This window comes from Tsukamurella spumae, from assembly GCF_012396015.1.
Classification (GTDB): Bacteria; Actinomycetota; Actinomycetes; order Mycobacteriales; family Mycobacteriaceae; genus Tsukamurella; species Tsukamurella spumae.
This window is the reverse complement of record NZ_JAAXOQ010000019.1, coordinates 1-55682: the sequence shown is the minus strand read 5'-3', so window position 1 is coordinate 55682 and position 55682 is coordinate 1. Positions and strand designations below refer to the sequence as shown.

The window sequence follows — 55682 nt, the reverse complement described above, 5'->3', positions numbered from 1 at the left end:
ACGTGATGGCTCTCGGCTACCTGCAGGCCCCCGTCGTCGTCGCCGGCGATGCGCATTGGTCGGGCTTCCGCCCGGACCGGGTGAAGGCGCTCGTGAGCGTCGCCGCCACGGCGTAGTCATGGCCTCGCCGCTCGTCGTCTACTTCTCGTCGGTGTCGGAGAACACGCACCGATTCGTGACGAAGCTGGGCCTGCGCGCCGTGCGCATCCCGGTGACGCGGGCGGAGGATCCGATCACCGTCGACGAGCCCTTCGTCTTGATCACTCCCACGTACGGCGGGGGTAAGCAGGCCACGGCGGTCTCCGGCGGAGGGTACGTCCCCAAGCAGGTGATCCGATTCCTCAACGACCGGCACAACCGCTCCCTCCTCCGCGCCGTGATCGCGGCCGGCAACACGAATTTCGGCGAAGAGTTCTGCTACGCGGGCGATGTGATCGCTCGTAAATGCCGGGTCCCGTACCTGTACCGCTTCGAACTGATGGGCACCGTGGACGACGTGCAGCGCGTCCGCGTCGGGCTCGTCGACTTCTTCTCCCGCACCAACAGCAAGGAAATCGCGTGACCGCAACTCAGGAAGACCTCGTACCGTCGGCGAGCCAGTCGGGTGTCCACACGGGCCCCGGCCACAGTGAGCTGGACTTCCACGCGCTCAATGCGATGCTCAACCTGTACGACAAGGACGGGCGCATCCAGTTCGAGAAGGACCGCGAGGCCGCGCGGCAGTACTTCCTGCAGCACGTGAACCAGAACACGGTCTTCTTCCACAATCTGGACGAGAAGCTCGACTACCTCGTCGAGGAGAACTACTACGAGCCCGAGGTGCTGGCGAAGTACAGCCGCGAGTTCGTCAAGGGCCTGTTCGACGCCGCGTACGCCAAGAAGTTCCGGTTCCCCACATTCCTCGGTGCGTTCAAGTACTACACGAGCTACACGCTCAAGACCTTCGACGGCAAGCGCTACCTCGAGCGCTTCGAGGACCGGGTCTGCATGGTCGCGCTGACGCTGGCCGACGGTGACGAGAAGCTCGCCGTCTCGCTCGTGGACGAGATCATCGCCGGCCGGTTCCAGCCCGCCACCCCCACCTTCCTCAACTCGGGCAAGAAGCAGCGCGGCGAGCCCGTGTCCTGCTTCCTGCTCCGCATCGAGGACAACATGGAGTCGATCGGCCGATCCATCAACTCGGCGCTGCAGCTGTCCAAGCGCGGCGGCGGAGTGGCCCTGCTGCTCAGCAACATCCGTGAACACGGCGCACCGATCAAGAAGATCGAGAACCAGAGCTCGGGCGTCATCCCGATCATGAAGCTGCTCGAGGACTCGTTCAGCTACGCGAACCAGCTGGGCGCGCGCCAGGGCGCCGGTGCGGTGTACCTGCACGCGCATCACCCGGACATCTACCGCTTCCTCGACACCAAGCGGGAGAACGCGGACGAGAAGATCCGCATCAAGACCCTCTCCCTGGGTGTGGTCATCCCGGACATCACCTTCGAGCTGGCCCGCAACAACGACGACATGTACCTGTTCTCGCCGTACGACGTGGAGCGCGTGTACGGCGTGCCGTTCGCGGACGTCAACGTCTCGGAGAAGTACCACGAGATGGTCGACGACTCGCGGATCCGCAAGACCAAGATCAACGCTCGGGAGTTCTTCCAGACCCTCGCCGAGCTGCAGTTCGAGTCGGGCTACCCGTACATCATGTACGAGGACACCGTGAACCGGGCGAACCCGATCGCGGGCAAGATCACGCACTCCAACCTGTGCAGCGAGATCCTGCAGGTCTCGACCCCGTCGACCTACAACGACGACCTGTCCTACGCCGAGGTGGGCAAGGACATCTCCTGCAACCTGGGCTCGCTGAACATCGCGAAGACTATGGACAGCCCCGATTTCGGCGCCACCATCGAGACCTCGATCCGCGGCCTCACCGCGGTGTCGGATCAGACCGACATCAGCTCCGTGCCGTCGATCGAGAAGGGCAACAACCTCTCTCACGCCATCGGCCTCGGGCAGATGAACCTGCACGGCTACCTGGCGCGCGAGCGCGTCTTCTACGGTTCCGACGAGGGCGTCGACTTCACGAACATCTACTTCTACACGGTGCTCTACCACGCGATCCGCGCGTCGAACCTGATCGCCCGCGAGCGTGGCCAGTCCTTCGGTGGGTTCGAGAACAGCAAGTACGCGTCGGGCGAGTTCTTCGACAAGTACACCGACCAGGAGTGGACGCCGGCCACCGAGAAGGTGGCACAGCTGTTCGCCGACTCGTCGATCCACATTCCGACGCAGGACGATTGGCGCGCACTGAAGGCCGACGTGCAGCAGTACGGTCTGTACAACCAGAACCTGCAGGCGGTGCCGCCCACGGGCTCGATCAGCTACATCAACCACTCCACGAGCTCGATCCACCCCGTCGCGGCCAAGGTCGAGATCCGCAAGGAGGGCAAGATCGGCCGCGTGTACTACCCGGCGCCGTACATGGACAACGACAACCTGGAGTACTACCAGGACGCGTACGAGATCGGCTACGAGAAGATCATCGACACCTACGCGGCCGCCACGCAGCACGTGGATCAGGGCCTGTCGCTGACGCTGTTCTTCAAGGACACCGCCACCACCCGCGACGTGAACCGCGCGCAGATCTACGCCTGGCGCAAGGGCATCAAGACGCTCTACTACATCCGACTGCGGCAGATGGCCCTCGAGGGCACCGAGGTCGAGGGCTGCGTCAGCTGCATGCTCTAGGGGCCTGATAGGCGAAGCGCTGGCCAGGGGTACATCTCCTGGCCGGCGTTTTCGTTCCAGTGGTCGAACGCCGGACCACGCTCCCGATCGTCGCGCCGCGTGGGTTTTCTGCGGTTTGCATCCCGAATCGGCTTTCCACGCAGCACGTTAGTTGTAGCATGCATGAAAATCAGACGATTCTTCAAGGAGCTTTCATGCGTCGAATCACGTCCCGGATCGCCGCTGCGGCGCTCGCCGTCGCGGCAGCGGTCGCCGTGACCCCCGCGGTGGCGGGCGCCGCAAACTTCGGGCCACGGGGTGCGCAGTACGTCTCGCTCGGGGATTCCTACATCGCTGCGGGGTCGATCCCGACATCGCTCGAGTGCAATGCGCCGGACAACGTGGGCCACATGGTCGCCGCGCAGATGCCGTCGGTGAGCTTCGCGGACTGGTCGTGCAGCGGGTCGACGAGCACGGAGATCTACACCGCTCAGGCCAATCCCGCACAGATCGGCGGACTGTCGGCGAACACCAAGTACGTCTCGGTCTCGACCGGCGGCAACGATGAGCAGCTCTTCGCCGATCTGGCCACCAACTGCATCCTCGGTGGGGCAGTCAAGTGCACGCCGCAGGTCAAGCGGGAGGCCTCCGCGAAGCTGGACCGCCTACCGGCGCGCCTGGACACCGCGTACAACGCGATCCGCAAGAACGCCCCCAACGCGAAGGTCGTAGTGCTCGGATCCCTGCGAGTCCTGCCCGACAGCGTTGCCGGGTGCTTCCTCGATCCGATCGCCGGCCAGCAGAGCGTCACCTTCGCCAACGGCATCCAGCGTCGCCTCAACGCGATCACGGCAGATGCCGCGGCTCGGCACGGCTTCACCATGGTGAACCAGTGGAGTCCCGCCAACCGCTCCGTCTGCGCGCCCGACGGCCAGCGGTACGTCTCGCTCACCGGCTTCGGCCCCGGAGACTTCGGAACGCCGCTGCACCCCACCGTCGAGGGCCGCAAGTACACCGCGGGATTGATCGCCAACGCCTTCCGGTAGCCCGGCATGGCACAGCCCATCGGTTCGCCTGAACCCCCGGCGCAGGCGCCCGCGGAGTCGGTGCACGAGTCGGCGCAGTCCGACCTCGAACTGAAGTTCCGGCGGCGGGACCTCCTGTTCCTGCTGCCCGCGATGCTCGCGATGTACGGGCTCTACCAGGGCATTCAGCAGGTCCTGCTGCCGGGGCACGTCGAGTCGATCGACTCCGCGGCGAAGGTGGACAACCTCGCCATCCTTTCGGTGGTCTCATCGGTTGCGGCCACGATCGCCCTGCCACTCGGCGGGGCGCTCTCGGACCGCACCCGTAGCCGGTTCGGCAGGCGCGCGCCGTGGCTCGCCGTGACAGCGGTGATGTGTGCGGGCCTCGCGGTGGCGATGGGCCTGATGACCACGCTGCTCGGGCTCGCGATCGTCTACGGCGCACTCTGGTTCGCCATGAACTGGTACCAGGGCGTCGTGTACGCGGTGATCCCGGACCGGATACCCGAGCGATTGCGCGGGACCGCATCGTCGTTGGTCGGACTGGCGCTTCCGCTCGGCACCCTCGTGTTCGTCAACGTGGTGTCGCGGACGACGCGCGAGCTTGGCTACGCGATCCTGGGGATCGCCGTGGTGGTGGGCACGGTGCTGCTGCTGGTCGGCGCGCCCGACCGAGCGGTCACCGGCACAGGCACCGCCGCCGCGCCGAAAGCGGAACGCCGAGCCTGGTCCGCGCGGCTCGTGGCGCCCTTCGCGAGCTTCCGGAACCGCGACTTCACCCTGGTGTTCCTGAGCCGAATCATGTTCTTCTTCGGGCTGTTCGCGGTCTCGACGTACCTGTACTACATCTTCACCGACTACATCGGCATGGAGAACGTGCCGATGGACACGCCCGAGAAGGCCGTGGGACTGGCGGCGAGCGTGATCACCGTCTCCCAGGTGATCACGGTGGCCGTGGTCGGGTGGGTGGTCGACAGGTACGACCGGCGCAAGCTCGCCGTCGGGCTCAGCTCGCTCGGCCTGGCCGTCGGCTTCGCGATTCCGCTGATCTGGCCCACGTGGGGCGGGATGTTGGCGTATGCGGCGGTCTACGGCGCCGCGTCCGGGGTGTACTTCGCGGTGGACCTCGCGCTGATGTCTCTCGTGCTGCCCAGCACGGGCGACGAGGGCCGCGATCTCGGTCTTCTGGCGATCGCCACCTCGGTGCCGTCGGCGTTCGCCCCGGTGGTCTCCGCCCAGTTGCTGCGACTGTTCCACAGCTACGCGTCGCTGTTCGTCTTCGGCATCGTCGCGGCGGTGGCGGGGGCGGCCCTGGTTCTCGCCGTGCGAAAAGTACGGTAACGCTTGTAGATTCGCCTTCACCATCCACGCGACGAGGAGGACATATGCCCCACGCCGACAGCAATGGCATCGCCATCTGTTATCAGGTCTACGGTGAGGATTCCGCCCCGCCGGTTCTGCTCGTCGAGGGTTTCGGCACTCAGCTCATCGGGTGGCGGCCCCAGCTGATCGCGCGGTTCGTCTCCGCTGGGCTGCGCATCGTGGCGCTCGACAACCGCGACACCGGGCTCTCGGACCGGTTGGGGCCATCGGACTCCGCCGACCCCGGCTACACCATCGCCGACATGGCCGGCGATATCCTGGCGGTGGCGGATGCCTTGCGGCTCGAGCACTTCCACATCGCGGGGCAATCCATGGGTGGGTTGATCGCACAGAGCGTCCTCGCCCAGGCGCCGGAGCGCGTTCGTTCGGCCACGTTCTTCTACACGAGCCCCGCCATCACGCCCGAGTACATCCACGAGTCCAGCCAGGAGGCGCTCACCGTGCAGGACGTGTCCGATCGGGATGCGGCGATCGAGGCGGCCGTGGCCCGGGAGCGGTTCTCGGCGTCGCCCGGTTACCCCTTCGACGCGGTGTGGGCCCGCGAACTCGCGGGCAAGGCCTTCGATCGTGCTCCGGAGCCCGCCGGCGGTGCGCGCCAGGTCGGCGCGATGCTGGGATTCGGTGAGGGCGTGCAGGAGCAGCTGCGATCGCTGCACACGCCGGCGTCGATCTTCCACGGCACCGACGACTTCTACATCCGGCCCGGCGCCGCGATCGCCCTGCACGGGCTGCTGCGGAACTCCGAGCTGCACGTCTTCCCCGGCATGGGGCACGAATTACCCGAACCGCTCTGGGACGACTTCGCCGCGGGCCTGCGCCGAGCCGTGCGCCGCGGTGAGGAGGCGTCAACGGCCCGGTAGCAGGGGTGTGACTTTGGTCACGGAATGATCGACACTGGTCACTGAGGCTGCTGTGAGGTCGACGTAACGTACCTCACATCGCTTCTCTCGATCCGCAGGGCGGCACATCCGGTGCCGTTCTGCCGAGGATGATCAGGAGGGTCCGCCATGGCTCGACTTCTGCACGTCAACGCCTCACCGCTCGCCGAGCACAGCAAGTCGCTCTCGGTAGCGACCGAGTACCTCGACGAGTATCGCAGGCACCACCCGGACGTGGAGATCGACAGGTGGGACCTGTTCGACGCCGATCTGCCCGATTTCGGTGTGCACGCCGCCGGCGCTAAGATGGCGACCTTCTTCGGCCAGGAGCAGACCCCGGAGCAGCGGCAGGCGTGGGCCGCGGCGCGGGAGGTCTTCGACCGGGTCGCCGCCGCGGACGCCTACCTGTTCAACATCCCGATGTGGAACCACGGCCTGCCCTACGTGCTCAAGCACTGGATCGACCTGATCACGCAGCCCGGTTGGTCGTTCGGGTTCGATCCCGCCACCGGGTACAGCGGCCTGCTGCAGGGCCGCAGCGCCGTGGTGGTCTACACCTGCGGCGTGTACGGCGACGGCCTGCCGCCCGCGTTCGGCACCGACTTCCTGACCCCGTACTTCGACGACTGGCTCCGATTCGTCGGGATCGAGGAGCGTGAGTCGGTCAAGGTCTTCGGGCAGGTCATCGATCCGGAGGCCGCGGCGACAGTCGAGCGGTCCCTGGAGCGGGTGCGCGCCCTGGCCGCGAGGGTGTGATCGGCCGTGACGGAGCAGCAGCCGATCGCCGTGGCGCGCGCCGGAGTCCGCGCCGAGCGAGCCGAGTTCTACAGCGGCGGAATCAAGATCGCGGCCGTGGTCTACACGCCGCAGGACGCGCCCGCTGACGAGCGTCGCCCCGGCGTGGTCGTGTGTAACGGCATGCGAGGCATCAAGGAGTGGATCGTCCCGCGGTTCGGCGAGTTCTTCGCCGCGGCCGGGTACACCGCCGTCGTCTTCGATCACCGCGGACTGGGCGAGTCCGGCGGGGAACGCGGAAGCGTGCTGCCCCAGGGGCAGGTGGAGGACGTGCGCAACGCCATCACCTTCCTGGAGAGCCGGTCCGACGTGGATCCGGATCGGATCGTACTGTGGGGCACCAGCTTCGGTGGCGCCAATGTGATCTGTGCTGCTGCCGTGGACCAGCGGGTCAAGGCCGTGGCCACCCAGGTGGCGTTCGGCGACTGGGGTCGGGTGCTGCGCTCGACGCTCTCGCCGGAGGCATTGGCGCGCCTGACCGACGAGGTGGAGCGCGACCGCGCGGAGCGGGTGCGCACAGGACGTTCGGCGCAGATCTCCCCGGACCTGATGCTCGACAACGACGAGTCCCGCGCTGCGAAGGCCCGGTCCGCGTCCGACGTGGGGGAACGCCCCGAGCTGACCTTCTCCGTGGAGTCCGTGGAACGGATCATGGAGTACCGGCCCGAGCTGGTGGCCGGCGCGATCGCGCCGCGGCCGCTGCTGATCATCGGCTCCGCCGTCGACGGCGTCATCCCGTTCAGCGAGAGCGAATCGTTGTACGCCCATGCGGGAGAACCGAAGCGACTGCTGAGCCTGCAGATCGGCCACTACGACATCTGCGAGCCGCCCGGCTCCGATTCCGCCGCACAGATGGCGGTCGACTTCCTGGCCCCCGTGGCCTTCCCTGACATCGCAACCCGATAAGACGCCGCCGAAAAAGGAGTGCATCATGGCCGATCCGAGCACCGCCCCGAGCGCCGGAGGGCCGCCGCCCTTCACCCCGCACCTGTGGAGCCGTGACGGTTTCAACGGCGATATCTGCGTCACCGGCAGGCCGTACCCGATCGTGGAGTACACCGCGGTCACCGGCCCCCACGTCCCGCAGCGCCTGGACCTCCCCGCCGTCACAGCGGCCGACGCCACCGACCCCGCCGCGCCGCCGACCGTGATCGGCCGCAGCGTGAACGGCGCGGAGCTCGCGATCTCGCGACTCGGCGCCCCGATGCCGCACCTGTTCCGCAACGCCGAACAGGACGAGATGCATTTCGTGCAGGAGGGCGAGTTCGACTACGTCACGGACTTCGGCACCCTGACCGCCGGGCCCGGGGACTTCGTGGCGCTCCCGCGAGCGGTGACCTATCGGGTGGTACCCGCGGCCCCGGGCGGGCTCCGGATCATCGTCTCGACCCCGGCGCAGGTCCTGCTCAAGCCGCCCGCCCCGTTCGGGATGATCAACCTCGCGCGGGACGTCTCCCGTCCGGACACCACGAAGGTCTCCGACCTGGAGGGCCCGGTGACCCTGCGGGTCAAGGCGTTCGACGGGGTGACCACGTTCACCCTGCCGCGCGACCCGATGCCGCTCGTGGCCGTGCTCGGCGGCGTGCCCCCGGTGTGGAAGCTGAATCTGGCGTCGATCCAGCCGCTCACCTATGAGCCGCACGGCGGCCCGCCCGACTCCTTCGCGGAGACCACCGACCGCGACCTGCTGTTCTACACCCTCAGCTCCCGCACCGGTGCACGCCCGCCGATGCACTACAACGCCGACTTCGACGAGCTGATCTTCTACTTCCGCGGGCCGGGCGCCTACGGCGAGCTCGACTCGCCGGCGCAGCTGGCCTGGGTGCCGAAGTCGGTGGGGCACTGGGGTCCGCCGGAGGAGGTGCCCGAGGGCTACCTCGCCTGGCTGCTCGAGAGCGTGGGCACTTTCCGGCTCACCGAGGCGGGCGGGGCCGTCGCCCAGCTGATGGAGACCGGCGAGTTCGGCGTCAGTACCGCGACCCGGGGCGGCGCCTGATGAGCGCCGCGGCCGGCGCGGACTCGGTGACCAGTCTGTCGGACACCCTCGGCGGTCCCGACCTCGACGCCGCGTGGCACTTCCTCGAGTACCCGATGGGTGAGGGGGCTCCGCCGTGGGTGTGCCGGGAGCCCGACGCACGCGTCGAGGTGGGCGGCGGCGCGTGCCGCGTCTCCGTGGACAGGTTCGCGCTGACCCACCCGGTGCAGCCCATCGACAACTGCAAGTTCGTCGCGCTCACCCAGCAGCGGTTCGAGGTCCCGGAGACGGGCACGATCACCGTCTCGGCGGGCCTGAGCGCAGCCGGAATCGGCGCGTCCGGCGACTACCGCGATGGCTTCGCCGCGCTGGTGGTCCTGGACCTCGCGACGGGACTGGTCTTCGACATCGGCGCGACGGGGGATCAGGTGTTGGCGATCCACGAGAAGCTGCCGATGGGCGAGGGCCCGTTCACGCGGGTGGTGGATGCCCCGCTGGCGGGGATCGAGACCGGATCCGATGTGGTGCACCGCTGCGCGATCACCCTGGACCGGTCCGCCGGATCGGCCACCTGGGAGGTCGACGGGGTGCGACTCTTCGACGCCCACGCGATCGCGATCCCCGAGGGATTCGTGGTCGGAATGGGGATCTTCACTCTTCGCCCCACCCACGACGCCCCCGGCGCCTCGATCCGAGGACAGGGCATGCGGGCCGCCTGGTCCGACATCGCCGTCACCGCCCACAGCTAGCCGTACCAGAACAGGGAGAGCGCACATGAGCACGACTGACAAGCCCGTATTGATCGTGGGCGGCGGCATCGGTGGGATGGCCACGGCGCTGGCGCTGGCCAACACCGGCAGGGCATCGCACCTGATGGACAAGGTGGCCGAGTTCGGCGAGGTCGGGGCGGGACTCCAGGTGGGGCCCAACGTGATGCGCATGTTCGACCGGCTCGGGGTGCTGGACCGGATCGACGAGATCGCCTACTACCCGGAGAACCTCATCCTGCGGGACGCCCTGGACTCGTCCGAGGTGACCCGGATGCCCCTGGACAAGGCGTTCCGCGACCAGTTCGGATACCCCTACGCCACGATCCACCGTGCGGACATGCACAAGGTGCTCACCGACGCCTGCCGCGACAGCGATCTGGTCCAGCTCGAGAACAACTGCAAGATCGTTGATTTCGAGCAGGACCCCGGCGGCGTTCGGGTGCACACCGAGGACGGCAGGGTGATCGAGGGCAGCGCCCTGGTGGGCGCCGACGGTGTCTGGTCGACGGTGCGCACGCAGCTGCTCGACGACGGAGAGCCCCGGATCACCGGCCACGTCGCCTATCGGGCGGTGTTGCCGATGGACGAGGTGCCCGAGCACCTGCGGTCGAACTCCGTGGTGCTCTACGGCGGACCCGACCTGCACCTCGCGCACTACCCGATGCGTAAGAACGGCGAGCTGTTCAACATGGGCGCGATCTTCCACAGCCAGAAGTTCACTGCGGGCGCCGATGTCTTCGGCGACACCGAGGAGATGCACAAGCACTTCGAGGGCGTCAGCCCGGAGGTCGAGCAGCTGCTGGGCAAGATCGAGGAATGGCGGATGTGGGTGCAGCGCGACCGCGAGCCCGTCGAGCGCTGGACCGAAGGCCGGGTGACCCTGCTCGGCGACTCCGCGCACGCGACTCTGCAGTACCTCGCGCAGGGAGCCGGCATGGCCATCGAGGACGCGTGGACGCTCGCCGACCGGCTGCAGGAGACCGCGGACGTGCCCACCGCACTGCGGGAGTACGAGGACCGCCGGATCGTGCGTACCGCGCGAGTGACCCTGTTCTCCCGGCTGTACGGCGAGATCTACCACGCCAAGGGCGTCGCGCGGGCGGTGCGCGCGCAGATGCTGCAGGGGTGGCCGCCGGAAGCCGCCCGCCAGAGCTTCGCCTGGATCTACAACGGAATCTGACCGGAGGACCACATCATGAGCGCTGCTGGACACGAGGATTACGACGAGATCACCGGCATCAACGAGAACATCGGGCCGGCGGTGCGCGGACTGGGGCTGCTGCCGCCGTATCCGCCGTTCAAGGTTCCGCGGGGCGCTCGGCCGCACCGGGTACCCGAGGATCACTACCCGAGACTCTCGCTCGCCGAACGGGACCGACGCTGGGACGAGCTGCGCAAGCGGATGCTGATGCGCGGCGTCGACGCCCTGGTCATGCTCGGCAACGATGTCTACTGGGACATGGGTAACGCGAACATCCGCTACGTCACCGGCACGGCGGCGAAGATGGGGACCCACGCCCTGTTCTTCCTGGACCAGGACCCGGTGCTCTACAACGCGGTGCCGCACATGAGCCGGCCGTTCCACATGCAGGAGGCCCTGCAGGACTGGGTGAGCGACATCCGGATCTCGCACGGCGTACCGGAACTGGCTGCGGAGCTGCGGGACCGCGGGCTCGAGCGCAGCCGCATCGGCGTCGTGGCGTTCAGCTCCACCATCCAGACCACGCCCACTCTGTTCGAGGGGGAGATCACCGGCCTCCGGTCCGCCCTGCCGACCGCCGACCTCGTCGACTTCAGCGACGTCCTCCAGCACATGCGGATGGTCAAGAGCGAGGAGGAGATCGGCATGATGCGCCGCGGTGCGCAGATCAGCCGCAAGGTGCTGGACGTGATGGTGGCGAACGCCCGCCCGGGTGTCACCGAGGCGCAGGTGTACGCCGACATGGTGCACACGCAGATCTCCAACGGTGCCGAACCGAACATCTTCAACCTCTTCGCCTCCGGTCCGTTGGAGCACCCGCGAGACGAGCTCTGGCACCTGCTGCACGGCAGCGATCAGCCGATGATCCCCACCATGAGGCCGCTCGCCGAAGGCGATCTGATCGTGACCGAGTGGCACACCAAGTACGGCGGCTACCTGGTGCACACCGAGTACACCGTCTACCTCGGCGATAAGGTGCCGCAGCGGCTGCAGGACATCTGGGAGGTCTCGCTCGAGTGCCTCGACGCGACGCGCGAGTCGTTCCGCCCCGGCGTCACGATTCGCGAGGCGTGGGAGGCGACGAGACGCCCCGCGGAACGTGCCGGCATGGACTTCGTGGAGCTCGGCTTCCACGCGATGGGCCTGGCCTCGCCCGAGTTCCCGTCGGTGATCTACCGGCCCGGGTTCGGCGGGAACGCGCTCAACGGACATGGCATCGGCGACCTGGTGCTGGAGGAGGGCATGACCTTCGGCAACAACGTGGACCTGCACGATCCGTCGTGGAAGCCCGACATCGGCTGCATGCTCTCCGACTTCATGGTCGTGCGCGACGGCGGGGCGGAGCTGCTCGTCGGCACCCCGCGGGAGATCGGTCTCGGCGGTCGGTGAACAGGGAGCCGGTGAGCGGCTAGCGTGGGGTTCGGAGCACCTGACCGCGGAGCACTGAACGGAAGGGGTGGCCATGCCGCAGGAGCCGCCACGCGCGCAGCGACGGATCGCGGAGATGGACGCCCGCAACACCGCGTGGGCGGAGAGCTTCCTCGGGGCCCTGCCCGCACACGCTCAGGACGAGCTGCTGGAGACCGCGCTGCCGATGACGGTACCCACCGGGCACACCATCTACCGGCACGACGATCATCCGCGGTTGGTGCTGATCGTCTCGGGCCTGGTGCGGGTGGTGACCACGTCGCCGGAGGGCCGCCGGGCGACCATCCGGTACGCGCGCACGGCGGACTGCGTCGGCGCGGTCTCCGTCGTCACCGCATCGCAGCGGGTCACCGTGGAGGCGGTGACGGAGGCCGAGGTCCTGTTCGTCAATGTCGACAGGCTGCGGCGGCTGGCCCGCACGGAGGCCGAGATCGGTTGGCAGCTGGCGATGTTCGTCGGTGCCGTCACGACCGACGTGATCGACATGATGTCGGCCACCGTGTTCGGCACGGTCCGTCAGCGGGTGGCCGGCCATCTCCTGGATCTGGCGGTCCGGCGGGCGGGGGAGCTCGTGGTGGTGCAGGAGCAGCAGGAGATCGCGGACTCGATCGGCTCGGTCCGCGAGGTGGTCGCCCGGACGCTGCGGGACCTGCGCGAGCGCGGTGTGATCGCCCGCTCCCCGGAAGGGCTGTTGCTCACTGATCCCGCGGCGCTGCACCGGATCTCGATCAACAGCGAAGACGCCGTCAGGTAGCGTTCAGAGCCAGCGCGGCGGGGCGGTGTCGCCGCCCGCTCGCAGCCCGTCGGCGCCGCGTCCTGCGGCCCACCGCACGATCGCGTGCAGCGGCCCGGCGACCGTGACCGGCGCACCCTCCGTGCCGCTCTCGACGGTCACGGGGGTCGCACCGTCGACCTCGAGGACGAGATCGACGGGCGTGCCCGTCGTGCGCCACTTACCGGTGATATCGGCCAGCAGACCCGTGAGCACCGGCTCCGGGATGTCGGAGAAGCCCGAGCCGGAGCCGAGGTCCACGGCGTGCACCCACACCTCGCGGGCGCGCATCCACAGCGTCTCCTCAGCGGGAACGGTGCGCCCCTGCGCCGTGGTCACCTCCGCGGCCCACGCGCGTGGTTCCAACCCGCGCCACCGCCGATCGAGTCGATCGGCGGTATCGGTGACGAGAGAGCGGAGCCGGTGCGGCTCCCAGTCGGCGCTCTCCTCGATCTCGGCGTTTCGCTGCTCCGGAGAGGCGTACATCGGTGTGGGGATGCCGGTTTCGGCCCAATCCAGAAGGCGCAACAGGGCTGCGCCGTTGTGGCCGACGTGCCCGACGAGATGGCGGCGGCTCCAGCCGGGTAGCAGCGACGGGGCACGGAGCTCGTCGTCGGTCAGCTCGGCCAGGGCGTCCTCGAAGTGCGTCGTGCCCTGCGCCGTGAGACGCAGCCGTTCCGTGCGGGGAAGGTCGCGGAAGGTGGTGACGTGCGGACCGCTCATCGGACGTGCGTGGTGTTGCGGACCGTGCCGAGACCGCCGATGGTGACCTCGACGGTCTCGCCGTCCTGGATGTAGCGGGCGGGCTTGCGGGCATGGCCGACACCGCCGGTGGTGCCGGTGATGATCACGTCGCCGGCGCGCAGTGTCACGATGTGGGAGATGTACTCCACCAGGTGATCCGGGGTGAACACCAGATCGGCGGTGTTCGACGACTGCATGACCTCGCCGCTCAGGCGGGTCTCGATGGGGGTTCCCAGTGCGTACTCGGTGTCGAGCACCGGACCGAAGCCGCTGGTCGCCTGGAAGGTCTTGCCCTGATCCCACTGCGGGGTGCGGTACTGGTAGTCCCGCATGGTGTAGTCGTTGATCACGGAGTATCCGGCGATGTAGTCGTCCGCGTCCGCCCGCGACACCTGGTAGGCGTCGCGGCCCATGATCACCGCCAGCTCCGCCTCCCAATCCAGTTGCGCCGCTGCGTAGGAGGGCACCACGACATCGTCGTAGGGCCCGGTGAGGGCATCGGCGAACTTCGCGAACAGGGTCGGGTACTCCGGCAGCTCGCGGCCCATCTCCTGGATGTGCGTGGCGTAGTTGAGACCCACGCACACGATCTTCCCGGGGCGGGGGACCACCGGCGCGTAGTCCGCGCCGTCGAGCGGGATCCGCTCCCCGTCGGCGCCGGCCGCGACCGTCCGCCATTCCGGTTCGGCCAGGAGCGCGGAGAGGTCGCGGAAGCCGTCGATCACGACGGCGTGATCGTCGTCCACGCGGACGGCGACGGTCGATCCGGGGCGGCGGAGGGTTGCGAGGCGCATCGGTCAGGCTCCTTGAGTGGTGGGCACGCCCAGGTGCAGGCGTTCGATGATGGGGGCGTCGGAGTAGGAGAACAGGTCCATGCCGTCGTCGGTACGGAAGGACCACGGTACCCACGAGGGGATCGCGACGAGATCACCGATCGCCAGGGGATGCGCGACGCCGTCGAGGACGACCTCGCCCGCACCGTCGAAGACCTGGTACACCGAGGATCCCGCGTCGCGGCGCGGTGCCGTGGCGGCGCCGCGGCGCAACCGGTGGAACTCCGCACGGATGGTGGGCATCACGTCGCCGCCGTTCGTGGGGTTCACGTAGCGCACCGCGGCGTGACCGGGTTCGACGGTGGCGGTGCGCCCCTCGTCCTCGAGCGCGAGCTGCTCGCGTAGCGCGGCATCGGTGTGCTCGAAGCGGTAGGCCAGCAGCGGGGTCTTGGGGGTGGGGCCGATCTCGCGCAGGGGCGCGAGCCCGGGGTGCGCCCACAGCCGCTCGGACCGGGAGAGATCCGGCGTGTCGCTGACACCGGATGTCTCCGGGCCGAACTCGAAGAAGGTGGCGTCCACGGCGTACTGGTACGGGATGTCGAGCCCGTCGATCCAGGACATCGGCTGATCGCTGATGTTGATGTGTGAGTGCCAGTTCCATCCGGGCTGGGGCAGGAAGTCACCGCGGCGCATCGCGACCGGATCCTGGCCCACCACGGTCCATACGCCGCTGCCCTCGATGACGAACCGGAAGGCGTTCTGGGAGTGCCGATGCACCGGGGCGTTCTCGCGCCCGTTGAGGTATTGGATCGCCGCCCACAGCGTGGGGGTCGCGAACGGGCGACCGTTGAGCCCGGGATTGGCCAGGGCGATGGCGCGCCGCTCGCCGCCGCGGCCCACGGGAACCAGCTGTCCCGCCCGCTCGGCGAGCGGGTTGAGCGTGGACCACCGCCACACGTGCGGCAAGGCCTTCGACCGGGGCGTCTCGGGCATCAGGTCGCCGATCTCGAGCCAGAGCGGCCTGAGGTTCTCGGTGGCGAAGTCGGTGTACAACCGGTCCAGTTCTGGTTCTGCTGAGGTGGTCATCGGGTGCTCCTCCTGGTCGGTCGTCCTGTCTCCGAGCGTAGGGGCGCGCGGTCGGGTGCGGGCAGAAGATTCTGCTAGCCGGAATCCGGGAGTTCGAGCGGCGTCGTGCCGTGCGCCACCTGAGCCTCGATCGCCTGGACCGCCTCGCGGGCGCGGGCCAGTACGTCCGCTCGCATCCGCGCCCGGTACCGGACCGACGGCATGGCGACGGCGACCGAGGCGATGGCCGTCCCCGTGGCGTCACGGACGGCCATCGCGATCGCCGAGACGCCGCGCTCGGTGCGTTCGACGTTGAGAGCGAAGCCCACCCGCCGAGCCGCCGCGAGCTCCTTGCGCAGGCCCTCGAGGTCCACGTCGGAGGCCTCGTACCGGCGCGCGAGTTCGTCGTCGGGGAGGTCGGCGAGGAGGATCTGTCCGCCCGCGGTGATCTCCGCGGGCAGCACCTGCCCCTGCCTGTCGCCGATCCGCAGCAGCGCGCTCGCCTCCACGGTCCACAGGAACCGCGCCTCGTCGCCGACGAGCACGATCAGGTTCACCGTCTCGCCCACGGTCGCGCACAGGCGCTCGATGTGTGGTCGGCACAGTTCGACGAAGGCGCGGTAGCGGCCGTGCTCGGCGGGGCGCGCCCCGATCGCCGGGCCGGGCCGGTACAGATGGGCCTCGTCCTGCACGGCGAAACCCCGGTACACCAGGGCCGCCAGGAGCCGGTGCGCCGTCGACGGTGCCACGCCGATCTCCCTCGCGGCGTCGGTGATCCGCAGAGCGCCCGTATCCCGCAGGATCTGCAACAGGCGCAGGGCGTTGTCCACCGATCGCGGCGCGTATTCGGGGCGCCGGATCATCTCCGCAGGCCTTTTCTGCATGGCAGAAGCCTATTGCTGAGCGGGAGTGATGGCAATCACAGTCGAGGACCGATCGAGAACCAGCAGCGGTGGACCAGCAGCTCGCGGCGGACCTCAGCTCCGCGTGGTCGCCGCGGCGGCGCGGCGCCTGTCGTCGACACCGTCGTCGGTGCAGAACCCGGTCCCGCTCGCCTTGAGGCAGAGGAGGCCGAGGAGGCGCAGGTCCTCGTCGACCACCGCGAGGCGGCGGATCCCCGTGGTGCGCATGTCCTGTCGCAACGGGTCCGCCGGCACGGCCGGGCCGACGGTGCGCCCCTCGAGCGAGGCGAGGGTGGTGGCGGGGGCGGCCTCGTCCGCGGGCGCGGCGAGATCCCCGGCGTCGAGCGTCCCGACCAGGACGCCGTCGCGGACGAGCAGCAGGAGGTGGAACTTCGGGCTCGCCGCCAGCGCGGCGCGGGCGGCACCCACTGTGATGTCGGAGGAGTGGAGTGTCGGCCGGCGCAGCATCACCTCGGCCACCATCCGCACCGGCGGCGCAGTCACGCCGCCGGCGGTGCGCGTCTCGCCGGTCATGGGCCGAGTATGGACGAGGGGGAAAACCATAGCAAGAGATCGGGAGCGCCTCAGGTGCCGAGCGGAGTACTCGCGGTGCGTGTTACTCGGTGCCGTTCGAGCTGTGGCGGGAGCGCGGGGGCCGGGTCGGGGCGATCGGCCCTACTGCAGGCGGAAGCGCAGGGACGCGATCACGTCGTCCAGCGCCTCGGTGAGCACGCGGACCCGGTCGGCGGGGCCGGGCGCGGCGAGCGCGCGGTGGCGGTCGGCGTCGGCGAGCGGCAGGGCGCGGGCCAGGTAGTAGCTCCGCTCAACGGGGTTCTCGGGCAGCTTCAGCTTCGGCCAGCGCCGGGGGCGCACCCCCTCCGCGCGGGCGAGTCCCGCTGCGAGCCGCTCGATCTCGTCGCGCTTGGCGAGGAGGGGGATCAGGTCGACGGCGGGCTGTACCTCGTCCGGCCACGGTTCCGCCTCGGCGCGCGGGTAGGGATCGTCGGGCAGCCACTGCGCGACCCGCACGCGGTCCGTACCGCGGCAGACCAGGGTGAACTCCCCGCCCATCTTCCGGACGTACCGGTCGATGACGGCGACGGTGCCCAGGTCCGTGCGGACATCGCCGCCGCCGACCTCGCTGCCGCGTTCGATGAGGACGACGCCGAACCGGCCGTCGGTGGCCAGGCAGTGTTCGATCATCCGGCGGTAGCGGGGCTCGAAGACGCGGAGCGGCAGCTCCTCACCGGGCAGCAGCACGGCGCCGAGCGGGAACATCGGCAGTTCGGTCACCGCTACAGCATGCACGGTGCGCGGTATCGTCGCGGCCATGACGGGCCCGAACGACTGGTTGTCGGCATTGCGGCGTGACGGTGATGCCATCGCCGCAACGCCACCGGAGAGTCTCGATCTGGCCGTTCCGAGCTGTCCCGGGTGGACCGTGCGCGACCTCATCGTGCATCTCGGCGGAGTCCACCGCTGGGCCGCGACCTTCCTCGCCGAGGGCCCGGATTCGACAAACCGGTTCGCCCCGATCGAGGACGACGCGCCCGCGGGGGCGGCCGTGATCGTCTGGTACCGCGACCGCCTCGACGGCCTAGTGGCAGAGCTGGGCCGGCACGATGCGGATGCGCCGGCTCGTGCGTTCACCGGCCGCGCCACCGTCGGTTTCTGGATGCGCCGTCAGGCGCACGAGACCGCCGTGCACCGCTGGGACGCGGAGAACGCCTGGAACGCAGCGCTGCCCGTCGAATCCCTCCTCGCCGGAGACGGGATCGAGGAATGGGCCGAGGTCTTCGCCGGACGGTTCCTCTCCCGCGGGCCGGGCCTGCCCGACGAGCTCGTCGGGCGGACCGTCCACCTGCACGGCACCGACCGAGAGCGGGCGGAGTGGACGCTGAGTCTCGAACGGGAGTCGGTGGCGGTCGCGCGCGGCCACGCGAAGGGGGATGTCGCGCTGCGGGGCGCCACGTCGGATCTGTACCTCGCGCTGTGGCGGCGGGTACCGCTCGCCGACCTCGACGTTCTCGGCGACGACGGCGTCGCCACGGCATTGCTGGACGCGGTGCAGGTCACGTAGCCTGGGGCTATGACGAACCATGGAAGGGGCTCCGCGCCTCACACCGTCTGATGGCCGAGTTGCGGGTCAAGTCCCGCTCGGAACTGCGCCGTACTCGGCGGCGCCAGGGCCACTCCTGTTGGGATCACCTCATCGTCGCCCCGCTCTGGGCGCAGCACGGTGCCAATCTCGGGACGCTCCTGCGTACCTGCGACGCGGTCGGCGCGTGCATGGCGGTTCCGTCGCACGATTGGGTGAAGGGAGCTCTGCGCAAGGGCAACACTTTGCCGGGGCCGAGCTGCATCCACCGAGTGGGCAATCCGCAGAACTGGCTCGCCAAGCAGCGCGAGAGCGGCTCGCACATCATCGGGGTGGAGCTCGCCGAGGGTGCCACGCGACTGGGTGATCTCCCGCCGGCCAGGGGGCGCACGGTCATCGTGTTGGGCCACGAGTTCTCCGGCATTCCGAGCGATACCCTCCACCTCCTCGACGAGGCCGTCGAGATCCCGATGATCGGGCGGGGTGCGAGCCTCAACGTCGCGGTCGCGGGGTCACTCGTGCTGTATCGCCTCGCGGGTCTGTCTTGAATTCGTAATATCGGGGTATGACTGCTCAGCTCTGGCTCGACTCCATCGCGGCCGATGGTGCCCGCATCGCGGCGATCGATCCCGGCCACCTCGCGCGACCCGTCCCCAGCTGCCCCGGGTGGACGGTGCGCGACGGCATCGTCCACACCGGCGGCGCGCACCGGTGGGCCACGCAGTTCCTCCAGGCCGGCCCGGAATCGAAGGAGCGGTTCATCCCGGACGTCTCCGACGTGCCCGACGGCGACGCCGTCCTGCAGTGGTACACCGGCGTCAACGCCGCCCTGCTCGAGGAACTGCGCCGGCACGAGCCCGAAGCGCCGGCCCGCGCCTTCGTCGGCCGCACCACCGCGTCGTTCTGGATGCGCCGGATGGCGCAGGAGGTGTCCATTCATCGGTGGGACCTGCAGAACTCCCTGCCCCACGGTGCCGAGCCGCTCCCGGCGTGGACGGCCGCCGACGGCATCACGGAGCTCACGCAGATGCAGATCCCGCGCATCGTCGGGAGGACGGGCCTGCCCGAGGCGCTGGTCGGCAAGGTCGTCGCGATCGAGGCGACCGACACCCGCGACCGGTGGACGCTGCGCCTGCGCGGCGACGGGATCGACGTGATCGACGTGATCGACGGGCCCGTACGCGCCGACGTGACAGTGCGCGGCACCGCGTCCGATCTGGACCTCGTTCTGTGGCGGCGGACCGAGCCCGGCACCGTTGACCTCGAGGGCGACCCGGCCGTGCTCGACGGCCTGCTCGACGTCGTGATCATCTGACAGACGCAGCGCGGTGGATAGTGCCCGCTGAGCGGCCAAAATCCACCGCACGACGCGGCTGATCGTCGTAGTCGGCTCGCCGCCGAAGGTCATCGTGACGAGGGTGCCGGCGCCGTCGTCTGCGAAGCGGATCTCGGTGCGGTACCGGACCCCGGCGAGGCCGACACGCCGAACTGGTGCGATGGCACTAGGTCTTGCGTTGACCGGACTTGACGGCCCCAAGGGGTAGTGTCATGAAGGTCGAAATCCAGCTCCGATACATCCGAGGTGTCATGTCTGAAACCGCCGCTCACAGCCCCGCCGACGGAGCCCCGCTCAAGCTGGTCAGCCGGGTCTCGGCGATCAACTGGAACCGGGTGCAGGACGACAAGGACGCCGAGGTCTGGGACCGGCTGACCGGCAATTTCTGGCTGCCGGAGAAGGTGCCGGTCAGCAACGACATCCCGTCGTGGGGCACGCTCACCGAGCACGAGAAGCAGCTCACCATGCGGGTTTTCACCGGCCTCACGCTGCTGGACACGATCCAGGGCACCGTCGGCGCCGTGTCGCTGATCCCCGACGCGATCACCCCGCACGAGGAGGCGGTGTACACCAACATCGCGTTCATGGAGTCGGTGCACGCCAAGAGCTACAGCTCCATCTTCTCCACGCTGTGCAGCACGCGCGAGATCGACGACGCCTTCCGCTGGTCGGAGGAGAACGAGCACCTGCAGGCCAAGGCGCGGATCGTCATGGACTACTACCGCGGCGACGATCCGCTCAAGCGCAAGGTCGCCTCCACGCTGCTCGAGTCCTTCCTGTTCTACAGCGGCTTCTACCTGCCGATGTACTGGTCCTCGCGGGCCAAGCTCACCAACACGGCCGACATGATCCGCCTGATCATCCGCGACGAGGCCGTGCACGGGTACTACATCGGCTACAAGTACCAGCGCGGCCTGGAGACGCAGAGCCCCGCGCGTCGCGAGGAGCTCAAGGACTACACCTTCGACCTGCTCATGGAGCTGTACTCCAACGAGGAGGACTACACCGAGTCGCTGTACGACGAGGTCGGGCTCACGGAGGACGTCAAGAAGTTCTTGCGCTACAACGCCAACAAGGCCCTGATGAACCTGGGCTACGAGGCGCTGTTCCCCAAGGACGCCACCGACGTGAATCCGGCGATCCTGTCCGCCCTGTCACCCAACGCCGACGAGAACCACGACTTCTTCTCCGGTTCCGGCTCGTCCTACGTGATCGGCAAGGCCGTCAACACCGAGGACGAGGACTGGGACTTCTGACGGGCCACGTGGAACGGCGATGACGGTGTCGCGGCCTACGCGGGCGGACCTGTGGTGGCTGCTCGCGGTCGCTCTGCTGGCGTTCGCGTTCTTCGCGGTCCCACCGCTGTTCTTCGGGTCGGGCTTCGAATCCCGTGCGGCCATGGAGTTCTCGTCGTACCTGCTGGGCGATTCCGAGCGGCTCCCGGCCGGTCTGCAGGCGCTCGTCGACGACTGGTCGCGCTACCACGCCGTCAAGGCCGTGTTCGCCGGCCTGTTGGTGGCGGTGGCGGTGCATCGCGGACACCATGCGCTGGCGTTGATTCCGGCCGTCCTGCTCCTCGCGAACATTCAGGGTACGTTGGCGCCGCTGTCGTCGGCGTTGTCGCTGATCGACCCGGCGCGGGAGCGCGACGGCGAACTCGCCCGTGCGCTCGCGCGGATGCGGACGGAACTGGGCGGCGCACCGTCGGGCCCGGTCAGCGTGATCGTCCGTGACTTCGCGTGGTACCACGCGGTTCTCGCCGCGCTCGCCGGAACGGCGATCGTCGTCCTGCTCGCCTTCGCCGTGCGGGCGTGGCGGCACGGGCGTCGACGGTGGGCGGCGGCGACGGGAGCGGCGGCCGTCGCCACCGGGGTGGTCATCGCGGCGAACATCTCCACGGTGCTCGATCCGGTCCGCGGGCTCCTCGACTTCCTCGGCGGTTCCTAGCGGTTTCGGTGGCGACACGTCGGGATTCCGACGTCGAAACCGCAGGTAACCACGCCAGTGGCGGGAGGAGCGGGCGCGGCGCCGGCATCGCCGCGGCGGCTGAGTCAGTGCCCCTGGGCGTCGACGGCGATCGACGCGGACTCGGACGTGCGTGAGGTCCGCAACGTGGTGGTGTCGAGCCCAGTGCTGCCGGGCGGGTACTCGATGACGAGGGTGTTCGTAGGGCACGGCGCTGCTGATGGCACGCAGCCCGGCGGACTGGGGTCGATCATTCCCGGCGCCCGTGCGACGATCTGCCGGTAGTCATCGAAGCGGTCAGCCGGGGCGGAGAAGGTTCCGCGATAGGACGATCGACCGGCGAATACCGGGTAGACGGTCATCGAATCGAGGCGGAAGCTCGAGGGGATGTGGATCCTCCTGTACTCGAGTTCCTGCCGGGCCTGCAGCTCACTGATCGTGTGCGGCGGCCCGACATCGAACATGCCGCTCACGAACCACCGGATGCCGAGGTACAGCGCCGCCAGTATCACCGCCGGGATCAGCAGGACGACAGTCCAATACACGCGCGGCGTCCGCCGCATCCTGGTCACTGCCATCCCTCTACGCCGATGGCGACGGCGGCCTGGGATAGGAGCTGTCCGATCTCGAGCGCCGCCGCAACGACTTTGCCGGACGCTGTGCCGCGGGTCTCTGCGACCACTCGTAACACCTGGCTGAGCTAGGTGAGGGAGAAAGCTTCACGCGATGTACTTTAATGTATTTGTTCTGATCTATGTCGAATGATGGCCGGATGGTGGGCCAGGTTCAGATCGCTGACGAGGCACGCCGACCGATGCTCAGAATTCCACCTTCGACCATTCAAGGTGGCGGAGTGCTGAGGGACCGGACTGCGTCCACGCCCAGAGCAGGCCGGACACCTCGTCGGGCGGCGCGACGGCGGCGAAGTGCCGGTCCGCCGACCCGTCGCGGTACTCGATGGTGCAGTGTCCGTCCCGGATCAAAGTCTGCACGTACACATCGGTGTCGCGGGAAACGATCAGGAACGGGTCGGGCTCGGCCAGTCGCGTGACCAAGGCCGTGGACAGCGTCCTACTGAGCAGGGGGAACACCCCGAGGCTGCCGTGGGTGACCTCGACGCACTTCGCGTCGGCGGTGTGGATCAGGAGGTGCTCCTGCGGGTCGTACACATCGAAACCGAGCGTCGCCGCGGCAGGGATCAGCGCCGCACGGCTGGCCTCCACGTCGGACCACGACGCCGTGAAGTACGCACCGATGCCGTGCGGTTCGGGGGACTCGTGCACCACGCCGAGCCGCGAACGATTGCTGTCGACAAGATCGATCAGCGCAGTGACATTCCGGGCGGGAGCCGTCGCCGGTGCGGACGCGTCTGCTCGACGCATCTCGGTGAGCGCGGCGTCCGCGTCGGCGGCGCTGTGCTGCGGAAGAGCGAACAGGTCGTAGCTCATGATCCTCCTGTGGACGTGCCCCTCGGGCGTTCAGCGCTATTCGGGGAGGTCGTCGCGGTCGGCCCAGTCGACGAGCGTCTCGAGGGAGTGGGCGACGTCGTCGATCTCGGCATGCAGATCGCCGAGGTCGGCGAACCGGGTGGGGAGGGTCTTGATGGTGAAATCGTCGGGGTGCACGTCCGGGATCTCGTCCCAGGTGATCGGGGCGGAGGCGGTGGCGATCGGGGTGCCGCGCAACGAGTACGCGCACGCGATGGTGTGGTCGCGGGCGTTCTGGTTGTAGTCCAGGAACACCGCGGCCGGGTCGCGGTCCTTGCGCCACCACACCGTCGTGACGTCCGCCGGTGCGCGGCGCTCCACCTCCCGGGCGAAGGCGAGGGCGCACCGTCGGACCTCCGAGAAGCTCCAGCGGGGCTCGATCCGCACGTACACGTGCAGGCCGGACCCGCCGGAGGTCTTGGGGAAGCCGCGGATGCCCAACTCGTCCAGCACCTCGCGCACGACCCCCGCGACCCGCTGCACGCGGGACCAGGAGCAGTCGGGCATCGGGTCGAGGTCGATGCGCCATTCGTCGGGATGCTCGAGATCGCCTGCGCGGCAGTTCCAGGGGTGGAACTCGACCGTCGACATCTGCGCGGCCCAGATCACCGATCCCAGCTCGGTCACGACCACCTCGTCGGCGGTGCGGCCGAACCGGGGGAAGTAGATCTCCACGGTCTCGAGCCAGTCGGGAGCGCCGGCGGGGATCCGCTTCTGGTGGACCTTCGGCCCGTCGACGCCCTTGGGGTAGCGGTGCAGCATCGTCGGCCGACCCCGCAGCGCCCGGACGATGCCGGGCCCCACGGACTCGTAGTACCGGACGACGTCGAGCTTCGTCGCGCCGATCTCCGGGAAGTAGACGCGATCCGGGCTGGACACGCGCACCACCCGGTCGCCGACGGTCACTTCGATCGGCTCGCCGTTCCCCGAGGACGCCACGACCGCGAGGTTACGCGCCCAGGAACCGGCCCAGTGGGCGCTTGCGCTTCCCGGCCGGCCGGCCGGTCACGACGCCCGACACCACGTCCTCGGCGAACTTCTCCACCGTCTCCTGCGAGTCGGTCTTGTTGGTGCCGATGAAGCCGTTGGGGCCGCGCTTGATCCAGCCCGTGACGTACACGCCGGGGAGCGGCGCACCGTCGTCGCCCAGAACGCGACCGGCCTCGTTCGGCAGCACCGCGCGACGGTCGTCGAAGGGCAGGCCCGGCACGGGCACGCCCCGGTAGCCGACCGAGGTGAACACCATGCCGACGGGCAGGTCGATCGCCGCGCCGGTGACGGTGTGCTCGGCGTGCAGCACCAGCCCGTCGTCGGTCGCCTCGATGGACTCGGGTGTGGTGAGGAAGCGCAGGCGGATGCGGCGCGGGGCGTCGGACTGGGTCGGCAGCGACTCGAGCAGCTCCAGCTTGTGCGCCACGAGTTCCGAGTCGCTGCCCGCGACGAGGGTCTCGGCCACATCGGGGTCCGGGTGGACGATGACGGTCCGCTCGTCGGCGAGCCCCAGTGCCTCGGGCAGGGTGAAGGCGGCGTGCTCGGGCCCGCGGCGGGCGACGATCACGACCTCCTCGACCTTCGACGTGCGCAGCGCCGCAAGGGCGGCGGGGGAGATGGTGGTGCCCTCGAGCTCCTCGGGGTCGGCCGTGAGGATCCGGGCCGCGTCCAGCGCCACATTGCCGTTGCCGATGACGACGATCCGGTCGTGCGTCAGGTCGACCGGGTCGCCCTGGTGCTCGGGGTGGCCGTTGTACCAGGCCACGAAGTCGGTCGCGCTGCGCACGTTCGGCAGGTCCTCGCCCGCGATGCCCAGCTTCTTGTCGGTGCTGGCGCCCACGGCGACGACGATCGCGTCGTGCCGTCGCCGCAGCTCCTCGAGGGAGACATCGGTGCCGACCTCGGTATTGAGGTGGATCTGGAAGTTCGGGTCGGCCGCGACCTTGTCGAACAGGCCGGAGACCTTGCGGGTGCGGGTGTGGTCCGGCGCGACGCCGAACCGGGCCAGGCCGTAGGGCGTGGACAGCTTCTCGTAGACGTCGACGGTGACGCCCGGGTAGCGGAGCAGCTCGTCCGCGGCGTACATCGCCGCGGGGCCGCTCCCGATCACGCCCACGCTGATCACCGTGCCCGCCGGGATCGGCAGCACCTTCGGCGGCACGGTGTGCGCCATGGGCGGCCGGCTGCGGTCCTGCGGGTTCGGGCCGCCGAGGCGGGAGTTTGCCGGGTCGGCGGCCGCGAGCGACCGGTTCAGCTCGATGTAGACCTTGTGCTCCTCCGGCAGCCGGTGCGCCGGGCCGATGGCGTCGACGGGGCACGCCGTCACGCAGGCGCCGCAGTCGACGCAGGTCGTGGGGTCGACGTACAGCATCTCGGCGGTCGCGAAGCCCGGCTCGTCGGGAGTCGGGTGGATGCAGTTGACGGGGCATGCGAAGGTGCACGAGGCGTCGCTGCAGCAGGACTGGGTGATGACGTGAGGCACTGGGTATCTCCTCGGAGCGGGGGTCCCGCATCCGGGCCGGGATACGGGTCCGGCTCGGCGGGTGACCGCCGAGCCGGATATCGGGGTGGTGGGGAGACTACTGCGCGGTGTAGGACGGCTCGCTGCGGAACCGCGAGGTCCGGCCGTGGATGCCGAGCACGCGCCACAGGACGCGGGAGACCGGGTTCATCAGGTCGGTGCGCTCCGCCAGCAGCCGGACATCGCCGAAGATCTCCTGGCGCATGGCCTTGGATTCGGGCGACCGCCAGAAGATGTCCTTCTTCACCGACCGCGGGATGTCGAAGGTGTCCCAGAACTGCTTCGGCGGGACCATGATCGCGCCGAGGAGGATGCGCATGACGAGCGGCATGGCGAGCGAGAGCAGGAAGCGGGGGATCGGGCCACGGGTGGGGATCTTGTGCTCGAGCAGCTGGTGCGCGAAGGAGATGTGACGGGCCTCCTCGGCCACGTGGATCTGCATGACCGAGGTCATCGCGGGGTGCTGGGTGTCCGCGGAGCGCAGGAACTGCTTCTGCAGGTGGTCGATCGGCTCCTCGCCGGCGAGCACGCCCATGTAGAAGATGTTCGGGAAGGTGGTGGCCGCCAGCGGGATGATGGGCGAGAGCCGGCGGAACCACCAGGCACCGCCCGGAACGTCCATGCCCACGCGGTTGACGAACTCCTGGAACATCAGCGTGTGCTGGCACTCCTCCTTCGCCTCGTGCGTGGCGTAGCGGAACTCCGGGGAGTTGTTCGGCTGGACGGCCGTGTACTGCATGATGCCGCGGATCAGGATCGACTCGAACTGCAGGCCGACCTTGGCGACGTTGGCCTGCCGCCACATCCCGATCTCGATCTGCTTGGCCAGCGGCTGCGCCTGGTACCACGGGTGGCGGCCGATCGGATCGAACCGCGGGTTGCACACCCAGCGCGGATCGTCCGGGACGATCGCGAGCTCGGGGGAGTCCCAGTCGATGTCGATGTAGGGATCGAAGTTCCGATTCACCGAGGCGACCGACAGATCGTTGAGGGTCTGCTCGTACTCGGCCTGACCGGGGAACGAGCGACCGCGCATCCGCGCCATGTGCGTCACCCGGGGCATGTTCAGCAGGGCCATGATGGATCCTTTCCTGGCATCCTCGTTGCGACTCGTACCGTGGATCGTTCTCAGCATCCTGTGGGAAATCCCACAGGCATCTCTGCTGGTAGGGGCCGCGCATGAGATTGAATCGCCTTCAGGCTATCACTTCCGACAAGCATGAATGAAGGGTCTTCGGGCAGGAATCCGTGAACACTTGTACACCGAGCTTCGGGCCAGCGGTTTTACCCGGCGGATGTGAGGCGCGTCACGGGGAGAGGGGTGTGCTGAAGGGGGTGCGAGGAGCTAGGACGAGGCCTTGATCGTGTTGCTCACGTCGTGCAGCACGATCCCGGCGGCGACGGGGCCGCCCGCGGAGAACCACGAGGAGTCCTCGACCAGGAGCTGCCGCTTCGCGGTCACCACGCGCAGCTTCTTCCACGCGTCCGAGGTCATCACCGCCATGCCGTGATCGCGACCCTTGTCGCCCTCGTAGCCGACGTACACCAGGTCGCCCTCCGCTGCGGAGTAGTCGCCCGCGGACATCTCGACCGGCTCCGGTTTGCGCTGCGGCTCCGGGCGGACAACCTTCAGGTCGGCGAGGACCTGTGCGGCCAGCGGCGCGGTGCCCTCGGCCAGGGACCTGCCGTCCGCCGTGAAGCGCACCAGGGAGACCGTGTTGTGCACGGCGTCGATCTTCGTCGACGCGTCGGCCGCATCGCGCTGGTAACGGTCGATGATCGCCCGCGCCTCGGCCGGCATGCGCACGGCGTCGGCCAGGGCCAGGAAGCTGCGGCGCCAGTCCGCCGACGGTGCCGGCACGATCACCGTCCGGCCCGCACGCCGGTTCGCGTCCGCGGACCGGTCGGTGCCGACAGCCAGGTCGGCCCGGACACCGTCGGCCAGACGGGGCACCCGGCCGAGGACCGGCCCCAGGTACGACGGTGCCGCGCCCCCGACCGCCGTGACCCGGCCCTGGAGGCCGAGCGCGCACAGCCCGTCGAGGAGGTCGGGGTCGGCGACGGCGATGCTCGCGGGCGCCGCGGTGCCCGCGACGGGTGCCGCGCACGCCTGGTCGGGCTTGCGATCGAGGCCGATGATGTTGGCGGAGGCCAGGCGCGTCGTGGTGGTGGCGATCGAGGCGAAGGGCTGCTGGATCGGCTCCTGCCCGCCGCACGCGGACAGAACGGTGCCGGCGACGACGGCGAGCGCCATCGCGGCACCCGCTCTGGTTGTACCGACCCTGTTCACGGCAACCGTCCTCACTGTCGTTCCGGCCGAGCGCAACGGTAGCAGTCGCGGCTCCTGCGGCCGGTTCGGCGACGCGAGTACGACGCAGAGTAGGACCCCCAGGACACGGGTGGGGGAGAGGGGCTACTCTTACCTCACGAGGGAGGCGTCCGCCGTGAGCGAACACCGCCCGATAGACCTGAATGAAGAGGCCAGTGCCGGTTCCGACAGCCGCGGATCCGGTGGGCCACAGGGCAGGAGGATTTGTGACCGCGCAAGCGCATCGTCCGGTAGTCGAGGTGACCGCCGCGCGTCCGTACCCGCAGCGGACCGGGCCCAAGGGTTCGTTCATCTACAAGCTGGTGACGACGACCGATCACAAGACGCTGGGCATCATGTACATCGTCACGTGTTTCGCGTTCTTCCTCATCGGCGGCCTGATGGCGCTGCTGATGCGAGCCGAGCTCGCGAACCCGGGCCTGCAGTTCCTGTCCACCGAGCAGTTCAACCAGCTGTTCACCATGCACGGCACCGTGATGCTGCTGCTGTACGCGACCCCGATCGTCATCGGCTTCGCCAACTTCGTGCTGCCGCTGCAGATCGGCGCGCCCGATGTCGCGTTCCCGCGCCTCAACGCGTTCGGCTACTGGCTGTTCGTGTTCGGCGCGATGATGGTGATCGCCGGCTTCATCACCCCCGGCGGCGCCGCTGACTTCGGCTGGACCGCGTACACCCCGCTGACGGACGCGCTGCACTCGCCCGGCGCCGGCGCCGACCTGTGGATCATGGGCCTCGGCGTGGGTGGTCTCGGCACCATTCTCGGCGCCGTCAACATGGTCACCACGGTGATCTGCATGCGCGCCCCCGGCATGACGATGTTCCGCATGCCGATCTTCACCTGGAACATCCTGGTGACCTCGCTGCTGATCCTGCTGGTCTTCCCGCTGCTGACCGCAGCGCTCATGGGCCTCGAGGTCGACCGCCAGTTCGGTGCGCACATCTACGACCCGGCCAACGGTGGCGTCATCCTCTGGCAGCACCTGTTCTGGTTCTTCGGGCACCCCGAGGTGTACATCATCGCGCTGCCCTTCTTCGGCATCGTCTCGGAGATCTTCCCGGTGTTCAGCCGCAAGCCGATCTTCGGCTACAGCGGCCTCGTCCTGGCCACGCTGGCCATCGCGGCGCTGTCCGTCGCGGTGTGGGCGCACCACATGTACGCCACCGGCGCGGTGCTGCTGCCCTTCTTCAGCTTCATGACCTTCCTGATCGCGGTGCCCACGGGCGTGAAGTTCTTCAACTGGGTCCTCACCTTGTGGAGAGGTCACATAACCTTCGAGTCGCCGATGCTGTTCTCGATCGGCTTCATCGTGACCTTCCTGTTCGGTGGCCTCACCGGCGTTCTCCTCGCCTCGCCGCCGCTCGACTTCCACGTCTCCGACACCTACTTCGTGGTCGCGCACTTCCACTACACGCTGTTCGGCACCATCGTCTTCGCGGCGTTCGCGGGCATCTACTTCTGGTTCCCCAAGGCCACCGGGCGCCTACTGAACGAGCGCCTCGCCCGTTGGCACTTCTGGCTCACCTTCATCGGCTTCCACATGACCTTCCTGGTGCAGCACTGGCTGGGTGCCGAGGGCATGCCGCGTCGTTACGCGGACTACCTCGACACGGACGGTTTCACCACGCTGAACCAGATCTCGACGGTCGGCGCGTTCATCCTGGGCGCCTCGACGCTGCCCTTCGTGTGGAACGTCTTCACCAGCTACCGCTACGGCGAGGTCGTCACGGTCGACGATCCGTGGGGCTTCGGCAACAGCCTCGAGTGGGCCACCAGCTGCCCGCCGCCGCGGCACAACTTCACCGAGCTGCCCCGGATCCGTTCGGAGCGACCGGCGTTCGAGCTGCACTACCCGCACATGGTCGAGCGGATGCGCGCCGAGGCCCACTCGGGTCCCGGCAAGGGCCACTAGTCCTCTGCTCCTCCACGAACGGCGTCTCCCTCCGCGGGAGGCGCCGTTCGTCGTTGTACCTGGTGCCACTACGATTTCAGCGTGCACGATGCGATTTCGGACCCCACGATCCTCATCACCGTGACCGGCGGCGACAAGCCCGGCGTCAGCTCGGTCCTGTTCGGTGTCCTGGCGCGCGGCGAGGTCAGCGTCCTCGATGTCGAGCAGACCGTCATCCGGGGGCGGCTCACGCTCGGCGTGCTCGCCGCGGTCCACGGCGACCCCGAGCACGTGCAGGAGCTCGTCGAGCAGGCGATGGCCACCGTCGGGATGGACGTGGCCGTCGAGATCACCGGCGAGCAGCCGCCGCGTCCGCCCGTGCCGACGCACGCCGTCGTCCTGATGGGCGCGCCGGTCAGCGCGCGGGCGCTCTCCGCCGTGGCGACCGCGCTCGCCGCCGGCGAGGTCAACATCGAGTCGATCGCGGGCGTCGCCGACTACCCCGTCACCGCCCTCGAGCTACTGGTGACCGTTCCCGACGGTGCCGACGAGACCGCCTTCCGCGCGTCCCTGGCCGCCGTCGCGAGGGAGCAGGGCGTCGACATCGCCACCTCGCGCGCGGGCATCGCCCGCAGGTCCAAGCGGCTGATCTGCTTCGATGTCGACTCCACCCTGGTGCAGGGCGAGGTCATCGAGATGCTGGCCGCCCGCGCCGGCAAGGAGGCCGAGGTCGCGGCCGTCACCGAGGCCGCCATGCGCGGCGAGCTCGACTTCGAGCAGTCGCTGCACGCCCGGGTGCGCAACCTCGCGGGGCTGCCCGCGTCGGTCATCGACGAGGTCGCCGCGGGCCTGCAGCTCACGCCCGGCGCCCGCACCACGATCCGCACGCTCAAGCGCCTGGGGTACCGCTGCGGCGTGGTCTCCGGTGGCTTCACCGCCGTCATCGAGCCGCTGGCGCAGGACCTCGAGCTGGACTTCGTGCGCGCCAACACCCTTGAGGTGGTCGACGGTGTGCTGACCGGTCGCGTCGTCGGCGAGGTCGTCGACCGACCCGGCAAGGCCCGGGCGCTGCGCGAGTTCGCCGCCGCCTTCGGGGTGCCGGTGGAGGAGACGGTGGCGGTCGGCGACGGCGCCAATGACATCGACATGCTCTCCGCGGCCGGCCTGGGTGTCGCGTTCAACGCCAAGCCGGCCCTGCGCGAGGTCGCCGACGCGGCCCTCTCTCATCCCTACCTCGACGCGGTGCTGTTCGTGCTCGGTGTCACCCGGGACGAGATCGAGGCCGCCGACGCCGTCGACGGCGAGGTCCGCCGCGTGCCGATCGACGGCTGAGCCCGTCAGACCTGCTGGAAGGCCAGCACCGTCGGCCCCGAGACGGTGACCTCCGCGCGGGAGCCGAACACCGCCGGAGCCCCGTCCGGGCGGTCCGCGGGCTCGCCGCGCGGCCGTGAGGTGTCGACGATGAGCTCCCAGTCATGGGTGCACGACTCCGGCCCGCCGAGCACGATCACGGCGTCGCCGCCGGAGTGCCAGATGATGAGCGCGTCCTTCTCGGGGACGGCGCGGTCGTGGCCGGGGGCGCGCACGTCGGAGCCGTCCACCCAGGCCTGCAGCGTTCGCACCTCGGGCGACTGCCAGGCGTCGCCGGGCATCTCGGCACCGTCGGCGGCGAACCAGACGAGGTCGGACTCTCCGTCCTGCGTCGCGCGGCCGTCGAAGAACTCGTGCTGCCGCAGCACCGGGGCCGCCCGGCGCACCATCGCGACGCGCGCGACGAACGCGGTGAGGTCGGCGTCGGCCGCGTCCCAGTCCACGGCGAAGGCATCGGCCGCCGGGGTGTCGAGCGGCACGCAGTAGGCGTTGTTGTTGCCGTACTGCGTGTGCCCCAGCTCGTCGCCGCCGAGGAGCATCGGCGTGCCGGTCGACAGCAGCAGCGTGGCCAGCAGGGCCCGCACGTGGGCCGCGCGGGCGGCGAGGATCGCGGGATCGGTGGTGCCGCCCTCGAATCCGTGGTTGACGGAGTGGTTGTTGTCCGTGCCGTCGCGGTTCTTCTCGCCGTTGGCCTCGTTGTGCTTGCGCTCGTAGCTCACCAGGTCGCGGGCGGTGAAGCCGTCGTGGGCCGTGACGAAGTTGATCGACGAGAAGGGCGTGCGGCCCTGCGCCCCGAACAGGTCCTGGCTGCCGGACACGCGGGAGGCGAGGTCGCCCACCGTGCTGCCGCCCGCGAAGAAGGACCGCACGGTGTCGCGGTAGCGATCGTTCCACTCCGCCCACACCGGCGGGAACCCGCCGACCTGATACCCCTCGCCGGTGGCGTCCCAGGGCTCGGCGATGAGCTTGCGGGAGGCCAGCAGCGGGTCCGCGGCGATGGCCGACAGCAGGGGTGCGCGGCGGTCGAACGGGATCACGGGGCCCTGCGGTCCGGTGGCGGTGCGTCCGCGGCCGAGCACGCTCGCCAGGTCGAAGCGGAATCCGTCGACGCCGTACTCGCCCGCGAACAGGCGCAGACTGTCGAGCACCATCCGCAGCGCCGCGGGGGAGGCGCAGTCGACGGTGTTCCCGCACCCGGTGTAGTCCAGGTCGTCGCCGTTCTCCAGGAGGTAGTAACCCGGGGCGTCGAGGCCGCGCCAGGCCAGCGACGGTCCGGCGACGGACTCCTCCGCGGTGTGGTTGTAGACCACGTCCATGAGCACCTCGAGGCCGGCCGCGTGCAGCGCGGACACCATCGCAGTGAACTCCTCGACCTCCTGGCCCGGGCTCGCCGCGTACCGGGGATCCGGGGCGAAGTAGGCCCCCGTCGAGTAGCCCCAGTGGTTGCGCATGCCCCGCGAGCGCACGCCCGGCTCCGTGAGGCACGCCTGCACCGGCAGCAGCTCCACCGCCGTGACGCCGATCCGGCGCAGATGGTCGAGCACCGCGGGTTGGGCCAGGCCGAGGTACGTGCCGCGCAGTTCCTCGGGCACGCCGGGGTGCCGCGCGGTGTACGAGCCCACGTGCACCTCGCAGATCACGGTCCGGTCCCACGCCACGCCCGGGCCGGGTGCGGGCGCCGGGGGCGCCCCGGTGACGACGGAGAGCGGGATCTCGGCGAGCGAATCGATGTCCGACGGTCCGCCGTCCTCCCCGTAGGGCAGCAGGGCGGCTCCATCGCCGAGCGCCCCGTCGATCCTGCGGGCGTACGGGTCGAGGAGGGCCTTGTTCTCGTTGAACCGCAGTCCGCTCTCCGGCTCCCAGGGGCCCGCGGCGCGCAGGCAGTACCGCGTGCCCTCCTCGATCCCCGCGACGAAGCCGTGGTGCACGCCGGCGGTCTGGGCGGGCAGCCGTAGGCGTTGCTCGTGCCGGGTCCCCGTTTCGTCGACGTCGACGATGCACACCCACACGTCGGTGGCGCGGGGCGCGTGGACGGCGAAGTTCACGCCGCCGGGCAGCGGGAGGGCGCCGAGTGGGGTCGCGGCACCGGGGGACGGGGAGCGGTGGTCTGTGGACACGGGGACCATCCTGCCAACCGCGACCGACCCCGTGCGGCAGGATGGTGATGTGTCCGATCCCGCCGCTGTTCCCCCCGCCCCCGCCGTCACGCCCACCGAGGCCGACGAACCCGACCAGGACCTGCTCGTCGACTTCCGCGGCGTGAGCCTGCGGCGCGACGGGCGCACTCTCGTCGGCCCGATCGATTGGCGCGTGGAGCTCGACGAGCGCTGGGTCGTGATCGGCCCCAACGGCGCCGGCAAGACCTCTCTGATGCGCCTCGCGTCCGCTCAGGTCTTCCCGACCGAGGGCACGGCCCACATCCTCGGGGAGGTGCTGGGAAAGACCGTGGTGCAGGACCTCACGGCCCGGATCGGCGTCAGCACGGCGGCGCTCGCGGCACGCGTGCCCGACGACGAGCTGGTGACCGACGTGGTGGTCTCGGCCGGCTACGCGGTGCTCGGCCGGTGGCGCGAGCGGTACGACGCCGTGGACATCAGCCGCGCGGTCGACGTGCTCGAGTCGATGGGTGCCGAGCACCTCGCGAACCGCCGCTTCGGCACGCTCTCCGAGGGCGAGCGCAAGCGCGTGCTGATCTCCCGGGCCCTCATGACCGATCCGGAGCTCATGCTGCTCGACGAGCCGGCCGCCGGCCTGGACCTCGGTGGCCGCGAGGAACTGGTCGCCCGGCTCGACACGCTCGCACGGGATCCCGATGCGCCCGCCACGGTGCTCGTGACGCACCACGTCGAGGAGATCCCGCCGGGGTTCACGCACGCGCTGCTGCTCAAGGAGGGCGGCGTCGTCGCGCAGGGACTCATCGGCGACGTGCTCACGGCCGAGGTCCTGTCGGAGACCTTCAGCCAGCGGATCCTGCTCGACGAGGTGGACGGCCGCTACTTCGCGCGCCGAGCGTCGCGTCCCGGCCGGCGGAGGTTGCAGGCATGAGCGGGCAGGGCGCTCTGCCTCCGCAGGGACACCAGGGCGGCGCGGGACCGTCGGCGGGTAGCCGCGGTGAAGGTGCCCATCACCCCCGCTCTCTCGCGGACGTCCCGATCCGGCCCGCGGCAACGGTCCTGCTGCTGCGGACGGCACCGTCGGGCCTGGAGGTCTTCGTGCAGACCCGCGCGAGCGGGATGGAGTTCGCGCCCGACGTGACGGTGTTCCCGGGCGGCGGCATCGAGCCCTCGGACGACGGGGACCTGAGGGTGACCGCGGCGCGGGAGACGCACGAGGAGTGCGGTGTCCGCGTCGATCCGGACGCGCTGGTGCCGCTGTCGCGGTGGGTCACCCCGCCCGGTCGCCCGCGGCGCTACGACACGATGTTCTACCTCGCGGCGCTGCCCGCCGGGCAGGACGCGCGGTGCGTGACCACCGAGGCGGTGTCGGCGGGGTGGCTCGGTCCGCAGGCGGTGATCGACGCGTGGCTCGCCGGCCGCAACAAGCTGATGGCGCCCACGTACTCGCAGCTGCACCAGCTGCTGCCCTTCGAGACCGTCGAGGACGTGTTGGGCTGGGCCGCGGAGGCCGCGGATCTGACGCCCGTCGCGATCGTCGACGGTATGCGGCGCGAGGACCGTCGGTTTCCGGGGTACGAGCAGTACGCGGCCGGCGCCACGATCTACTGACGGCCGGCACCCGCCCAGGATTTACGTGGACGTCCAACTAAATATTCGGGCACCCGGTAACCTCTTGGGTCATGACTGAATTCGTGACCCTGGAGACCTCCGACGAGCACCCCGGCATCGGCACCATCCGCCTGAACCGGCCGCCGATGAACGCGATCAACTCGCAGGTCCAGACCGAGCTCCTGGCGCTCGCCGCCGAGGTGAACCGCCGTGACGACATCAAGGCCGTCGTCGTCTACGGCGGCCCGAAGGTGTTCGCCGCCGGCGCGGACATCAAGGAGATGCAGGCGATGGGCTACACGGACATGAGCGAGGCCATCGCGCTCCTGCAGAGCGGCCTGTCGGCGATCGCATCGATCACCAAGCCGACCGTCGCGGCCATCACCGGCTACGCGCTCGGCGGCGGCCTCGAGGTGGCGCTGGGCGCCGACCGGCGCATCGTCGGCGACAACGCCAAGGTGGGCGTACCGGAGCTCCTGCTCGGCGTGATCCCCGGTGGCGGCGGCACGCAGCGCCTCGCCCGCCTGGTGGGTCCGGCGAAGGCCAAGGACATGGTCTTCACCGGCCGGTTCGTCGGAGCCGACGAGGCCCTGCAGATCGGTCTCGTCGACGAGGTCGTCGCGCCGGACGAGGTCTACAACGCCGCGCTGACCTGGGCGAAGCAGTTCTCGGGCGCCGCCACGCAGGCGCTGCGGGCCGCGAAGCAGGCCATCGACCAGGGGCTGGACACCGATCTGAACACCGGCCTGGCCATCGAGCGGCACCTGTTCGCGGGCCTGTTCGCCACCGAGGACCGGACCATCGGCATGACCTCGTTCGTCGAGAACGGTCCGGGCAAGGCGAAGTTCGTCGGCAAGTAGCTCCGCGCCCGCGGCGGCGGTGGAACACGTTCTCATCACGCGTGTTGGCGGTGAACTGACCGGGCGGTAACCTGGCGGGAACAATCTTCTCGAAAGGCCTCCATGACCGACCAGCAGCCGGCCCCCAACCCGCACGCCACCGCGGACGAGGTTGCGGCCGCGTTCTCCGATACGAAGCTCGCCCAGGTGCTCTACCACGACTGGGAAGCCGAGACGTACGACGAGAAGTGGCACATCAGCTTCGACGAGCGGTGCATCGACTACGCCCGGGACCGTTTCGAGGGCGCCACCGGCGGGGACAACGAGAAGCCCTACGGCCGGGCCCTGGAGCTGGGCTGCGGCACCGGCTTCTTCCTGCTCAACCTCCTCTCGGCGGGCATCGCCGAGACGGGCTCGGTCACGGACCTCTCGCCCGGCATGGTGAAGGTGGCGCTCCGCAACGGCGAGGCCCTCGGGCACACCGTCGACGGCCGGGTCGCGGACGCCGAGACCATCCCGTACGAGGACGACACCTTCGACCTCGTGGTGGGTCACGCGGTGCTGCACCACATCCCCGATGTGGAGCAGTCGCTGCGCGAGGTGCTGCGCGTGCTCAAGCCGGGCGGCCGTTTCGTGTTCGCGGGCGAGCCCACCACGATCGGTGACTTCTACGCCCGGTGGCTCGGCCGCATCACCTGGGGCATCACCACCAACGCGACGAAGCTGCCCTTCCTCGCGGACTGGCGCCGCCCGCAGGCCGAGCTCGACGAGTCCTCGCGGGCCGCGGCGCTCGAGGCCGTGGTCGACATCCACACCTTCGACCCGGACGAGATGGAGGCCATGGCGGCCCGCGCCGGTGCCGTCGAGGTCAAGGCCACCACCGACGAGTTCACCGCCGCCTTCCTCGGGTGGCCGGTGCGCACCTTCGAGGCCGCGGTTCCGCCGGAGAAGCTCGGCTTCGGTTGGGCCGGGTTCGCGTTCGGCGGCTGGAAGAAGCTGTCCGCGCTCGACGAGAACGTGCTGCGCCGCGTGGTGCCGCGCAAGTTCTTCTACAACTTGGCCATCACGGGCACCAAGCCCGAGTAGTCCGGGCGCGCAGGGTTTGGACGGGGTCGATCTCGCCTATCTCCGCACGGCCGACGGTGCCGTGGCGGTGGCCGCGGCGGACCGTCTGGCCCTGACGGAGGGCTCCCTGCTGTCGGACGTGGCGACGGTGCGCGGCCTCGCGGGGGCGCACGCCCCGGCGGTCATCGAGCAGGTGCGGGCCCGCCGCCGCGCGGCGGCGAAGCTCGGCGATGTCGACGGCTGGCTGCTCACCGACGAGGCGGTGCAGCAGGCCACCCCGTCGGCGGTCGCGGAGCACCGCGCCCGCCGCCTGGCGTGGCTGTCGGTGCACGACGTGACCTGCTCGATCGGCGCGGAACTGCGTGCCCTGGTACAGGTCTGCCCGCGGGTGGTCGGCAGTGATCTGGACCCGCTGCGAGCGCGGATGGCCGCGCACAACGTGCCGCGCGCGCTGGTCTACGTCGCCGACGCGCTGACCCCGACCTCGACGGCCGATGTCGTCATCGCCGACCCGGCGCGCCGGTCCGGCGGGCGGCGCATCGTCGACCCGGAACAGTGCTCGCCCGCGCTGTCGGCCCTGCGCGAGGCCTACGCCGGGCGGTCCCTGGCGGTGAAGACCGCGCCGGGCATCGACTACCACGGCCTGCGTTCGGCGGCCACGGATCCGTTCCAGGGCGAGGTCGAGATCGTCTCGCTCGACGGCGGTGTCCGCGAAGCCTGCCTCTGGTCCGGCCCCGTCGCCGTCCCCGGGCTGACCAGGGCGACGGTGCTCCGCGCCGGCGGGGGCGGCTACGAGGTGTTCTCCTCCGACGCGCACGACGTGGACGCCGAACCCGCGGGGAAGTACCTGGTCGAGCCCGACGGTGCCGTCATCCGCGCCGGGTTGGTCCGGCACTACGCCGCGCGGCACGGGCTCTGGCAGCTGGACCCGCACATCGCCTATCTGACGGGCGACGCCGTGCCGGCGGGGGAGCGCGGCTTCGAGATCCTCGATGTCGCGAAGTTCTCGGAGAAGTCACTGCGGGCGGAGCTGCGCCGTCGTGACGTGGGGTCGGTGGAGATCCTCACCCGCGGAGCAGGCGTGGACCCGGACGTGCTGCGGAAGAAGCTGAAGCTGGAGGGATCGCAGCCGATGACGGTGGTGATCACCAGGATCGGGCGCCAGGTGATCGCCTACCTGACCCGCCCGACGCGCTGATCAGGCCGATTCGGCGATCTCCCGGGCCTCCTCGTTGAGGATCTTCTGTGCCGCGGGGTCGACGGGGATCCCAAGGTCCCGACTCGTGTCCTCGGCGAGATGCGCTGCCTGACGGCGGGCTACCGTCCTCCAGTAGCTGCGGCGCTTGTCGTCACTCGTGGTCGTCTGAGCACCTGCTCGAACGCCCAACGCGCACGCCTCCACCATTCCGCTCGACGATCCGCGGCTTCGGACGGTTCCCGGTTTCGGCTGAGCGGTGGGTGACACCATGGAACGCATGCAGGAATCGCGCCGATCCGATGTCGAGATGTTCCACGTCATGGACGTGCTGGCCGCGGCGGCGCGGCGCCGGGAGACGCACGGCGACGTGATCTCGCTGGCCGCGGGCCAGCCCAGTGCCGGGGCGCCGAAGGCGGTGCTCGCCGCCGCGCACGCGGCGCTGGACGCGGGGCCGCTCGGCTACACCGAGTCGCTGGGCATCGCGCCGCTGCGCGAGGCCATCGCCGCGCACTACGGCCGCGCCTACGGCCTCGACGTCCCGCCGGCGGCGGTGGCCGTGACCACCGGATCGTCGGGCGCGTTCACGCTGATCTTCCTCGCCGCCTTCGACGCGGGCGACACCGTCGTCATGGCGAGGCCCGGCTATCCCGCCTACCGGAACACGCTGAAGGCGCTGGACTGCGAGGTCGTCGAGCTGGACTGCGGCGCGGACACCCGCTACCAGCCCACCGTCGCGATGCTGGAAGCGCTCGATGCGCCGCCCAAGGGCCTCATCGTCGCGAGCCCGGCGAACCCGACCGGGACGATCCTGGCACCGTCGGAGCTGGCGGCCCTGGCGCGCTGGTGCGAGGCGCACGGCACGCTGCTCATCTCCGACGAGATCTACCACGGCGTGAGTTACGGCCGGCCCACGTCGTGCGCGTGGGAATCCTCGCGCGAGCAGGTGGTGATGGGCTCGGTGTCGAAGTACTTCGCGATGACGGGCTGGCGGCTCGGCTGGATGTTGCTGCCCGAGTACCTGCGGCGGCCCGTCGAGCGGCTCACCGCGAACATGACCATCTGCCCGCCCGCGATCAGCCAGTACGCCGCCGTCGCGGCGTTCTCCGACGAGGCGCGTGCGGAGCTCGACGGGCACGTCGCCGGGTACGCGCGCAACCGCGAGGTCGTGCTGGCCGGGCTGCGGGAGCTGGGCGTCACCGAGGTCGCGCCCCCGGACGGCGCGTTCTACGCCTACGCCGACATCGGCCACCTCACCGACGACTCGCTGGCCTGGTGCGCGCGGGTGCTCGACGAGACCGGCGTCGCGATCACGCCGGGGCTGGACTTCGACACCGTGCGCGGTCGGCGGACGATCCGGCTCAGTTTCGCCGGCGCGACCGCGGAGATCGAGGAGGCCCTGCACCGGCTGCGACCCGTGTTCCGACACTGAGTGTCATATCTCGTGATTCATGTCACACTGAGGCGGTGGAGACCTCCCTGCACCGGCCGGTGATCGCGGCCTCGTGGCTGCGTTCGGACCGCGCGGGCCTGCGCCCCGACGCGCACCCCGACCCCGAGATCGGCGCCGTCGAGGCCGCAGACACCCTTCTCGACGCCGCCCGGCCCGTGCTGGCCCGGGCGGCAACCGTGCTCAGCGGGTCGAACACCGCGCTCCTGCTGGTGGACCACCGCTCCCGGCTCGTGGCCCGAGTGTCGGCCGACCTGACCCTGGAGCGCCGCCTCGAGGGCCTCGGAGCCATCGCGGGCGCGGGATTCGGCGAGGAGGAGATGGGTACCACCGCGCTGGGCACGCCGCTCGAGGTCCGGGGCGACGTGACGATCAACGGCGCGGAGCACTATCTCGAGCAGTTCCGCGCGCTGAGCTGCTTCGGGCGCCCGATCATCCACCCCGCGACGCGGCGCCTCGCCGGCGTCATCTGCATGGCCGAGGTCGCGGACCGGATCAACCCGCTGTCGATCCCGCTGGTCCGCGGCCTGGTGGACGACATCTCAGACCGGTTGCTCGACCGCTCGCACGCCTCGCACCAGGCGGTCATCGCGGCCTACCAGCGGCAGGCCCGGCGCCGGGACGTCGCCGTCGTCGCGATCGGCGACGATCTGCAGCTCACCAATGCCGCCGCCGCGGCGCTGCTCGCCCCGGCGACTTCGGCACCCTGCGCCTCCTGCTCGCCGACGGCGCGCCGCGCACGGCCACGCTCACCCTCGTCTCGGGCGTGGTCGCGGACGTGCTGGTCACCAGGCCCGACGGTGCGCCGCACGCCGCGGTGTTCCGGCTCCGCCCGCGCCCCGACGGGCCCTGCGCACCGGTGGCCGCCCCGCGGGTCGCGACCGCGCCGACCGTCGCCGTCAGCGGGGAGCCCGGTACCGGCCGAAGCACGCGCGCGCTGACCTGCGTCGTCGAGGACGCGCACGTCGTCCTCGATGTGGCCGGGACGATCCTCGCCGGTCGCGAGCCGGACGTGCCCGCGGTGCTGCGCGCGTGCCGGGAGGCGTGCCGGGGCCTCGTCGTCGACGGCGCGGACCTGCTCGACGAGCGATCGGCCCGGCTCCTGCACGCGGCCGTCGCGAACCCGGGGCCGGGCCCGGCGGTCTCGATCGTGGTCGTGACAGGACCGGCGGAGACGCTCTCGCCCGCCGTCGCCGCACTGGTCGCGTGCTGCCGGCGGCGGATCGTGATGCCGCCCCTGCGGGAGCGGACCACGGAGATGGCCGCTCTCGGGCAGGGGCTCGTGGCCGCGATCGATCCGCGCCTCGAACTCGGCGCCGACGCCGCGGACGCCCTGCTCTCGCAGGAGTGGCCGGGCAACCTCACGGAGTTGTCTATGGTGCTCACCGAGGCCGCGGGCGTCGTCCTCGCGCGGGCTGGGCGCATCCTCACCGCGGCGGACCTGCCGGCCGAATACCGCGGCTCGACCCGCGCGGCCCGGTTGCGGGGGATGGAGCAGGCGGAGCGGCAGGCGATCCTCGCCGCGCTCGCGTCCGCCGCCGGCAACAAGAGCCGCGCCGCGACGGAGCTGGGGATCAGCCGCACCACGCTGTACGCCCGCATCCGGGCGCTCGGGATTTCGGGCTGATCGGACCGTCCGGGCCGGTGGACGGGGGTCCGCGGCTGCACGCTGTCCGGTGATCGTTCACCCGGAGTGTCCAGTTTCCGAACACGGCCGGCCGCTCGCTCCGTGCGAGAACTGTAGGTGACGCCACGTGGCGTGCATCACACCCGCGGTTCGCAAGGAGAATCCGATGACCACCATCGCTGTGCCAGATCTGCTTCCCGCCGTCGCCGACTTCGTCTCCCGGGATCGGAGGATGCTGATCGGCGGACAGTGGGTCGACGCGGTGTCCGGCCGCACCTTCGACACCCACGACCCGGCCACCGGCCAGGTGATCACCCGGGTCGCGCACGGCGAGGCCCCCGACATCGACCGGGCCGTCGCCGCCGCCCGCGCCGCCTACGAGGGCCCGTGGTCGCGGATGAAGCCCAACGAGCGCGAGCGCCTGATCTGGAGGGTCGGCGACATCCTCTCCGAGCGGGCCGAGATCTTCGGGCAGCTCGAGGCCCTCGACAACGGCAAGTCGGTCGCCATCGCCACCGGCGTCGACGTGGGCTGGTCCGCCGATGTCTGGCGCTACAACGCCGGCCTCGTCACGAAGATCCGCGGCGCCGCGGTCACCCCGTCGATGCCCTTCGCCCCCGGCGCCGAGTTCCACGCGTACACCCGCCGCGAGTCGCTCGGCGTGTGCGGCCAGATCGTGCCGTGGAACTTCCCGATCCTCATGGCCACGTGGAAGCTGGCGCCCGCGCTCGCCGCCGGGAACACGGTGGTGCTCAAGCCCGCCGAGCAGACCCCGCTCACGGCGCTGATGCTCGGCGAGGTCTTCGAGGAGGCGGGTTTCCCGCCGGGCGTGGTGAACATCGTCCCCGGCTTCGGCGACGCCGGCGCCGCGCTGTCGGGCCATCCCGACGTCGACAAGGTGGCCTTCACCGGCTCCACCGAGGTGGGCAAGAAGATCGTCTCCGCCGCCACCGGCAACCTCAAGAAGGTCTCGCTGGAGCTGGGCGGGAAGAGCCCCAACATCGTGTTCGCGGATGCCGACATCGAGGCCGCCGTCGCCGGCTCGGTCGCCGCGTGGACCTTCAACCACGGCCAGTGCTGCGTCGCCGGCACCCGGATGTTCGTGCAGCGGTCCATCTTCGACGAGTTCACCCAGGCCGTCGCCGATGCCGCGGCCGCCGCCAAGATCGGTCCCGGTCTCGACCCGACCACCGAGCTCGGCCCGCTGGTCTCGCAGGAGCAGTTCGACCGCGTCAACGGGTACATCCAGCAGGGACTGGCCGACGGTGCGCGGGCGCTGACGGGCGGCAAGCGCTGGGGCGATCAGGGCTACTTCATCGAGCCCACCGTCTTCGTGGACGTCGAGCCCGGCTTCTCCATAGTCGAGGAGGAGATCTTCGGCCCGGTCGTCGCGGCCCTGCCCTTCGACGACGAGGACGACGTGGTGCGCGCCGCCAACGACTCGATCTACGGCCTCGCCGCGGGGATCTGGACCAAGGACGTCTCCAAGGCGCACCGCACCGCCGCGGCCGTCGAGGCCGGATCGGTGTGGGTCAACCAGTACAACGGCTTCGACACGGCGCTGCCCTTCGGCGGTTTCAAGCAGTCCGGCTGGGGTCGCGAGCTCGGCGACTCCGCGATCGACCTCTACACCCAGACCAAGTCCGTCAACATCGCGCTCTGACGCGGAGAGGAACCCATCATGAAGACCAAAGCCGCAGTGCTGCTCGAGGCCGGAAAGCCCTTCGAGATCATGGAACTCGATCTCGACGGCCCCGGCCCCGGCGAGGTGCTCATCAAGTACACCGCCGCCGGCCTGTGCCACTCGGATCTGCATCTGACCGACGGTGACCTCCCGCCGCGCTATCCGATCGTGGGCGGCCACGAGGGCTCCGGAATCATCGAGGAGGTCGGCCCCGGCGTCACGAAGGTCAAGCCCGGCGACCACGTGGTCTGCAGCTTCATCCCGAACTGCGGCACCTGTCGCTACTGCTCGACGGGCCGCCAGAACCTGTGCGACCTCGGCGCCACCATCCTCGAGGGCTCGATGCCCGACGGGACCTTCCGGTTCCACGGCGGTGGAAAGGATTTCGGTGCCATGTGCATGCTCGGCACCTTCGCCGAGCGCGCCACCGTCAGCCAGCACTCGGTGGTGAAGATCGACGACTGGCTCCCGCTGGAGACGGCCGTGCTGGTGGGCTGCGGCGTCCCGTCGGGCTGGGGGACCGCGGTCTCGGCCGGCGGCCTGCGCCCCGGCGACACCGCAGTGATCTACGGGATCGGCGGCCTCGGCATCAACGCCGTGCAGGGCGCGGTGTCGGCGGGTTGCAAGTACGTCGTGGTGGTCGACCCCGTCGCCCTCAAGCGCGACACGGCGCTGAAGTTCGGTGCGACGCACGCCTTCGCCACCGCGGAGGAGGCGCAGGCGAAGGTGACCGAGCTGACCTGGGGCCAGGGCGCCGACGCCGCGCTGATCCTGGTGGGCACCGTCGACGAGAAGGTGGTCCAGGACGCGACGGCGGCGATCGGCAAGGGCGGCAAGGTCGTCATCACGGGCCTCGCCGACCCCGAGAAGCTCACCGTCCACGTCTCCGGCACCGATCTCACGCTGAACCAGAAGACGATCATGGGCACGCTGTTCGGATCGATGAACCCGCAGTACGACATCGTCCGGCTGCTGCGTCTCTACGACGCGGGGGAGCTCAAGCTCGACGAGCTGATCACCACCCGTTACTCCCTGGAGGACGTGAACCAGGGCTACGCGGATCTGCGCGAGGGCAAGAACATCCGCGGCGTGATCATCCACGACTGATCGACCGCGCGCGACGGTCCCGGGCGGATGCCCGGGGCCGTCGTGGTGTGTGCGGGGGCTCGGCTCAGGCGGGGCTCAGCTCAGGCGAGCGCGCGGCGGAACGCGGCGATCGCGAGGTCGAAGGCGGCCTGCGCGCCGTGGGTCTCGCGCAGCGCGTTGAGCATCATGAAGTCGTGGATGACGCCGCCCACGCGCACGGCGGTCACCTGGTTGCCGGCCTCGCGGAGCTTCGCGGCGTAGGCCTCGCCGGCGTCGCGCAGGACGTCGGCCTCCGCGGTGATGACGGTGGCCGGCGGCAGGTCCCGCAGCTGCTCGACGGTGGCGCTCAGCGGCGAGGCGAAGATCTCGGCGCGCTGCGCCTCGTCGGTCGTGTACTGGTCCCAGAACCACTGCATGGCGTCGCGGCGCAGGAAGTAGCCCTCGGCGAACTCGTGGTACGAGCCGGTCTCGAAGTCCGCGTCGACCACCGGGTACAGCAGGACCTGGGCGGCCAGCCGCACGTCGCCGCGGGCCTTGGCCTGCAGGGCGAGCACGGCCGCCATGTCGCCGCCGACGGAGTCGCCGGAGACGGCGATGCGGGTGCCGTCGAGGTTCTTCTCGGCGCCGGAGTTCACGACCCACTGCGCGACGGCGTAGTTCTGCTCGATCGCGATCGGGTAGCGCGCCTCGGGGGAGAGGTCGTACTCGGGGAAGACGACGGCCGCGCCGGTGCCGACGGCGAACTCGCGGACCAGGCGGTCGTGCGTGTGGGCGTTGCCGAACACCCAGCCCGCGCCGTGGACGTAGAGGATGACCGGCAGGACACCGGTGGCACCCTTCGGTCGGACGATGCGGGTGCGGACCTCGCCGGTGGGCCCGCCGGGCACCGTGACCCACTCCTCGTCGACCTCGGGGAGCGCGACGCCCTCGCCGGACTGCACCTCGTCGACGGTCCTGCGGCCCTCGACGGGGCCGAGGTCGAACAGGTAGGGCGGGTTGGCGGTGGCGTCGGCGAAGGCCCGGGCGGCGGGCTCGAGGATGGTCCTGGTCATGATCTGCTCCTTGTCGGCTCCGGCGGAGAACGATCGTTCTCCCGCTGGCTGCTACAGTAGGGGAACGATCGTTCTCTCGTCAAGGGGTCATGCGGAATGGATACGGATCAACAGCGCGCCGCCGTGCTGGAGGCGGCGGAGAAGCTCTTCTACGGCAAGGGGATCCAGGCCGTCGGCATGGACGAGATCCGTACCGCCGCCGGCGTCTCGCTCAAGGCGATCTACAAGCTCTTCCCCTCGAAGGATGTACTCGTCGCCGAGGTGCTCGCCATCCGCGACCGCCGCTGGACCGAGGGGCTGCACAAGTACGTCGACCGGGCGGACGGGCCGGAGGGGCGGGTCCTCGCGGTCTTCGACTGGCTCGATGAGATGTTCGCCGAGAACGACTTCCGCGGCTGCTCGTTCATCAACAGCTACGGCGAACTCGGCGCCACGTCGGCCACCGTCGCCGAGGCGGCGCAGCACAACAAGTCCTGCTACCAGGACGAGCTGACGGCGCTGGTCGCCGACGCGGGCCTGCCGGAGCGCGTCGCGATCCAGATCGGCCTCCTCACGGAGGGCGCCCTCACCACCGCCGCCATCCTCGGACCGGACGGCGTGGTCGACGGTGCGCGCCAGGCCGCCCGGGTGCTCATCGGCGCGCAGCGCTGAGCGCTACCGCCCCGCGAACCACGTTGCCGGGGCCGTGGATCCAGGGCGGGCGCCGCGTGAGTGTCCGGCTACGCCGGCGCGGTGAGGACCAGCGGACCGTCCTCGGTCACGGCCACGGTGTGCTCGCTGTGGGCGGCGCGGGAGCCGTCGGCGGAGCGCAGGGTCCAGCCGTCGGGGTCGACGGTGATCTCGTCGGTGGTGGCGCAGAACCAGGGCTCCAGCGCGAGTGTCGTGCCGGTCCGGAGCAGCATGCCCTTGCGGGCCTTCCCGGTGTTGGGCACGTGCGGGTCCTCGTGCATGGTCCGGCCGATCCCGTGGCCGCCGAACTGGGTGTTCACCGGGTAGCCGTACTTCTTCGCGATCGCGCCGATCGCCGCCGAGACGGTGCCCAGCTTGTTGCCAGGCCGCATCTCCTCGATCGCGGCGTCGAGCGCCTCGCGCGTGCACTCGATGAGCCTCGTGTCCTCCGGGCGAGCCGTGCCCACGCTGACGCTGCGGGCGGCGTCGGCGGTCCAGCCGTCGATGGTCACCGCGATGTCGACCGTGAGCAGGTCGCCGTCGGCGAAGACGTGCTCGTGGGGGAGTCCGTGCAGGCAGGCGTCGTTCACGGACAGGCACGTGACATTGCGGAAGGGTCCGCTGCCGAAGGAGGGGGCGTAGTCCCAGTAGCAGGACACGGCGCCGCGCTCCTCGATCATCGTGCGTGCGCGGTACTCGAGCTCCATGAGGTTCATGCCGACCTCGGCCATGCCGGTCAGCTCATCGAGCAACTCGGCGATGAAGATGCCGGTGGTGCGCATCTTCGCGATCTCGGCGGGGGTCTTGAGCTCCATCATGGTATTAAAATACCACGCGCTATCCGGTGCGGCGCAGCCCCTCGGCGTCCAGATACTCCGAGGCCAGCGCGTCCAGGGGCTCGCCGAGCACCGCCGCCAACGCGACGACGGTGCCGAACGCCGGTGTCGCCATCCGGCCCGTCTCGATCTTGCGCAGCGTCTCCGGGGAGATCCCGGCCGCGCGTGCCACCTCGTCGGGCCTGCGGGTGCCGCGTGCCGTGCGCAGCCGAGCCCCGAGACGCCGACCCGCGGCGATCTGTTCGGGGGTGAGGGGCTGCCGGACCATGAGGGTCAGACTACCGCTGCCTACTCCTTGACGACGCTGTCGCCCGTGCGGCGGCCCGAGGTGAAGGCGTAGACGGTGCCGTCGTTGCCGACGGTGACCAGCTCACCGTCGGGCCCGATCGAGACGCCCGAGGAGGACTTGACCGAGTCCGGCAGGTCGAAGGTGCGCAGCGTCGTGCCGGTGTCCGTGCGGAACTCGATGAGCTGCGACTGGACGCCCGCCCAGGACCGGACCACCGCGTAGCCGATGCCGCCGCGGATCTGCGTCACCGGCGAGACCATCGCCACGTCGGTGCGCTTGAACACCTCGCGGACGCTCTCGCCCTCGTCCTGCAGCGCGACGAACGACGCGCGCTGCAGCCCGGGCGCGGCCGTGATGATGGTCCCGTCGGGCGCCACCGACGGTGGCAGCGTGCTCTGGTACCCGAGGTCGTGGGTCCACTTCGTCCGGCCGGTCTTCGCGTCGAGTGCGGCCAGCTTCTTGCCCAGCAGGTTCACGTACAGCGTGGACCGGTCCGCCGACAGCGCGGGCGAGCCGACGGCACCGTCGGGCAGGTCCTTGCGCTCCCAGGCGTACCGCAGGTCGTGCCTGCCTCCGGTCCGGCCGTAATCGACCGCCATCACCTTCGACGGTGCGCCGTTCGTCCCGCCGACGACGATGTACGCGCGCTCCGCGCTCGTGTCGACCGCGGGCGGCCCGGAGACGGGGCAGCCGGGCCCGTTCGTGGCGCAGTCCGCGATGCCACCGCCGTTGTCGTTGGCGGAGACCTGCGGGAGCAGGCCGATCGCGGCGCCGGCGGCCGTCCCGTCGTGCGAGTCGACGAGCACCATCTGCCCGAGGTGGGTGACGGCGAGGACCGTGTTGTCGCCCGCGAGCTTGATCCACAGCGGCGTGCCCGCCGTGGGGTAGCGCCAACGGACCTGGTTGTCGGGGTTGAAGCTGTAGAGCCAGCCGGGCACGCCGAGATAGGTGTACTCGAACTGGTCCACGACGGGTGCCTGCAGGTCGGCGCCCGCGGCGTCGCGACGGCAGTAGGTCTTGCGGCCCACGGTCAGTTCGAGGCTGAAGGTGGTGCATCCGGCGTCGGTGCGGGCGGTCACGGACACGACCCCGCGATTGGAGATCGCCGGCGCCACGGCGTTGGGGCCGACGAGGTCGCGGGTCCACGCGGGGACCAGTGACGATGCGGCATCCCGGTCCGCGTAGGAGTTGTTGCGGGAGTCGCCGTACATGCCGGGCCAGGCGGCGGAATCGTTCGCGTACACCCAGGTGGTGTCCGGCGTGCACGAGGCCAGGACCGCCGCGGCGGCGACCGTCGCGCCCAGTGTGCGCGCGCGCCTACCCAACCGCATGTCTCTCCTCTGCTCGACCTATGCCTCGGACGTCCGACCGCTCCACAGACTAGCGCGAGAGGCGTACCGGACCGGCGGGGCGCACCTGCCGGATAGGCTCGCGGGCATGACGAGCATGTGGAACGCACCGTATCGATCGCGGTGGCGTCACGCCCGGCAGGCCGATCAGCAGGCGCGGTTCCTGACGCCCGCCTCGCTGCGCTGGGTCCTCAAGAACAAGGCCTACACGCCCTGGTACCTGGTGCGGTACTTCCGGCTGCTCAAGTTCCGGCTGGCCAACCCGCACATCGTGCTCAAGGGCATGGTCTTCCTCGGCAAGAACGTCGAGATCCACGCGACGCCGGGACTCGGGCGGATGGAGATCGGCCGCTGGGTGCACATCGGGGACTCGAACAAGATCCGTTGCCACGAGGGCTCGCTGCGCATCGGCGACAAGTCGGTGTTCGGCCGCGACAACGTGGTCAACTGCTACCTCGACATCGAGTTCGGCCCGGCGTCGCTCGTCGCGGACTGGTGCTACATCTGCGACTTCGACCACAAGATGGACGACATCAACGTCCCCATCAAGGACCAGGGCATCGTCAAGGGGCCCGTCCGGATCGGCGGCGACACGTGGGTCGGCACCAAGGTGACCGTCACTCGCAACACGCTCATCGGGCACGGCACCGTCCTCGGCGCGCACGCCGTGGTCCGGGGCGAGATCCCGCCTTACTCGATCGCCGTCGGCTCGCCCGCCCGGGTGGTCAAGAACCGCAAGGACATGTGGGAGGCGTCGATCGCCGAGCGCGCCGAGCTCGAGCGCGCCCTCGCCGACATCGAGCGCAAGAAGGCCGAGGCCCGCGGGCTGCCGGCGGAATGACCCGGCCAGTGCGACGCCGGGCTCGTAAACTTGTCGGTGGACCGTGCAACCCTTCAACGACGTCGTGAGCCGAGGGGGAGATCGTGACGATGCCGGTGATGACCGACCACCTGTACAGCTTCGCTGAGTGGTGTGAGCTCCCCGAGGACGAACGACTGAAGATCGAGGTCGTCGAGGGGGTCCGCACCGTGTCACCGAGGGGGTACACGTTCCATCAACGCGCGGTGCACCGCCTGGTGGAGCGTTTGGAGAGAGAGTTACCCGTCGAACTGTCCCCGCTCGCCGAAGTGGACGTGGTCCTGGCGACGAGTCCGCTCACCGTGCGGATACCGGACGTCGTCGTGGTCGATTCGGCCGTGGTCGCCGCGAACCCTCCTCGTGTGCGTGGTGGGGACGTGCGTCTCGCCGTCGAGGTGCTGTCCGACGGCACCCGACGGGTGGACCGGGTGATGAAGTTCGCAGAGTACGCCGAGGCGGGTATTCCGCAGTACTGGATCGTCGATCTCGATCCGCCGATCACGCTGCGCGCGTTCTCGCTGGTGAACGGTGCTTATGAGGCGGATGGGGAGTTCTCCCGCGCGCAGGTGCTGCTCGTCGCCGGGCATCCGGTCGGGTTGGACCCGGCGGGCCTCACGGCACGTTAGCGGCTCGCTCGATCGCCGCGTGGCCGGTTACACCGGGTTCGTGGGGTCCCGCTCCGGCAGGGGCCGCTCGTCGATCACGCGTCGCCCCAGCGGGGTACGCGGCCGGCGCTTCGCGGCGAGGTAGACCTGCGCCGTCTCGCGCGCCACGGCGTCCCAGGTGAGCTCCTCGACCTCGGCGCGCGCGGCGCGGGCGTGCAGGTGTGCCGTGGCCGGCTCGTCCAGGACCGTGCGGATCGCCGCGGTCAGCGCGGGCACGTCGGCGGGCTCCACGGACAACCCGGTCTCGCCGGTGCGGATGAAGTCGGCCAGGCCGCCCGCGGTGGTGGCGATGACGGGGATGCCGGTGGCGGCACCCTCGAGCGCGACGATGCCGAAGGGCTCGTAGCGTGACGGGATCACCAGGGCGTCGGCCGAGTGCAACTGCGCGACGAGCTCCTCGTGGTCGAGGGCGCCCGTGAACTCGACGGCGCGCAACACGCGGTGCTCCCGCGCGACGTCGCGCAGCCAGGCCGCCTGCGTGCCGTCGCCGGCCACCGTCAGCGTGGTCCCGGGGTGCGTGCGACGTACCCGGGCCAGCGCGGCGATGAGGTCCTGCACGCCCTTCTCGTACTCGAGCCTGCCGACGTAGAGCAGGCGGGGCGCGCCCCGTCGGGCCCCCGATGACGACCGATCGCCCAACGGCCACAGCGAGGAGTCGATGCCGTTCGCGATGGTGTGCAGCTGCGCGAGTCCGGGCCCGAACAGGCGGCCGACCTCGTCGGACATCGATCGCGAGCAGGTGATCACCGCGTCGGCCTCGTTGGCGAGCCACCACTCGGTCGAGTGCACCTGCCGGTTCACCGGGCCGGACACCCAGCCGCTGTGCCGGCCGGCCTCGGTGGCGTGGATCGTGGCGACGAGCGGTGTGTCGAAGGCCTCGGCGAGCCCGACTGCGGCGTGCGCGGCGAGCCAGTCGTGCGCGTGCACCACGTCGGGGACCCAGGGGCGCCCGACGGTGCTCGTGCCGTGCAGGGCGTCCTCGCCCGCGGTCGGGTTGTAACCGGCCAGCCGCAGCCCCGCGCGCAGCATCGAGTGCCCCATCGAGAGCACCCACGGCATCATGTCGGTGCCGAAGTCGAGGGCCAGCGGGTCCTCGGCGGCCATGATCACTCGGATGCCGTCGACCACGGTGTCCGAGGTGGGGTGGCTGCGCGGGTCGGTGCCGGTGGGTTGCCTGGAGACCACGACCACGTCGTGTCCCTGGTCGCGCAGCTGCAGTGCGAGATGGTGGACGTGCCGGCCGAGCCCGCCGACGACGACCGGCGGGTACTCCCACGAGACGAGCAGGACGCGCATGTCAGTCCTCCTCCAGCGCAGTCGCGGGGAGGCGGCGCGCGTCGAGCCCGGGGAACGGGTCGTCGGCGAGGCGCCAGGCGCGGGCCAGCGCGACGGCGCGCGCCTCGTCGCCGCGCTCGGCCGCCTCGGCGATCTCCCGCAGCGCGTGCGCGTGCTTGTAGGCGCGGTCCCGGGCGTAGCCCGCAGCGGTGTCCTTCGACACCATGAACGGCCAGTCGGACTGCAGGCACATCAACGCCTCCTGCAGCACCTGATCGCTCACGACATCGCGCGTCCGCCCGGCCCGCTTGTCCAGGACGCGGAGCACCGTCGTGGTGATCTCCTCGTTGAGCTCGACGAACTCCTGCACCTGCGGGCCGTCCCAGACGTGCCAGTCCTTGCCCGAGCCCCACGAGCTGGCCGGGATCTCGCGCGGGGCGCCCACGTATCCGGCCTCCGCGGCGGAGCGCAGCGTGCCCACCCGCACGCCGGCCTCGGGGAGGGCGCGCAGCACGCGCTCGAGCCAGATCGGGCCCTCGTACCACCAGTGCCCGAAGAGCTCTGTGTCGAACGCGGCCACCACCAGGGCGTCCCGGCCGATCCGCGCGCTCTCGGACCGCACGCGGGCCACGACGGTGTCGACGAAGTCGGCGACGTGCTTGTCGATCGCGGCGTCGGCCCGGTCCGGGTCGTAGGGCGCCTTGTCGGCCTCCGCGACGTTCTTGCCCGTCACCCGGCTCGGCTTGAGGCCGGTGGCGTGGTCGTGGGCGTAGAAGTCGCGGTAGGCGGCGTGCCCCGGGTAACCGGACTTGGGTGACCAGACGCGGTAGCTGACCGGCAGGTCGCGCCCGAAGGCGAGGACGGACGAGTCGCCGACGGGCCGCGCGAGGGCCGTGTCGCCGCCGAGCGTCGGACCGTCGACCATGAAGTGCGTGACGCCCGCGGCCTCGTACCCGGTCTCCATGCCGGGCTTGTAGGCGCACTCCGGCGCCCAGATCCCGGTGCGGGCGGGGGAGCCGAGCCGGGCCCGCCCGTAGGCGAGGCCCTCGCGCAGCGACAGCTCGCGCAGTCGCGGATGCAGCAGGGGTTGGAACGGGTGGGCGAGGGGCCCGCCCAGCAGTTCGACGGTGCCCGCGTCGGCCAGACGGCGCAGGACCGGGGTCCCGCCGTGGCGCCAGCGGGTCTCGAAGAGATCGAGGGCGTGCGCGGAGTTCCGGTGCTCGCGGGCGCCGAGTGCGGCGGAGGCCGGCCGGCCCGAGAGCGCGGCCTCGTGCGCGCGGAGCTGCCAGTTTCCGAGGTAGTGGTGCATGGCCTCGAGGCAGTACGGATCGTCGAGCTGCGCGGCGAGGACGGGTGTCACGCCGAGGGTGAGCTGGTCGGTGCGGCCCTCGTCTGCGAGGCGGTCGAGCATCTCGGCCATCCGCAGGTACGACGCGGCCCAGGACTGGTACAGCCACTCCTCGCCGACGGGCCACGCGCCGTGGTGGGCGAGCCAGGGGAGGTGCGAGTGCAGGACGAACGCGATCATGCCGGGCTCGCGGCCGGTCACCGTCGGGCTGCCCGACGGTGCGCTCACGCTCCGGGCTTCCGCGCGTAGAAGAACAGGTCGAGGCTCTCGGGCGCGTCGGAGCGCAGGTCGAAGTCCTGGGCCTCGACGGCGGCCACGTCCCGCGCGAGTTCCTCCGGCCAGGGCTCACCGGCGAGCGATCGTTCGATCTGCGCATCGATGAAGCTGCCGCCGTGCCGGCGGTCCAGCTCGGCCAGGCGATCACCGTGGTAGACGCCGAGCTTCTCGGTCACCTCGAACCCGGCCTCGGAGAGCAGCTCGACCAGCTCCGCGGAGTTGAGCTCGCGCGTGTGGAACGGGTTGAGCGGAGTGTCGCGGCCGGGGGAGAAGGTGACGCGGTTGGGCGTGGAGATGGCCAGCTCGCCGCCGGGGCGCAGGATCCGCGCGACCTCGCGGAGGAACTGGGGCTGGTCCCAGAGGTGCTCGATCACCTGGAAGTTGACGACGGCGTCCACCGAGGCGCCGTCCAGCGGCAGCTCGGCGAGGTTGCCGTGCAGCATGGTGACCTTCGGGTAGGCGGCGCGAACGTGCGCGACCGCCGACTCGTCGTAGTCCAGGGCGGTGACGTGCGCGCCGCCGTCGGCGAGCATCGCGGCCCCGTAGCCCTCGCCGCTACCGGCCTCGAAGACCGATTTCCCGGCATAACGGTCGACGATCGCGAGGTACGCGATCTCGTGCCGGCGGAACCAGTAGTTCTCCTCGGGGATCCCGGGGACGGTTCGCTCGCCGGTCAGGGGCAGCGGGTCACACATTCTTCCCAGCCTAGTCGTCACAGTGCCGTGGGCCAGCCCACATGGACAGTTACCTCTGGGTAACTTACTCTGCAGTTAAACAATGTCGTGAGGCGGTGCTACGTTCGAGTCGCTTCACTGTGGTGGGGTGGATCTCGTGCCCGCCCGGCAGTGTGAGAATGTGCCCTACGAGTATCCGATGATCCAGGAGGTCGACGAAGACCAATGACGAACGTAGTCGTACTGATCAAGCAGGTCCCCGACACGGGTTCCGAGCGCAAGCTCGCCGATGATTTCGCCCTCGACAGGTCTATCGACCCGTACTTGGACGAGATCAACGAGCGCGCCGTCGAGGAGGCGCTCCAGATCAAGGAGGCCAACGGCGGCGAGGTCACCGTGCTGACCGTCGGCCCCGCGAGCGCCACCGATGCGATCCGCAAGGCGCTGTCCATGGGCGCCGACAAGGCGGTCCACGTGCAGGACGATGCCATGCACGGCTCGGACGCCATCCAGACCTCGTGGGTGATCGCCCGCGCGCTGGGCACCATCGAGGGTGTCGAGCTGGTCATCGCCGGTAACGAGGCCACCGACGGTCGCGTCGGCGCCGTGCCGGCCATCCTCGCGGAGTACCTGGGTCTGCCCCAGCTCACGCACATGCGCAAGCTCACCGTCGAGGGCGACTCGATCAAGGGCGAGCGGGAGACCGACGAGGGCATCTTCGAGCTCGAGGCGTCGCTGCCGGCGATCGTGTCGGTCAACGAGAAGATCAACGAGCCGCGCTTCCCCTCCTTCAAGGGCATCATGGCCGCGAAGAAGAAGGAGATCAACGTGCTCTCCCTCGCGGAGATCGGCGTGGAGCTCGACGAGGTCGGCGGGGCGAACGCCGGCACCACGGTGACGGGCGTGACCCCGAAGCCGGCCAAGCAGGCGGGCGAGAAGGTCGTCGACGAGGGTGACGGCGGCAGCAAGGTCGCGCAGTTCCTCATCGGCCAGAAGATCATCTAAGACCCTCGTCCCCCACTCTTAAGGAGAGAAGCCGTTATGGCAGACGTACTCGTCCTCGTCGAGCAGGTCGACGGGAAGCTCAAGAAGGTCACGGCCGAGCTGCTGACCGCCGCCAAGGCCCTGGGTGAGCCGGCCGCCGTCGTCGTGGGTGCCCCCGGCACCACCGACGCGATCGCCGATCAGCTCAAGGCCGCCGGCGCCGCCAAGATCTACCGTGCGGAGTCGGCCGAGGCCGACGCCTACCTGGTGACCCCGAAGGTCGGCGTGCTCGCCGAGCTCGCCGAGAGCCAGGGCGCCGCCGCCGTGCTCACCGCCGCCACGTTCGAGGGCAAGGAGGTCGCCGGCCGCGTCGCCGCGCGCCTCGGCTCCGGCCTGGTCGCCGACGCGATCGCGTTCGGCCCCGGCGGCGCCGCCACCCACTCGATCTTCGGTGGTGCGTTCACCGTCGAGGCCACCGCCGGTGGCGATACCCCGGTAGCCTCGCTGCGCCCGGGCGCCATCGAGGCCGACGGTGTCGCCGGTGCCGGTGAGATCGTCGACGTGGCGGTCCCGGCCGAGGCGGAGAACGCCGTGAAGATCACCGCGAAGCAGCCGATCCAGGGCGGTAACCGTCCGGAGCTCACCGAGGCGTCGATCGTCGTCTCGGGTGGTCGCGGTGTGGGCTCGGCCGAGAAGTTCTCGGTCGTCGAGGAGCTCGCCGACTCGCTGGGTGCCGCTGTCGGTGCCTCGCGCGCCGCCGTCGACTCGGGCTACTACCCGGGCCAGTTCCAGGTCGGCCAGACCGGCAAGACCGTGTCGCCGCAGCTGTACATCGCCCTGGGCATCTCGGGCGCTATCCAGCACCGCGCCGGCATGCAGACCTCGAAGACCATCGTGGCCGTCAACAAGGACGAAGAGGCCCCGATCTTCGAGATCGCCGACTACGGCATCGTGGGCGACCTGTTCGACGTCGTCCCGCAGCTCACCGAGGCCGTCAAGGCGCACAAGGGCTGACGAGCAGCACCGTTTCGTCGTCGACCGAGCCCCGTCCGGATATCCGGACGGGGCTCGATCGCGTCGTGGCCGGGCACGCCGAAGGTGAGTCGGAGCAGACAGGCGGCGGCGGTCGTCAGAACGGCGGTGGCTCGTCGTCGGGGTGTTCGGGTTCGGGTGGTCCGCGGTGGGGTTGTACGTCGGGGAATCGTGTGGGTGGTGGGGTGTTTCGGCGTTGTTCGTCGCGGCGGGTGTGGGTGAAGGTGAGGATCGCGATTTCGAGGTGGTGTTCGAATTCGGATTGGGGGGTGCCCGGTTGGTGGGGT

At 70.1% G+C, this 55682-nt stretch carries 55 protein-coding genes (1 of these 55 running past the window's edge); 35 read left to right on the top strand and 20 right to left on the bottom strand.

What is annotated here, in order from left to right:
• The 13 genes from nrdH to HF999_RS14540 form a co-directional block, all read left to right on the top strand.
• Positions 1-116: the 3' portion of a glutaredoxin-like protein NrdH gene (nrdH, locus tag HF999_RS14600; protein ID WP_168546588.1), read on the top strand. 133 nt of this gene lie to the left of the window's left edge; 116 of the gene's 249 nt are visible here — the last part of the coding sequence; its start codon lies off the left edge, out of view; it ends in the stop codon at positions 114-116.
• Between the two features lie 2 nt (positions 117-118).
• The gene (gene nrdI / locus HF999_RS14595) at positions 119-562 is read left to right on the top strand and encodes a class Ib ribonucleoside-diphosphate reductase assembly flavoprotein NrdI (protein WP_168546587.1); all 444 of its coding nucleotides are present in this window, start codon (positions 119-121) and stop codon (positions 560-562) included.
• Between the two features lie 95 nt (positions 563-657).
• A complete protein-coding gene (nrdE, locus tag HF999_RS14590; protein ID WP_246207854.1) occupies positions 658-2739 on the top strand; it encodes a class 1b ribonucleoside-diphosphate reductase subunit alpha in 2082 nt (693 codons plus the stop codon).
• Positions 2740-2933: 194 nt separating this feature from the next.
• Complete coding sequence (locus HF999_RS14585; protein ID WP_168546585.1) at positions 2934-3764, top strand: SGNH/GDSL hydrolase family protein; 831 nt, start codon at positions 2934-2936, stop codon at positions 3762-3764.
• Positions 3765-3770: 6 nt separating this feature from the next.
• Positions 3771-5084 carry an MFS transporter gene (locus HF999_RS14580; protein WP_168546584.1) on the top strand — a complete coding sequence of 438 codons (1314 nt, stop codon included), beginning with the start codon at positions 3771-3773 and terminating at the stop codon, positions 5082-5084.
• A 44-nt stretch (positions 5085-5128) separates the two neighbouring features.
• Positions 5129-5986 (top strand): alpha/beta fold hydrolase, encoded by an 858-nt coding sequence (locus tag HF999_RS14575; protein WP_168546583.1) that lies wholly within the window; start codon positions 5129-5131, stop codon positions 5984-5986.
• A 147-nt stretch (positions 5987-6133) separates the two neighbouring features.
• A complete protein-coding gene (locus tag HF999_RS14570) occupies positions 6134-6760 on the top strand; it encodes an FMN-dependent NADH-azoreductase (protein ID WP_168546582.1) in 627 nt (208 codons plus the stop codon).
• 6 nt (positions 6761-6766) lie between these two features.
• Positions 6767-7705: an alpha/beta hydrolase gene (locus HF999_RS14565; protein WP_168546581.1), complete on the top strand. Its 939-nt coding sequence runs from the start codon at positions 6767-6769 to the stop codon at positions 7703-7705.
• 25 nt (positions 7706-7730) lie between these two features.
• The gene (locus HF999_RS14560; protein ID WP_168546580.1) at positions 7731-8795 is read left to right on the top strand and encodes a homogentisate 1,2-dioxygenase; all 1065 of its coding nucleotides are present in this window, start codon (positions 7731-7733) and stop codon (positions 8793-8795) included.
• A complete protein-coding gene (locus HF999_RS14555; protein ID WP_168546579.1) occupies positions 8795-9523 on the top strand; it encodes a DUF6081 family protein in 729 nt (242 codons plus the stop codon). Before HF999_RS14560 ends, HF999_RS14555 begins: the two co-directional genes overlap by 1 nt.
• Before the next feature lie 25 nt (positions 9524-9548).
• Positions 9549-10724: a 3-hydroxybenzoate 6-monooxygenase gene (locus tag HF999_RS14550; protein WP_168546578.1), complete on the top strand. Its 1176-nt coding sequence runs from the start codon at positions 9549-9551 to the stop codon at positions 10722-10724.
• 15 nt (positions 10725-10739) lie between these two features.
• Positions 10740-12134, top strand: coding sequence for a M24 family metallopeptidase (locus tag HF999_RS14545; protein WP_168546577.1), 1395 nt, complete (start codon positions 10740-10742; stop codon positions 12132-12134).
• Positions 12135-12207: 73 nt separating this feature from the next.
• On the top strand, positions 12208-12927 hold the full coding sequence (locus tag HF999_RS14540) for a Crp/Fnr family transcriptional regulator (protein WP_168546576.1): 720 nt from the start codon (positions 12208-12210) through the stop codon (positions 12925-12927).
• A 3-nt stretch (positions 12928-12930) separates the two neighbouring features.
• On the opposite strand, the gene HF999_RS14535 is transcribed toward HF999_RS14540, so the two are convergent.
• From HF999_RS14535 to HF999_RS14510, 6 genes are all read right to left on the bottom strand, one after another.
• Positions 12931-13668 carry a maleylpyruvate isomerase family mycothiol-dependent enzyme gene (locus HF999_RS14535; RefSeq protein ID WP_168546575.1) on the bottom strand — a complete coding sequence of 246 codons (738 nt, stop codon included), beginning with the start codon at positions 13666-13668 and terminating at the stop codon, positions 12931-12933.
• The gene (locus HF999_RS14530) at positions 13665-14483 is read right to left on the bottom strand and encodes a fumarylacetoacetate hydrolase family protein (RefSeq protein ID WP_168546574.1); all 819 of its coding nucleotides are present in this window, start codon (positions 14481-14483) and stop codon (positions 13665-13667) included. The genes HF999_RS14535 and HF999_RS14530 overlap by 4 nt, the downstream gene beginning before the upstream one ends.
• A 3-nt stretch (positions 14484-14486) precedes the next feature.
• Complete coding sequence (locus HF999_RS14525) at positions 14487-15548, bottom strand: cupin domain-containing protein (protein WP_168546573.1); 1062 nt, start codon at positions 15546-15548, stop codon at positions 14487-14489.
• 74 nt (positions 15549-15622) lie between these two features.
• The gene (locus HF999_RS14520) at positions 15623-16411 is read right to left on the bottom strand and encodes an IclR family transcriptional regulator (RefSeq protein WP_168546572.1); all 789 of its coding nucleotides are present in this window, start codon (positions 16409-16411) and stop codon (positions 15623-15625) included.
• 93 nt (positions 16412-16504) lie between these two features.
• On the bottom strand, positions 16505-16963 hold the full coding sequence (locus HF999_RS14515) for a hypothetical protein (protein WP_168546571.1): 459 nt from the start codon (positions 16961-16963) through the stop codon (positions 16505-16507).
• Between the two features lie 141 nt (positions 16964-17104).
• On the bottom strand, positions 17105-17722 hold the full coding sequence (locus tag HF999_RS14510; protein WP_168546570.1) for an LON peptidase substrate-binding domain-containing protein: 618 nt from the start codon (positions 17720-17722) through the stop codon (positions 17105-17107).
• 37 nt (positions 17723-17759) lie between these two features.
• Here HF999_RS14510 and HF999_RS14505 point away from each other — a divergent pair, with 37 nt between their 5' ends.
• The 5 genes from HF999_RS14505 (at position 17760) to HF999_RS14485 (ending at position 21810) form a co-directional block, all read left to right on the top strand.
• The gene (locus HF999_RS14505) at positions 17760-18509 is read left to right on the top strand and encodes a maleylpyruvate isomerase family mycothiol-dependent enzyme (protein WP_168546569.1); all 750 of its coding nucleotides are present in this window, start codon (positions 17760-17762) and stop codon (positions 18507-18509) included.
• A gap of 50 nt (positions 18510-18559) precedes the next feature.
• A complete protein-coding gene (locus HF999_RS14500; protein ID WP_168546568.1) occupies positions 18560-19075 on the top strand; it encodes a TrmH family RNA methyltransferase in 516 nt (171 codons plus the stop codon).
• A 17-nt stretch (positions 19076-19092) separates the two neighbouring features.
• The gene (locus HF999_RS14495; protein WP_168546567.1) at positions 19093-19842 is read left to right on the top strand and encodes a maleylpyruvate isomerase family mycothiol-dependent enzyme; all 750 of its coding nucleotides are present in this window, start codon (positions 19093-19095) and stop codon (positions 19840-19842) included.
• A gap of 272 nt (positions 19843-20114) precedes the next feature.
• On the top strand, positions 20115-21119 hold the full coding sequence (nrdF, locus tag HF999_RS14490) for a class 1b ribonucleoside-diphosphate reductase subunit beta (RefSeq protein WP_168546566.1): 1005 nt from the start codon (positions 20115-20117) through the stop codon (positions 21117-21119).
• A 19-nt stretch (positions 21120-21138) separates the two neighbouring features.
• Positions 21139-21810: a hypothetical protein gene (locus HF999_RS14485; protein ID WP_168546565.1), complete on the top strand. Its 672-nt coding sequence runs from the start codon at positions 21139-21141 to the stop codon at positions 21808-21810.
• A 104-nt stretch (positions 21811-21914) separates the two neighbouring features.
• Here the strand turns inward: HF999_RS14485 and HF999_RS14480 are convergent, their stop codons facing one another.
• The 6 genes from HF999_RS14480 to HF999_RS14455 form a co-directional block, all read right to left on the bottom strand.
• Positions 21915-22373, bottom strand: coding sequence for a hypothetical protein (locus HF999_RS14480; protein ID WP_168546564.1), 459 nt, complete (start codon positions 22371-22373; stop codon positions 21915-21917).
• Between the two features lie 273 nt (positions 22374-22646).
• Complete coding sequence (locus HF999_RS14475; RefSeq protein WP_168546563.1) at positions 22647-23276, bottom strand: hypothetical protein; 630 nt, start codon at positions 23274-23276, stop codon at positions 22647-22649.
• A 36-nt stretch (positions 23277-23312) separates the two neighbouring features.
• Positions 23313-24254, bottom strand: a complete 942-nt coding sequence (ligD, locus tag HF999_RS14470; protein ID WP_168546562.1) for a non-homologous end-joining DNA ligase — start codon at positions 24252-24254, stop codon at positions 23313-23315.
• Between the two features lie 10 nt (positions 24255-24264).
• Positions 24265-25788: an FAD-dependent oxidoreductase gene (locus HF999_RS14465; protein ID WP_168546561.1), complete on the bottom strand. Its 1524-nt coding sequence runs from the start codon at positions 25786-25788 to the stop codon at positions 24265-24267.
• 97 nt (positions 25789-25885) lie between these two features.
• Complete coding sequence (locus tag HF999_RS14460; protein ID WP_175400053.1) at positions 25886-26890, bottom strand: AurF N-oxygenase family protein; 1005 nt, start codon at positions 26888-26890, stop codon at positions 25886-25888.
• A gap of 282 nt (positions 26891-27172) precedes the next feature.
• The gene (locus HF999_RS14455; RefSeq protein WP_168546560.1) at positions 27173-28081 is read right to left on the bottom strand and encodes a TroA family protein; all 909 of its coding nucleotides are present in this window, start codon (positions 28079-28081) and stop codon (positions 27173-27175) included.
• A 281-nt stretch (positions 28082-28362) separates the two neighbouring features.
• On the opposite strand from HF999_RS14455, the gene ctaD reads away from it, so the two are divergent.
• On the top strand, positions 28363-30066 hold the full coding sequence (ctaD, locus tag HF999_RS14450) for an aa3-type cytochrome oxidase subunit I (RefSeq protein ID WP_312854148.1): 1704 nt from the start codon (positions 28363-28365) through the stop codon (positions 30064-30066).
• Between the two features lie 81 nt (positions 30067-30147).
• Positions 30148-31377, top strand: coding sequence for a phosphoserine phosphatase SerB (gene serB, locus HF999_RS14445; RefSeq protein ID WP_168546559.1), 1230 nt, complete (start codon positions 30148-30150; stop codon positions 31375-31377).
• Positions 31378-31382: 5 nt separating this feature from the next.
• Here serB and glgX read toward each other — a convergent pair whose 3' ends face one another.
• Positions 31383-33542: a glycogen debranching protein GlgX gene (gene glgX, locus HF999_RS14440; RefSeq protein ID WP_168546558.1), complete on the bottom strand. Its 2160-nt coding sequence runs from the start codon at positions 33540-33542 to the stop codon at positions 31383-31385.
• A 40-nt stretch (positions 33543-33582) separates the two neighbouring features.
• On the opposite strand from glgX, the gene HF999_RS14435 reads away from it, so the two are divergent.
• From HF999_RS14435 to HF999_RS14395, 10 genes are all read left to right on the top strand, one after another.
• Positions 33583-34461, top strand: coding sequence for an ABC transporter ATP-binding protein (locus HF999_RS14435; protein ID WP_168546557.1), 879 nt, complete (start codon positions 33583-33585; stop codon positions 34459-34461).
• Positions 34458-35141: an NUDIX hydrolase gene (locus tag HF999_RS14430; protein ID WP_168546556.1), complete on the top strand. Its 684-nt coding sequence runs from the start codon at positions 34458-34460 to the stop codon at positions 35139-35141. Before HF999_RS14435 ends, HF999_RS14430 begins: the two co-directional genes overlap by 4 nt.
• Before the next feature lie 71 nt (positions 35142-35212).
• The gene (locus HF999_RS14425) at positions 35213-36001 is read left to right on the top strand and encodes an enoyl-CoA hydratase/isomerase family protein (protein ID WP_168546555.1); all 789 of its coding nucleotides are present in this window, start codon (positions 35213-35215) and stop codon (positions 35999-36001) included.
• A gap of 102 nt (positions 36002-36103) precedes the next feature.
• Positions 36104-37066: a class I SAM-dependent methyltransferase gene (locus HF999_RS14420; protein WP_168546554.1), complete on the top strand. Its 963-nt coding sequence runs from the start codon at positions 36104-36106 to the stop codon at positions 37064-37066.
• Between the two features lie 16 nt (positions 37067-37082).
• Positions 37083-38243: a class I SAM-dependent methyltransferase gene (locus HF999_RS14415; RefSeq protein WP_168546553.1), complete on the top strand. Its 1161-nt coding sequence runs from the start codon at positions 37083-37085 to the stop codon at positions 38241-38243.
• Positions 38244-38511: 268 nt separating this feature from the next.
• Positions 38512-39672: a pyridoxal phosphate-dependent aminotransferase gene (locus tag HF999_RS14410; protein WP_168546552.1), complete on the top strand. Its 1161-nt coding sequence runs from the start codon at positions 38512-38514 to the stop codon at positions 39670-39672.
• Positions 39673-39707: 35 nt separating this feature from the next.
• Positions 39708-40631: a sigma-54-dependent transcriptional regulator family protein gene (locus tag HF999_RS23040; protein ID WP_312854147.1), complete on the top strand. Its 924-nt coding sequence runs from the start codon at positions 39708-39710 to the stop codon at positions 40629-40631.
• Complete coding sequence (locus HF999_RS23035; protein ID WP_312854146.1) at positions 40550-41317, top strand: helix-turn-helix domain-containing protein; 768 nt, start codon at positions 40550-40552, stop codon at positions 41315-41317. Before HF999_RS23040 ends, HF999_RS23035 begins: the two co-directional genes overlap by 82 nt.
• A gap of 166 nt (positions 41318-41483) precedes the next feature.
• Positions 41484-42980: an aldehyde dehydrogenase family protein gene (locus HF999_RS14400; RefSeq protein WP_168546551.1), complete on the top strand. Its 1497-nt coding sequence runs from the start codon at positions 41484-41486 to the stop codon at positions 42978-42980.
• A gap of 18 nt (positions 42981-42998) precedes the next feature.
• Positions 42999-44108: an NDMA-dependent alcohol dehydrogenase gene (locus tag HF999_RS14395; protein ID WP_168546550.1), complete on the top strand. Its 1110-nt coding sequence runs from the start codon at positions 42999-43001 to the stop codon at positions 44106-44108.
• A gap of 80 nt (positions 44109-44188) precedes the next feature.
• Here HF999_RS14395 and HF999_RS14390 read toward each other — a convergent pair whose 3' ends face one another.
• On the bottom strand, positions 44189-45139 hold the full coding sequence (locus HF999_RS14390; protein WP_168546549.1) for an alpha/beta hydrolase: 951 nt from the start codon (positions 45137-45139) through the stop codon (positions 44189-44191).
• A gap of 96 nt (positions 45140-45235) precedes the next feature.
• On the opposite strand from HF999_RS14390, the gene HF999_RS14385 reads away from it, so the two are divergent.
• Positions 45236-45790 carry a TetR/AcrR family transcriptional regulator gene (locus HF999_RS14385; protein WP_168546548.1) on the top strand — a complete coding sequence of 185 codons (555 nt, stop codon included), beginning with the start codon at positions 45236-45238 and terminating at the stop codon, positions 45788-45790.
• Between the two features lie 68 nt (positions 45791-45858).
• Here HF999_RS14385 and map read toward each other — a convergent pair whose 3' ends face one another.
• From map to HF999_RS14370, 3 genes are read right to left on the bottom strand one after another with little or no spacing between them, the layout of a single operon-like run.
• The gene (gene map, locus HF999_RS14380) at positions 45859-46626 is read right to left on the bottom strand and encodes a type I methionyl aminopeptidase (protein WP_168546547.1); all 768 of its coding nucleotides are present in this window, start codon (positions 46624-46626) and stop codon (positions 45859-45861) included.
• A 19-nt stretch (positions 46627-46645) separates the two neighbouring features.
• Complete coding sequence (locus HF999_RS14375; RefSeq protein ID WP_168546546.1) at positions 46646-46912, bottom strand: helix-turn-helix domain-containing protein; 267 nt, start codon at positions 46910-46912, stop codon at positions 46646-46648.
• A 20-nt stretch (positions 46913-46932) separates the two neighbouring features.
• Complete coding sequence (locus HF999_RS14370; protein WP_168546545.1) at positions 46933-48264, bottom strand: PQQ-binding-like beta-propeller repeat protein; 1332 nt, start codon at positions 48262-48264, stop codon at positions 46933-46935.
• Between the two features lie 106 nt (positions 48265-48370).
• Here HF999_RS14370 and HF999_RS14365 point away from each other — a divergent pair, with 106 nt between their 5' ends.
• Together HF999_RS14365 and HF999_RS14360 are read left to right on the top strand one after the other, a co-directional pair.
• Complete coding sequence (locus HF999_RS14365) at positions 48371-49123, top strand: acyltransferase (RefSeq protein WP_168546544.1); 753 nt, start codon at positions 48371-48373, stop codon at positions 49121-49123.
• Between the two features lie 89 nt (positions 49124-49212).
• The gene (locus HF999_RS14360) at positions 49213-49767 is read left to right on the top strand and encodes a Uma2 family endonuclease (protein ID WP_168546619.1); all 555 of its coding nucleotides are present in this window, start codon (positions 49213-49215) and stop codon (positions 49765-49767) included.
• Positions 49768-49794: 27 nt separating this feature from the next.
• On the opposite strand, the gene HF999_RS14355 is transcribed toward HF999_RS14360, so the two are convergent.
• From HF999_RS14355 to HF999_RS14345, 3 genes are read right to left on the bottom strand one after another with little or no spacing between them, the layout of a single operon-like run.
• A complete protein-coding gene (locus HF999_RS14355; RefSeq protein ID WP_168546543.1) occupies positions 49795-51102 on the bottom strand; it encodes a glycosyltransferase family 4 protein in 1308 nt (435 codons plus the stop codon).
• A 1-nt stretch (position 51103) separates the two neighbouring features.
• A complete protein-coding gene (locus HF999_RS14350; RefSeq protein ID WP_168546618.1) occupies positions 51104-52609 on the bottom strand; it encodes a 1,4-alpha-glucan branching protein domain-containing protein in 1506 nt (501 codons plus the stop codon).
• A gap of 44 nt (positions 52610-52653) precedes the next feature.
• Positions 52654-53400, bottom strand: a complete 747-nt coding sequence (locus tag HF999_RS14345) for a class I SAM-dependent methyltransferase (RefSeq protein WP_168546542.1) — start codon at positions 53398-53400, stop codon at positions 52654-52656.
• A gap of 204 nt (positions 53401-53604) precedes the next feature.
• On the opposite strand from HF999_RS14345, the gene HF999_RS14340 reads away from it, so the two are divergent.
• Both HF999_RS14340 and HF999_RS14335 read left to right on the top strand, forming a co-directional pair.
• A complete protein-coding gene (locus HF999_RS14340) occupies positions 53605-54384 on the top strand; it encodes an electron transfer flavoprotein subunit beta/FixA family protein (protein ID WP_168546541.1) in 780 nt (259 codons plus the stop codon).
• Between the two features lie 36 nt (positions 54385-54420).
• Positions 54421-55377 (top strand): electron transfer flavoprotein subunit alpha/FixB family protein, encoded by a 957-nt coding sequence (locus HF999_RS14335; protein WP_168546540.1) that lies wholly within the window; start codon positions 54421-54423, stop codon positions 55375-55377.
• Positions 55378-55682 lie beyond the last annotated feature (305 nt).

Excerpts from the sequence above, each read along its gene's own strand:
- HF999_RS14520 (WP_168546572.1), bottom strand. The coding sequence starts at position 16,411 with ATGCAGAAAAGGCCTGCGGAGATGATCCGGCGCCCCGAATACGCGCCG.
- HF999_RS14375 (WP_168546546.1), bottom strand. The coding sequence starts at position 46,912 with ATGGTCCGGCAGCCCCTCACCCCCGAACAGATCGCCGCGGGTCGGCGT.
- HF999_RS14350 (WP_168546618.1), bottom strand. The coding sequence starts at position 52,609 with ATGATCGCGTTCGTCCTGCACTCGCACCTCCCCTGGCTCGCCCACCAC.
- HF999_RS14395 (WP_168546550.1), top strand. The coding sequence starts at position 42,999 with ATGAAGACCAAAGCCGCAGTGCTGCTCGAGGCCGGAAAGCCCTTCGAG.
- HF999_RS14355 (WP_168546543.1), bottom strand. The coding sequence starts at position 51,102 with ATGCGCGTCCTGCTCGTCTCGTGGGAGTACCCGCCGGTCGTCGTCGGC.
- HF999_RS14515 (WP_168546571.1), bottom strand. The coding sequence starts at position 16,963 with ATGACCGGCGAGACGCGCACCGCCGGCGGCGTGACTGCGCCGCCGGTG.
- HF999_RS14390 (WP_168546549.1), bottom strand. The coding sequence starts at position 45,139 with ATGACCAGGACCATCCTCGAGCCCGCCGCCCGGGCCTTCGCCGACGCC.
- nrdF (WP_168546566.1), top strand. The coding sequence starts at position 20,115 with ATGTCTGAAACCGCCGCTCACAGCCCCGCCGACGGAGCCCCGCTCAAG.
- HF999_RS14420 (WP_168546554.1), top strand. The coding sequence starts at position 36,104 with ATGACCGACCAGCAGCCGGCCCCCAACCCGCACGCCACCGCGGACGAG.
- nrdI (WP_168546587.1), top strand. The coding sequence starts at position 119 with ATGGCCTCGCCGCTCGTCGTCTACTTCTCGTCGGTGTCGGAGAACACG.
- HF999_RS14340 (WP_168546541.1), top strand. The coding sequence starts at position 53,605 with ATGACGAACGTAGTCGTACTGATCAAGCAGGTCCCCGACACGGGTTCC.
- glgX (WP_168546558.1), bottom strand. The coding sequence starts at position 33,542 with ATGGTCCCCGTGTCCACAGACCACCGCTCCCCGTCCCCCGGTGCCGCG.
- HF999_RS14525 (WP_168546573.1), bottom strand. The coding sequence starts at position 15,548 with ATGACCACCTCAGCAGAACCAGAACTGGACCGGTTGTACACCGACTTC.
- HF999_RS14335 (WP_168546540.1), top strand. The coding sequence starts at position 54,421 with ATGGCAGACGTACTCGTCCTCGTCGAGCAGGTCGACGGGAAGCTCAAG.
- HF999_RS14585 (WP_168546585.1), top strand. The coding sequence starts at position 2,934 with ATGCGTCGAATCACGTCCCGGATCGCCGCTGCGGCGCTCGCCGTCGCG.
- HF999_RS14575 (WP_168546583.1), top strand. The coding sequence starts at position 5,129 with ATGCCCCACGCCGACAGCAATGGCATCGCCATCTGTTATCAGGTCTAC.
- HF999_RS14425 (WP_168546555.1), top strand. The coding sequence starts at position 35,213 with ATGACTGAATTCGTGACCCTGGAGACCTCCGACGAGCACCCCGGCATC.
- HF999_RS14360 (WP_168546619.1), top strand. The coding sequence starts at position 49,213 with ATGCCGGTGATGACCGACCACCTGTACAGCTTCGCTGAGTGGTGTGAG.
- HF999_RS14500 (WP_168546568.1), top strand. The coding sequence starts at position 18,560 with ATGGCCGAGTTGCGGGTCAAGTCCCGCTCGGAACTGCGCCGTACTCGG.
- HF999_RS14550 (WP_168546578.1), top strand. The coding sequence starts at position 9,549 with ATGAGCACGACTGACAAGCCCGTATTGATCGTGGGCGGCGGCATCGGT.
- HF999_RS14580 (WP_168546584.1), top strand. The coding sequence starts at position 3,771 with ATGGCACAGCCCATCGGTTCGCCTGAACCCCCGGCGCAGGCGCCCGCG.
- HF999_RS14430 (WP_168546556.1), top strand. The coding sequence starts at position 34,458 with ATGAGCGGGCAGGGCGCTCTGCCTCCGCAGGGACACCAGGGCGGCGCG.
- HF999_RS14505 (WP_168546569.1), top strand. The coding sequence starts at position 17,760 with ATGACGGGCCCGAACGACTGGTTGTCGGCATTGCGGCGTGACGGTGAT.
- HF999_RS14530 (WP_168546574.1), bottom strand. The coding sequence starts at position 14,483 with ATGCGCCTCGCAACCCTCCGCCGCCCCGGATCGACCGTCGCCGTCCGC.
- HF999_RS14535 (WP_168546575.1), bottom strand. The coding sequence starts at position 13,668 with ATGAGCGGTCCGCACGTCACCACCTTCCGCGACCTTCCCCGCACGGAA.
- HF999_RS14485 (WP_168546565.1), top strand. The coding sequence starts at position 21,139 with ATGACGGTGTCGCGGCCTACGCGGGCGGACCTGTGGTGGCTGCTCGCG.
- HF999_RS14370 (WP_168546545.1), bottom strand. The coding sequence starts at position 48,264 with ATGCGGTTGGGTAGGCGCGCGCGCACACTGGGCGCGACGGTCGCCGCC.
- HF999_RS14545 (WP_168546577.1), top strand. The coding sequence starts at position 10,740 with ATGAGCGCTGCTGGACACGAGGATTACGACGAGATCACCGGCATCAAC.
- HF999_RS14345 (WP_168546542.1), bottom strand. The coding sequence starts at position 53,400 with ATGTGTGACCCGCTGCCCCTGACCGGCGAGCGAACCGTCCCCGGGATC.
- HF999_RS14385 (WP_168546548.1), top strand. The coding sequence starts at position 45,236 with ATGGATACGGATCAACAGCGCGCCGCCGTGCTGGAGGCGGCGGAGAAG.
- nrdE (WP_246207854.1), top strand. The coding sequence starts at position 658 with ATGCTCAACCTGTACGACAAGGACGGGCGCATCCAGTTCGAGAAGGAC.
- HF999_RS14540 (WP_168546576.1), top strand. The coding sequence starts at position 12,208 with ATGCCGCAGGAGCCGCCACGCGCGCAGCGACGGATCGCGGAGATGGAC.
- HF999_RS14555 (WP_168546579.1), top strand. The coding sequence starts at position 8,795 with ATGAGCGCCGCGGCCGGCGCGGACTCGGTGACCAGTCTGTCGGACACC.
- map (WP_168546547.1), bottom strand. The coding sequence starts at position 46,626 with ATGATGGAGCTCAAGACCCCCGCCGAGATCGCGAAGATGCGCACCACC.
- HF999_RS14560 (WP_168546580.1), top strand. The coding sequence starts at position 7,731 with ATGGCCGATCCGAGCACCGCCCCGAGCGCCGGAGGGCCGCCGCCCTTC.
- HF999_RS14495 (WP_168546567.1), top strand. The coding sequence starts at position 19,093 with ATGACTGCTCAGCTCTGGCTCGACTCCATCGCGGCCGATGGTGCCCGC.
- HF999_RS14460 (WP_175400053.1), bottom strand. The coding sequence starts at position 26,890 with ATGCCCCGGGTGACGCACATGGCGCGGATGCGCGGTCGCTCGTTCCCC.
- HF999_RS14410 (WP_168546552.1), top strand. The coding sequence starts at position 38,512 with ATGGAACGCATGCAGGAATCGCGCCGATCCGATGTCGAGATGTTCCAC.
- HF999_RS14365 (WP_168546544.1), top strand. The coding sequence starts at position 48,371 with ATGACGAGCATGTGGAACGCACCGTATCGATCGCGGTGGCGTCACGCC.
- HF999_RS14475 (WP_168546563.1), bottom strand. The coding sequence starts at position 23,276 with ATGAGCTACGACCTGTTCGCTCTTCCGCAGCACAGCGCCGCCGACGCG.
- HF999_RS14570 (WP_168546582.1), top strand. The coding sequence starts at position 6,134 with ATGGCTCGACTTCTGCACGTCAACGCCTCACCGCTCGCCGAGCACAGC.
- HF999_RS14400 (WP_168546551.1), top strand. The coding sequence starts at position 41,484 with ATGACCACCATCGCTGTGCCAGATCTGCTTCCCGCCGTCGCCGACTTC.
- HF999_RS14455 (WP_168546560.1), bottom strand. The coding sequence starts at position 28,081 with ATGGCGCTCGCCGTCGTCGCCGGCACCGTTCTGTCCGCGTGCGGCGGG.